The sequence below is a fragment of the Jatrophihabitans sp. genome, assembly GCF_036388195.1.
In the GTDB taxonomy this organism is placed as follows: Bacteria; Actinomycetota; Actinomycetes; order Mycobacteriales; family Jatrophihabitantaceae; genus Jatrophihabitans_A.
The window spans coordinates 1-55,360 of the sequence record NZ_DASVSG010000062.1 but is presented as its reverse complement, the minus strand read 5'-3'; the positions used below and the strand labels follow the sequence as shown (position 1 = coordinate 55,360).

Below are 55,360 nucleotides of genomic sequence, written 5' to 3'. Positions count from 1 at the left end.
GCCCCGCACACCCGCGCGGCGGTCTGGCACGGTCGGCGGCTGGGAGTGTCGGTGAGGGACCCTCCGGGGGCAGGCCATACCCTGGCCAGCGATGAGTACCTGGCTGGCGGCCGTCGCCGTGATCTTCGGCGTGGCGGGCTTCGTGGCCGGCGTGCTGGCCCTGCGCATCCTCAGCCGGCTGCGGCGTTCGGTGGCGTTGCTGTCCCGCGGCGCCTCCGGCCGGGAGACCATCGTGGAGGTCGCCGAGAAGCACATGGCCGCCAGCGAAGCGGTGCGCAAGGACATCCTGGAGCTGCAGCAGGACCTGGCCGCCGCCCAGCAGGAGCTGGCCTCCGGGCTGGCGGCCGAGCGGCAGGACCTTGCCCAGACCGTGCAGGGCCTGGCGAGCTCGGTCGGCACCGTGCTGCGGCGGGTCGCCCTGGTGCGCTTCGACGCGTTCGAGGACCTGGGCGGCCGGCTGTCGTTCTCCCTCGCCCTGCTCGACGACGGCGGCAACGGCATCACCCTCACCTCGATCGCCAGCACGTCCGACACCCGGCTCTACGCCAAGGCGCTGACCGGCGGCGTCGGGGAGCATCCGCTCTCGCCCGAGGAGGAGCAGGCCGTCAAGGCGGCGCTCGCCCGCTAGCAGCCGCCCGCTAACGGCGCCCGGTTTCAGCGGGCGGGTTCCCCGCTGCGCCGGCACTAGACTTCATCCCGTGCCCACGGATACCGCCGCCCGGCGCGGGCCGTACGGCTATCTCGGCCCGGAGGGCAGCTTCGCCCACGCCGCGGCCCAGGCGCTGGGCGCCGGTGTGGAGCTGGTCGCGCACGCCACCGTCGCCGAGGCCGTCGACGCGGTCCGGGACGGGGCGGTGGGCGGGGCGGTGGTGCCGCTGGAGAATTCCGTGGAGGGCTCGGTGCCGGCCACCCTGGACGAGCTGGCCGCCCCCGGCCCGCCGCTGGTGATCGCCGCCGAGACGTACCTGCCGGTGGTGTTCGACCTGCTGGTCCGTCCGGGCACCACGCTGGCGGCGATCGGCGCCGTCGCCACCCATCCGCACGCCGCCGCCCAGGTGCGGCGGTACCTGCTGGCCCGGCTGCCCGGGGCGCGGGTGATCCCGGTCGGCTCGACCGCCGGTGGCGCCCAGGCGGTCGCGGACGGCCAGTACGACGCCGCGGTGGCGCCGCCGGGAGCAGGCCCGCGCTACCGCCTGGACAGCCTGGCGCACGACATCGCCGACACCCCCGGCGCGGTGACCAGGTTCGTCCTGCTGGGCACGCCGGCCGAGCCGCCACCGCCGACCGGCAACGACCGGACCACCCTGGTCACCTACCTCAAGCACAATCACGCCGGCGCGCTGCTGGAGATCCTCACCGAGTTCGCCACCCGCGGCGTGAACCTGACCCGCATCGAGTCCCGGCCGACCAAGGCAGGGCTCGGCCAGTACTGCTTCTCGATCGACTGCGAGGGCCATGTCTGCGATGCCCGGGTCGGGGACGCCCTGGCGGCGCTGCACCGGATCTGCGCCGACGTCCGCTACCTGGGCTCCTACCCCCGCCGGGACGGCCAGACCGGCCAGGTCCAGGACGGGCGCGCCGACGCCGACTTCGGCGAGGCGGCGGGCTGGCTCGACCGGATCCGCAGCACCGGCGTCGGGTGACGGGCCGGCAGACGGCTGCCGTCCTACAGGTACAGGCCGGTGTTGGACTCGATCCGCTTCGCGGCGACCGCGTGGATGTCGCGCTCGCGCAGCAGCAGGTAGTCCTCGCCGGCGATCTCGACCTCGTGCCGGTCCTCGGGGCTGAACAGCACCCGATCGGCCAGCTCCACCGACCGGACGTGGTTGCCGATGGCCAGCACCTCGGCCCAGATCAGCCGCTTGGCGACCTGGGCGGTGGCCGGGATCAGGATGCCCCCGGACGAGCGCCGCTCGCCCTCCTCGGCTGACACCCGCACCAGCACCCGGTCGTGCAGCATCTTGATCGGAAGCCGGTCTGACGTGGTCACGGGCGTAAGCCTAGAACGGGGCCTGTGACTACTTGACCAGCACCGCTACTTGGCCAGCACCGCCCACAGGCCGAGCGCTACCGCGGCCAGCACCATCAGCAGGCAGCCGGCGGCCAGCAGCCGGGACGCCACCACCGGCTGGTCGGGCTCCTCGTGAGCGGTGGTCATGGCCCGCACCGCCACCGAGAACAGCACCGTGATGCCTACCCCGGCGACCAGGGCGACCAGGGCGACGTTGCGCAGCACCGCCAGGTCCAGATAGCTGCCCACCGCGCTCACCCCGCCGCCTGCTCGAGCACCGGGGGACGCTCGATGGAGCTGAGGGTGCGGGTGCTGAAGCTGTCGGAGGCCTCATTGACGTTCGCGGCGCTGACCGGGTTGCGCCGCGACCAGATCCAGAAGCCGAGCAGCAGCAGGACGGCGACCACGGAGACCACCGTGATCTGGCCGGATCCGCCGCCGCCGACGATCAGCCCGATCCCGGCCGCGACCAGGGCAGCAGCCGGCAGCGTCAGCAGCCAGGCGAGCACCATGGTGCCCGCCACCCGCCAGCTGACCTTCGAGCCCCGCCGGCCCAGTCCGGTGCCGAGCACCGCGCCGGAGGTGATGTGGGTGGTCGACAGCGGCAGCCCGCCCTGGGTGGCGGTGAGCAGCACCGCGACGGAGGCGGTCTGGGCGGTGAAGCCCTGCGGCGCCTCGATCCGGGTCAGCCGGTGCCCCATGGTGCGGATCACCCGCCAGCCGCCGAAGTAGGTGCCGGCCGCGAGGGCCACAGCGCAGCTGACGATGACCCACATCGGCGGGTCCGCGCCGGGCCGGAGCTGCTTGTCGGCGATCAGCGCCAGGGTGATGACGCCCATGGTCTTCTGCGCGTCATTGGTGCCGTGCGCCAGGGACACCAGCGATGCCGAGGCCAGCTGGCCGTACCGGAAGTACCGGTGGCTGCGGGGCCGCTCGTCCGGCTTGGCGATCCGGTAGCTGAGCCGGGTGGCCAGCATCGCCACCAGGCCGGCCAGCGCCGGGGCCAGCAGCGCCGGGATGACCACCTTGGCGATGATCGAGTGACCGTGCACCGCCGAGGGACCGGCCGACACCAGGGTGGCGCCGATGACCCCGCCGATCAGCGCGTGCGAGGACGAGGACGGCAGCCCGACGCTCCAGGTGATCATGTTCCACAGGATCGCCCCGAGCAGGCCGGCGAACACGATGGGCAGCGTGATGGCGCCGGAGGCGACGATGCCGCTGGCGATGGTCGCGGCGACCTTGATGGACAGGAAGGCGCCCACCAGGTTCAGCACCGCCGAGAGCGCGACCGCAGCCCTTGGTTTCAGCGCACCGGTCGCGATCGACGTCGCCATGGCGTTAGCGGTGTCGTGGAAACCGTTGGTGAAATCGAAGATCAACGCAGCGCAGATCACAATGAACAACAGCGTGACATCGTGCACGGGAAGAACGATTCACGACCACCCACCCTTTAGCAAACGCTCACCGGGTTTTAACATACGTGTGTCTGGTTTGGGGTTTCGCGTCACGCTGCGCAGTCACTCGCGGCGCTGGCAAGTAGGCTCATTGGAGTGATCCGGCCGCCGTTCCGCCCCGCTCGGCGGGTAGCGCTGCCCGTCCGGACGACCCGATCGGCGCGGCGTTGATCCGGCTGCTGGCCAGCGACCTCGACGGCACCCTGCTGCGCAGCGACAACACCGTCAGCCAGGCCACCCGGGACGCGCTGGCCGACGCCGAGGCGGCCGGGCTGATCGTCGCCTTCGTCACCGGCCGGCCACCCCGCTGGCTGCACGAGGTCGCCGAGGCGACCGGTCACCGCGGGGTGGCGGTGAGCGCCAACGGCGCCCTGACCTACGACCTGCACACCGAGACGATCGTCGCCGAGCACCCGCTGCCGCCCGGGATGCTGGCCGAGGTCACCACCGTGCTGCGGGAGAAGATCCCGCAGGTCCGGTTCGCCCTGGAGTACGGCCTGGACTTCGCCTACGAGCCCGAGTACCGCCACGACTGGGAGATCTCGCCCGAGACCGACCGGGCCGGCCGGCGACTGCCCACCCCGGCTGCCGTGGACCTGACCGCGCTGATGGACAAGCCTGCGGTGAAGTTGCTGGCCAAGGGCCACGGGATGTCGCCGGACGAGTTCATGGACCTGGTGGAGGACCTGGTCGGCCATCAGGTGACGGTGACCCGGTCCGGGCACTCGCCGCTGGTGGAGATCTCGGCCACCGGCATCACCAAGGCGTTCGGGCTGGCGGCGCTGGCCGACTCGCACGGGATCGGCCGGCACCAGATCGCGGCCGTGGGCGACATGCCCAACGACGTGCCGATGCTGGAGTGGGCCGGGCAGTCCTATGCGGTGGCCAACGCGCACCCCTCCGCGCTGGCCGCGGCCGGCTCCGTGCTGGAGGAGACCAATGACGAGGACGCGGTCGCCAAGCTGATCCGCCGGCTGCTGAGCGAGCAGCGGCCGGCGACTGGGTGAGCGGCTGGCGGGTTGGCGACTGGGTGAGCGGCTGGCGGGTCGGCGACTGGGTGAGCGGCTGGCGGGTCGGCGGCTAGAGGTACTGCCCGGTGCCCCGCTCGCCCTCCTGGCCGGGCTGTTGCAGCCCCGGGATGCCCACCATCGGACCCGGTCCGACCTGGCCCGGCAGCGCCCGGCCGCGCATCTGCTCCAGCTGCGCGCGGGCGGCCATCTGCTGGGCGAACAGCGCGGTCTGGATGCCGTGGAAGAGCCCCTCCAGCCAGCCCACCAGCTGGGCCTGCGCGATCCGCAGCTCGGCCTCGCTGGGGACGTGGTCGTCGTCGAAGGGCAGCGTCAGCCGGTCCAGCTCCTCACGCAGCTCCGGGGCCAGCCCCTGCTCCAGCTCCTTGATCGAGGACTGGTGGATCTCCCGAAGCCGGGTCCGGCCGGCCTCGTCCAGCGGCGCGGCCCGCACCTCGTCGAGCAGCTGCTTGATCATGGTGCCGATCCGCATCACCTTGGCCGGCTGCTCGACCTGCGACATCAGGTCCCGCTCGCCGTCGTCGTCCTCGGCGCCGTCGCCACCGGGGGCGCCGGGGGGCAGCACCACGACCTGGTCGCCCTGCCCGTCTAGGCCGGTGGACGCCGGCTGGCCGTCCGGGGTCTCGGAGCCCGTTGGCTCGTCAGTCATGTCTACGTCCCGTCCTGTGAGGAGGATCGACCACTCGTCTCTGATCGTAGAGCCCCGCGCCGGATCATCCGGTGGCCAGCACCAGCTTGCCGATGTGATCGCTGCGCTCCACGATCCGGTGCGCCTCGGCCGCCTCGGCCAGCGGGAGCACCTGATGCACGACCGGACGGACCCGGCCGGCCTCGATCAGCGGCCAGACGTGGGCCTCGACGCCGGCCACGATGGCGGCCTTCTGCTCCACCGGACGCGCACGCAGGCCGGCGGCGAAGACGGTGGCGCGCTTGTGCATCAGCAGCCCCATGTTCAGGCTGCCGGTGACGCCGCCCTGCAGTCCGATGACCACGATCCGGCCACCGACGGCCAGCGCGTCCAGGTTGGCGGGCAGGTACTTCGCGCCGACGATGTCGAGCACCACGTCCACCCCGGCGCCGCCGGTCTGCTCCTTGACCACCGCGGTGAAATCGGCGTCCCGGTAGTTGATCGCGACATCGGCGCCGAGCTTGCGGCAGGCGGCCAGCTTCTCCTCGGTGCCGGCCGTGGCGAAGACCCGGCTGCCCTGGGCGGCGGCGAGCTGGATCGCCATGGTCCCGATGCCGGAGCTGCCGCCGTGCACCAGGAAGCTCTCGCCGGGGAGCAGCTCGGCAGCCGGCGCCCGGTCGAACACCATCGACCAGACGGTGCAGGCCACCTCGGGCAGCGCGGCGGCGCTGACCAGGTCCAGCCCGGCCGGCACCCGCATCAGCTGCACCGCCGGCACGCACACCTGCTCGGCGTACCCGCCGCCGGCCAGCAGCGCGCACACCTCGTCCCCGACCTGCCAGCCGGTGACCGCGCTGCCCAGCGCGGCGATCCGGCCGCTGCACTCGAGCCCGAGGATCTCCGACGCGCCGGGCGGCGGCGGGTAATGGCCGGCTCGCTGCAGCAGGTCGCCGCGGTCGCGGCGACGTCCAGCAGCACCTCGCCGGCCGCCGGCTCGGGCGCGGCGACCTCGCCGATCGAGAGGACGTCCGGGCCGCCGGCCTCGGCTATCAGCACCGCTTTCACGCCCTCGAACCTACCGGGCCGCCGACGCCGGGCCGGCGGCGCTGGGCGAGAATGGCTGCATGACAACGGTGTCGGTGGGCCTGGGCCCCATCTCCGAAGCAGACCTGGTGGCCGTCGCGCGTGCCGGAGCCCCGATCGAGCTCAGCGGCCAGTCGCTGTCGGCGATCGCCGCCTCCCGCGCCATCGTGGAGGCGCTGGCCGACGACGTGGAGCCGCACTACGGCATCTCCACCGGTTTCGGGGCGCTGGCCACCAAGCACATCCCGACCGACCGGCGCGCCCAGCTGCAGCGCTCGCTGGTGCGCTCGCACGCGGCGGGCTCCGGCGCGGAGGTCGAGACCGAGGTGGTCCGGGCGATGATGCTGCTCAGGCTGTCGACGCTGGCCACCGGCCGCACCGGCATCCGGGTGGAGACGGCCCGGACGCTGTGCGCCCTGCTCAACGCCCGGCTCACCCCGGTGGTGCGGGAGTTCGGCTCGCTCGGCTGCTCCGGAGACCTGGCGCCGCTGGCCCACGTGGCCCTGGCGCTGATGGGCGAGGGCGAGGTGCGCGACGTGACCGGGCGCTTGCAGCCGGCCGCCGAGGCGCTGGCCGCCGCCGGCATCGAGCCGGTCACGCTGGCCGAGAAGGAAGGGCTGGCGCTGATCAACGGCACCGACGGGATGCTGGGGCAGCTGCTGCTGGCCTGCGCCGACCTGGACCTGCTGCTGCGCACCGCCGACCTGACGGCCGCGATGTCGGTGGAGGCGCTGCTGGGCACCGACCGGGTCTTCGCCGCCGACCTGCACGCGCTGCGGCCGCAGCCGGGCCAGGCGGTCGCGGCGGCGAACATGCGCGCGCTGCTGGCCGGCTCACCGATCGTGGCCTCGCACGCCGGCCCCGAGTGCACCTACGTCCAGGACGCGTACTCGATGCGGTGCGCGCCGCAGGTGGCCGGCGCCGCCCGCGACACCCTGGCCCATGCCCGGACGGTGGCCGGCTACGAGCTGGCCTCGGCGGTGGACAACCCGGTGGTGACCCTGGACGGCCGGGTGGAGTCCAACGGCAACTTCCACGGCGCTCCGGTGGGCTACGTGCTGGACTTCCTCGCGATCCCGGCCGCCGACGTGGCCAGCATGTCCGAGCGGCGGACCGACCGGATGCTCGACGTCGCGCGCTCGCGGGGGCTCAGCGCGTTCCTCACCGACGATGCCGGGGTGGACTCCGGGCACATGATCGCCCAGTACACCCAGGCCGGCCTGGTCTCCGAGCTCAAGCGGCTCGCGGTGCCGGCGTCGGTGGACTCCATCCCGTCCAGCGCCATGCAGGAGGACCACGTCTCGATGGGGTGGTCGGCGGCCCGCAAGCTGCGCCGGTCGGTGGACGGCCTGCGCCAGGTGCTGGCGATCGAGCTGCTCAGCGCGGCCCGGGCACTGGACCTGCGCCGGCCGCTACGGCCGGGGCCGGCCACCGGCGCGGTGCTGGCCGCGCTCCGCGAGACGGTGCCGGGCCCGGGACCGGACCGGTACCTGGCGCCGGAGATCGAGGCGACGGTGGAGTTCGTCCGCTCCGGCCGGGCGGTCGAGGCCGCCGAGAGCGCCCTGGCAGAACCGCTGCGCTGACATCGTCGGGCGGATTCCGAACTCCTGATCCGCGACACCTCGCTCGTGGTCGAGCTGCTCGGTGCGACGAGGCCGGATCGCTGGCGCCAGCTGGCTGCCGGCGCGATCCTCAGACGACGGAGCTGAAGGCCTGGCCGCGCAGGGCGTCCAGCTCGGCGCCGAGCTCGGCGACCCGGGCCCAGTCGACCTGGCCGCCGCACCGGATCAGCCAGTTCGCCAGGATCCGGTGACCGCCCTGGGTCAGCACCGACTCCGGATGGAACTGCACGCCCTCGATGGGCAGGTCGCGGTGCCGGACCGCCATCACCACCCCCGAGGCGGTCCGGGCGGTGACCGCGAGCTCGTCGGGCAGGGTGTCCTCGCGCACGGTCAGCGAGTGGTAGCGGGTGGCGGTGAACGGCGTCGGCAGCCCGGCCAGCACCCCGTCCCCGTGGTGCAGCACGTCGCTGGTCTTGCCGTGCAACAGCTCCGGCGCCCGCTCCACCACCGCGCCGAAGGCGACGCCGATCGCCTGGTGCCCCAGGCACACCCCGAGCACCGGCAGCTCCGCGTCCGCGGCGGCGGTGACGACGGCCATGCTGACCCCGGCCTTCTCCGGGATCCCGGGGCCCGGTGAGATCAGGACGCCGTCGAAGCCGTCGAGCTCGTCGACGGTGACCTCGTCATTGCGCCGGACCACCACCTCGGCGCCCAGCTGCGCCAGGTACTGCACCAGGTTGTAGACGAAGCTGTCGTAGTTGTCGATGACCAGGATGCGCGTCATGCCCACCAGTGTGCCGCCTGCCCGCGCTACTGATCGACCGTGACCGGGCCGGTCACCGGGTTGGCCGGCAGCCGGGGCTCCAGGTAGGGAAAGACCACGAAGAGCAGCAGCGCGGACACCAGCGCCACCAGCAGCAGCGCCTGCAGCACCCGCAGCGCCGGGCCGCCGGGCAGTCGCCGCCAGATCCAGCCGTACATCGTCTAGAGGGTCCCTCCGGGTAGTTCCTTGGGCAGGAAGCCGCCGGCCTGCGGCACGGCCCGGACCAGCTGGGCGTGCACGATCATCCGCTGGTCGGCCGAGTACTTGGGATGGCAGGTGGTCATGGTCAGCAGCGCCCGGGTCGGGGTGGCCAGCGGATGGTTGGGCACCGGGTCGATCACGTGCACCGCGTGCGGGTTGACGATCTCGCGGCCCCGGACCCCTTGGCTGTCCGGCGCCGCGAGCGCTGCGGCGATGGCCGCGTTCTGCTTGTCGCGGTCGGCGATCCTGCTGGCCGCCAGGTACGCCGACCTGCTGCCCAGCACCGCGTAGACGTACCAGTTGCTGGCGGTCTGCACCACGACGGTGTCGCCCGGGCGCAGCCGGTCCAGGTTCAGGAACGGCTCGCCCCGGCCGACCCGGTGCCCGGCGATCGCGAAGTTGCCCAGCTGGCCGGGCAGCTGGCTGCTCACGTAATGCCCCGGCCCGGCGCTGAGGTCGCTGTCGGAGGTGCCCTGCACGATGGTCCGGGCGAAGTCCTTGCCGAACGCGGGGATGTAGAGGTTGGCGAAGCCCTGGCCGGTGGGCAGCAGCACCTGCTTGCCGATCGGCAGGTTCAGCCGGTCCTGGCCCTTGAGCGGGTCCTGGCCGCGTTGCCAGGCGGTGGCCAGCTGCTGGCGCACCTGGTCCTGTTTGTGCTCGGCGAACAGGTTGGAGATCCAGATCTCGTAGGCGACGAACAGCAGCAGGACGGCGCCACAGGTCAGCAGCAGCTCGCCGAGGCCGCGCGTGACCCGGCGGCCGACCGTATCGGCGGAGGAGGAGCCGCCGGCGCTGCGGTGGCCACCGCCCGGGCGGCGCCGGCGCGTGCGCAGCCCACCGACCGGGGTCTCGGCCTCGGTGGAGAAATCCCAGCCACCGCGATGCTTGCCAGCCACCCGGCGCACATCTCCCTTCTCCCCCGCGTACCCCGCCCGTCGGCTCGGCGGGACGCGTCAGCCGCCGACGGCGGCGTAGCTCAGCCCGATCGGCGCGTCGTAGGCGGGTGCCTCGATCTTGTCGTGCTCGTCCACCTGGTAGCCCAGGCCATAGGCGTCGGCGTCCTTACGGTACTGCTGCAGGGCGATCGACTCGTTGAGCGCGATCCGCATCCCGGTGGCCGGCCCGATGGCCGAGATGACGAAGGGCGGCGAGTAGACCCGTCCGTTGAGCAGCAGGGTGTTGCCGACGCAGCGGACCGCGCTGGTGGGCGACAGCCGCTGGTCCATGACCCGGATCGCCTCGGCGCCGCCGGCCCACAGGGCGTTCACCGCGGCCTGCATGTCGGACTGGTGCACCACCAGGGCGTTGGCCTTCGCCGGGTCGGTCTCCGGCTCCGCGGGGTGGGCGTCGTCGAGGATGACGGTGAGCCCCGGCCCGGTCATCGCGACCAGCCCGGCCGGCACCAGCAGCGGCTGGGCCCGGGCCTTGATCGCCGCGATCCGCTCGTCGGAGCGGGCCGACCGGTCGGTGGCGGCGGCCACCTCGCGCTGCAGTTGCCGCACCAGGTTGTCCTGGCTGGCGACCCTCGTCTGGGCCTGCCGGATCAGGTCGGTGAGGTCGTTGCGGCCGGCCGAGCGCAGGTCGGTGCCCCGGGCGGTGGTGGCGGTGGTGGCAGCCAGCAGGCCGGCCAGCAGCGCGATCACCGGCACCAGCGCCCGCCAGAGCCCCGGATTGGCGGGCCGGCGGAACCGGCCGCGCCGGGACGAGCCAGCGGGGGACGGGGCAGCCGTGCTGGCGCCCTTACGCGGCCCCGCGGTATTGCCCACCATGTCCCTACTGTCCCATTCAGCCTTGCTGCCTGTCATCACGGCGCGCCCGTCGCGGGGCGGCTGCGAATACCGAGCGTGCCTGCCCCGGGCGCGGCGATTACGCTAGCCGCACGGTTGCCGGCCGGTCGACGGGGCTCGGATACAGCCTGACATGCCATGCCAAGTCCACAGGTCCATCCAGCAGGTCCACGAGGAGATCTACGTGCCCAAGTCCAAGGTCCGCAAGAAGACGACCTACCAGCCCTCGCCTGCGTCCGGTCCCGGCGCCTCGGCCGGCGGCGCGAAGATGGCCAAGCCGAGCCCTGCCTGGTACCCGATCCTGATGGCGGCGTTCCTGCTGATCGGCCTTGCCTACATCGTCGTCTACTACATGGCGGCCGAGAGCATCCCGTTCATGAACAGCCTGGGCAGCTGGAACTTCGCGGTCGGTTTCGGCTTCCTGATCATCGGCCTGGGACTCGCGGTCCGCTGGCGGTGACCTCCGGCAACCGGTTCGGCAGGATCGTGGCATCGTTGCTGTCGCTGACGATGACGTTCCTCTGCATCACGTTGATGGCCCGTCACCGGCAGGCTGAGCTGACCGACGCCAGATGGCTCGCCGAGTACGAGCGGGCGCACTTCGAGGACAGCTCCGTCCATGGCGCTGACTGGCGCCAGCGTCGCGATGCCACCGGGCTGGACGCCGGCCGGATCGGCCGGGCGATACCGCTGTTACCGGGCTTCACAACCTGGATCGTGGGCTTGGCCGCCTTCGGTGGGGCGGCCATCGCCGCGCTGATCCACGCCTGCCTCTAACCCTGCTGGCTGCCCGAGGTCATAGCGCGGGCCCACCGCTGTCCACAGGTTCTTCCACCGCTGTGATTACAGCGGTGTAGTTCTCCCCAAGGTGGTCCACCGCTGTGGACAACGGCGCGGGCGCGAGGCCGGCTCCGGAGTACGAGGACGCCGTCAGCTCCCGGAACAGCTGGTCGTGGATCTGCTCGGTACGCCACAGCGCCAGCGCCACCAGCAACGCCAGCAACCCGGCCAGGCTCGCGATCTGGATGGCGCGTAACCGCTCGGGCAACGGCCCGCGACGCTGCAGGGTCCAGCCCAGCAGGGCCAGGCTGGCCAGCCCGCCGAGCACGAAGCCGCCCATGTGGCCGAGCTTGGAGATGCCGGGCACCGAGAAGGTGAACACGAAGTTGATGCCGATCGTGATCACCAGCGCCCGGGTGTTGAAACCGACCAGCCGGGACAGCACCAGCGCCGCCGCGAACAGCCCGAAGATCGCTCCCGAGGCGCCGACCACCGGCTGCCGGACGTCGCCGAACAGCAGGATCGCCACCGACCCGCCGAGCGCGCCGAGCAGGTAGACGGCCAGGTAGCGCCACCAGCCCATCACCCGCTCCAGCGGCGGGCCGATGGTGGCCAGGGCGAACATGTTCAGGAAGATGTGCAGCGGCCCCAGGTGCAGGAAGGCCGCCGTCACCAGCCGCATGTAGTCGTGCCGGAAGCCCACCACATTGGGCACCAGCTCCCAGTCCCGGAACAGCTCGGTGTTGGTGTTGTCGATCAGCGAGCTGCCCGGTCCGAGGCCGGTCAGCAGGTAGATCAGCACGTTGATCCCGACCAGCGCCCAGGTGATGTACGGGACGTGCGACCGGGCCGGCGCCCCCACCACCGTCCGGCCCTGCCTGATAGTGGCAGCGCCGGCGCGGACGTCGTCCGGGCACTGGAAGCCCACCGAGGCCTGCCGCTGGCATTCGGGGCAGATCGGACGGTTGCAGCGGACGCACCGCACGCCGGTGAGCCGGTCCGGGTGCCGGTAGCACCCGGCGAACCCGTAGTACGGGTCCGGTCCGGCGGGCGGTGGCGTCGGCTGCATGTCGTCGCTCTCGGTGGGGTATCGGGCCTAGGCGTCGAGGATCTCGACCGAGGTGATGGTGATGTCGGTGACCGGGCGGTCCTGCGCGCCGGTGCGGGTCTTGCCGATGGCGTCCACCACCGCCCGGCTGTCGGCGTCGGCGACCTCGCCGAAGATGGTGTGCCGGCGGTTGAGGTGCGGGGTCTTGGTGGTGGTGATGAAGAACTGGCTGCCGTTGGTGCCCGGCCCGGCGTTGGCCATCGCCAGCAGGTACGGCCGGTCGAAGCTCAGCTCGGGGTGGAACTCGTCGGCGAAGTTGTAGCCGGGGCCGCCGGTCCCGCTGCCGAGCGGGTCACCGCCCTGGATCATGAAGTTGTCGATCACCCGGTGGAAGATGGTGCCGTCGTAGAGGTTGGCGCGGGTCTTCTGGCGGGTCCGCGGGTCCGTCCATTCCTTGGCGCCGGTGGCCAGCTCCACGAAGTTGGCCACCGTCTTCGGCGCGTGGTTGCCGAACAGGTCGACGGTGATGTCACCGGCGGTGGTGTGCAGGACGGCCTTCTGGGTTGCTGCTGTCACGGGTAGAGCTCCTGTCGGTTACGTGATCTTCGGGGCTATCGCTCGGGCGAGGAGAAAGGCGTTCAGTGCAGGGTATGGCTGCCGGGTCCGGACCGTGACCACCGAGGTCCCCTTCGCGAACACGCACTGCCAGGTCCGGCTGCCCTGCAGCGGGGTCTGGAAGGCCACCGCGCCGGCGCCGATGGCCGCGTCGGACTGCACCTCCGGATGGCCTCTCGCCGATCCGACCATGGCGTTGTAGGCCTCGGTGGGGGTGCCGAACCGGGTCACCGTGATCTCGCCCACCAGGACCGCGGGGTCGTACTCGAAGTAGAACCGGCACCCTGCCGGACGGCTCCGCAGCACCGTCACCCGGCCGACCCGGTCGCCTTCGAGGTCGGCGAACCGGGCGGCGCTGATGTACGGGCAGGTTCCGAGGGTTTCTGTGACGGCGCCGGAGGTGCTCAGGGTGGGACGGGGGGTGCTGCGGGCTGGGCTGGCTGAGCTCGCCTGTTCGCCGCTCGCGCCGCCGAGGCCGGTCGGCTGCGGCTGGGAGGTGGCCACGGTCGAGCTGGGCGGGTTGACGCCGGGGCTGCCGGACTGGCAGCCGGCCAGCGCCAGCAGCAGGACTATGCCGGTCAGCAGGCCTGCTTTCACGGCTCGGCCGTCCCGCCTGCTGTCCTCACCCTGCTGGCCGTCCCGCGTGCCGTTCTCACGGCTCGGCCGTTCTCACGGCTGTCCTCACCCTGCTGGCCACCTCACCGGGGTCGCCGGATCGCCACGTCCGCCGCGGCCAGGGCCAGCGAATCGTCCAGCGGCTCGAGCTCGGGATCCTCGCCGCGGCGGGCGAGCGCGCGGCTGAGCAGCTCATCGGCGAACCGCGGGCTCTTGGCCAGCACCGGGCCGTGCAGGTAGGTGCCGAAGACGTTGTCGCGGACCGCGCCCTCGGTCTGGTCCTGGCCGTTGTTGCCCCGGCCGGCGACGGTCCGGCCGAGCGGCTGGGCGCCGGGGCCGAGTTCGGTGAGCCCGCTGTGGTTCTCGAAGCCGACCAGCCGTCCCCAGTCGGTGTCGATGTGGTTGTTGCCGATCAGCCGGTGGTCCGAGCCGGTGGTGATGACGTCGAGCACGCCGACGCCGTCGATCCGGCGGCCGTCCTTGGTGAGGAAGTGGTGGCCCAGCAGCTGGTAGCTGCCGCAGATCGTCAGCATCACCACCCCGTCGTCGGCCATCGCGCGCAGCTCGGCGCCGCGGCTGACGAAATCGCGGCCGATCTCGCCCTGGGCGGCGTCCTGGCCGCCCCCGCCGAGCAGGATGTCGGTATCGGGCGGCAGCGGATCGCCCACGTGCACGCCGACGACCTTGGCGTCCCGGCCACGCCACTGCAGCCGCTTGCGCAGCACCAGGACGTTGCCGGTGTCGCCGTAGATGTTCATCTCGCGCGGGTACAGGTGCGCCAGCGTCAGCACGGTCATGACTTCACTCGGCTCTTCGCGCGAGCGCTCATCGCTGCCACCCTTCTCATCCCACTGCCACCCCGGTCAGCTTGGCCAGCACCTGGTGCAGCTGCCACATCGCGGTGTAGGTGGAGAACACCACGACCGTCTCGCCCGGCGCGACCGCGGCCGCCGCCTGCTGGACGGCCCGGCCGAGGTCGGTGTCGACCTTCTCGACCACCAGGCCGTCGTAGTGCAACCGCAGCGCCATGTCGGCCGCCCGGGTGCCCGAGGTGACCAGCCGTCCCGAGGCGCCGGCCAGCACCGAGGCGAACTCGACGTCCCACAGCCAGGACATGTCACGGCCGTCGGCGTAGTCGTCGTTGATCGCGATCACGGTGGCGGCCGGCCGCAGCCCGGTCACGGTCCGCAGCGACTGCCGGAAGCCGGCCGGGTTCTTCACCAGCTGCAGCACCACCCGGCGTCCGTCGAGGTCGAAGGACTGGCCGCGGCCGAAGGCGGGCTGCACCGCGCGCAGGCCGTCGGCGATGGTGGCGGCATCGAGGTCGAGGGTCAGCGCCAGCGCCGCCGCGCCCGCCGCGTTCTGGGCGTTGTGGGCGCCCTCGGCCTGCAACGTGATGGCCTCTTCGGTGTCGCCGATCCGCAGCGTGAGCTCGGTGGTCTCGCCCAGCTCCAGGGCCAGCAGCTCGACGGACGCCTTCAGCTCCGAGAACCGCACGTCCCCGCCGTACATCTCCTCGTCGGTGGGGAACTGCTCGCGCAGCGCCGGCGCCACCCCGAAGTAGCTGACCTCGGCCGCGAGTCCGGCAGCGACCGCGACCAGCCTCGGGTCGTCGCGATTGACCACGACGTGCCGGGTGGTCCGGGCCGCCACCTTGGCCAGCAGCTGGGCGGTGGTGTCGATCTCGCCGAACCGGTCGAGCTGGTCGCGCAGCACGTTGAGCAGCAGCAGCCGTTCGGGCTGGTGCACCTGGCAGAACCGGACCGCGTGCGCCTCGTCGAGCTCCAACACGGCGACGTCGGCCGGCGTCCGGCCGAGCCAGGACGACTGCTGCACCACAGCGGTCAGCACGCCGCGGACGAAGTTGCCGCCGGTGTCGTTGGTCAGCACCCGGTGCCGCTGGGCGAGCACGGTGGCCACCATCTTGGTGGTGGTGGTCTTGCCGTTGGTGCCGGTGACCACCACCACGCCGAGCGGCAGGGTGGCCAGCCGCCGGGCCAGGAACTTGGGAAACACCTTCTCCACGACCAGGCCGGGCAGCGCGGTGCCGCGACGGCCGACGGCCCGCAGCGCCAGCAAGGTCAGCTTTCCGAGCCAGATCGCGAGGATGTCCATGGTGTGCCCAGGCTACCCATCCGATGCCCGGCCACCGGCGTATCTCCCGAGGTGCCCGCCGGCTCCTCTGAGGTGTCGCAGGTTGCCCGGTTCGACACTCGCCGCCACGCCGAGGCCGAAACTTCACCCATACGAAACAAATAGGTGTAACACTTGGTAGCCGGTTGAACGCCGGTAGTAACCCTGAACCCACAGGGAGTGCTCGATGATCAGTACACCGCCCACCATGCTCCACGCCGCCGCTCACCCAGGTGGTGAGTGAGATGGCAGTAGTCCGGCACATAGTGCAGGTCGTCGGCGGCACGATCCGCAACGACCTCTGGTGCGACGAGTGCAACACCGCCGGCCGGTTCGAGATCGACATGCACGCGATGAGCACCCGCGGCATGCAGCCGATCGGCACCGTCCGGCAGTGCGTGCGCTGCGACTACGAGCAGCCGGCCGTCATGGACGGCTGAGCGCGCTGATCACCAGGGCCGGCTGAGCTACCGCACCTGCTGAACTACCGGGACTGGGCGATATTGCCGAGGATGCCGCCGCCGGCGATCGGGTCGGTGTCGCGGTTGTCGCCGGGGTCTTCCGCCTCGGAGTTGTCCCGCCCGTCCTCGGCCGCCTCGTCGATGTTCTCGGTCTCGGGCTGCGGGCCGTCCTGCGCGGCCTCTTCCAGGCTGTCTGCGCCACCCTGCTGCGCGGTGAAGTCCTCGGGGGGATTCCGGTCCGTCATGACGATCCTCGGATCTGCTCAGGCGTTTGGGAGGTGGAACTCGCCCGCCGCACAACGGCGGGCCTTTCCATCTTGGCTACGGCTCGCCTTCACCCGCAACTCTGCTGTTGGGCGTCTCTGGGTCATCAGGAAAGAGTCGCCATGTGGGCGTCGAGGATTGCAGACACCTCAGCGGCGAAGGTGGCTGGCGAACAGAGCAGCAGTTCGTCTACCCGCACCCGCTCCTCAAGGGATGTGATGGCACCTACTTCACCGGAGTACAACAGGAGAGCCTTGGGATACCGATGCTCCATGGTTGCGGGCCACAGCTCTTCGAAGTCCTTCAGATAGCCAAAGACCTTGACTATCGAATCGCGCCCATAGACGCTGTTCGGCTCGGTCGCCTTGACCTCGACAAGCGTCGTACAGGCTGCTCCATCCCGTCGGGTCGAGATCTGAAGGTCAGGACGCCGACCTCTGCCGTCCACCCCCGCATAGCCGGCCAGGAGCTCTCCGTACCTACCTGCCACGGGGGGTTTGCGATCAAAGCTGACCTCGACCTGGTAGCTGTCGCTGACCGCGAGGATGGCTGCATCGTGAGAGAAGTCCGCGCTGCTCACCAATTCGTAGCGATGCCAGTCCTCGCGCTGGAAGAGGCCTCGAGCGACGATGCTCAAGGCGAAAAGCTCGAACAAACGGTCATCACTCTCAGACGCGATCCACCCGCCGAGAAGCGCCTGACGCACGGCCGTGCTATCCCGCGCCGCTCGCGCCTGGCGAAATTCTGCCGCCCAGCTCCACAGTGTCCGGTACAGCCAGGACTCGGCGGCAAGCCACGGCGTTATCTCATAGCTTGCCCAGTGCGGATCCGGCGAGACCCGACGCAACGGCTCGGTTCGTAACAGGCGCTCTATTTGAGAGATTCCACGGCGAACCAGCGGGCTTGCCGTCAGCGATGCTGAGTCGGCAGCCGCTGTGCTCACCCGAAAGAGGTGGGCGAGAAAACCCACCATCGCGCCGTTGGCTTGCGTCTGCCATTCGTCTACGGTTCTGGAGGCAACCCACAGAGTCGGGTCTCGTCGTCGGACACGCGTGCGAATCGTTTCCCTTGGTTCCATCCGGCCTCGCAGCCGACCTGTAGACACCACGCGGACATGGTCACGATCCCGTCTCAGCTCGCGGGGAATCACCCGAGCCGCGGTTTCGGCCATCACCTGAAATTCGGGTGACGCGAGAATGTTCGCCACGAGAATGCCTTCCCAGTCCCTGGCAGAGAGCATTCTCACGAGGTCGGGCACCGTGGCCGGGCTCCAGTTTCCGAACATGGCGGGGCCCCGCCAGGAAAGGAAATCCAGCACTTCCGCTGTCCACAACGGCCTGGCCGCTGGCTGATCGGCTCCTGTCATCAGAACCGGGTCGAGACTCGCCGTCCAGTGAACACCGCAAGCTTGCCTTCGAGTTCGTCGACCAACTCCGATGGCGCTGAAACCAGGGCCAGCGCGGCTCGGAGCGCGCGGGTCAGCGCATCGTGTTGCTCAAGCGCACCCTCGAACTGGGGAAGCAGGAAGCCCTCCAGCGCATATGCCAGAGCTCCTCCCGGGCTTATGCCAGCAGTGATCATCGCTGCGATGTCCAGTAGGCACGAACGCGCGATTCCCGGACCCATAGACATGCCAATTGTGCGCAGGGTCGGCCCATCGTCGTCCACGTCCGACACGAACAGGTAGTAGAGAGCAGCCTTGAGCGCTTCTGGCCCCTCGGGCAAGAACTGAGCCCACAGTTGGTCGAGAATGGCCTCGAAATCAGACGGAGCCGGCACCGGCAGAAAGACAGTGCACCACCGCCGTGAGAAGGCGAACGACACCCTGTTCAGGGAAAGTTTGTCCCACGAGTTCATCGTGGCGATCATTCGCCAGCCCGGCGGAAGGCCGTACTCGCCGGACTCGAGGACGCCCGCTGGGCGCTCCGCATAAATCCGTACGCGCTTCTCGGACCCGGCCTCCGCGTGATATGGAAGCTCCAGGTCGAAGCCGGCCAGCAGGCCGAAGAGTTCGCCGAAAGCAGCATCGATGTCGGCACGGTTTATCTCGTCTATGCACACCCATTTGCCCTGTTCAGCCGCGGCGAGGACGAGGCCGGGCTGAAAGACCAGGCTCATGGCATCACGGGGGTCGGGGATGGGGCCGCCGATGACGTCGTCGCCCGTCCATTGACCCGTCGCCACCGCAAAGGAGTGCCGATCACCGACGGCGGCGTCCAGTACTGCTTTCGCGAGGGTCGATTTTCCCGTCCCGGGAGGCCCGATAAGGCGAACATTGCTGTGGGTCAGGGCGGCGGCGATACGTTGGAAGGTGTTCCCCGGCAGGATCAACTGCGACCCGGACGCGGCGTCTGCGATTCCTTGCGTCGAAATGGCCGATCCATCGCGCATCCCCTGAGGGCCGGATTCCTGCATCGTCACCCGGCCGACGGGCTCTGCCAGCTCAAGGCACACCTCGAGCACATCCTCGAGCGTCATCTCCGTCATGGGCCCGTCCGCAGAAGGTCGTGGTACTCGGGCACGAGCGAGGGGTCTGGATCGAAGATGGGAGTCCACTCCGAATCGGCTTCGAATGAGAAATCCGCACGGAACTGCTGCACCAGGGCATCGGGCGCGTCTGGCACCCCGGCGGCGAACGGGTGCTCCGGGCCCCACTCAGCCGAAGGTCGCTTATAGAAGAAAATCGCGCACGCGAGCGCTGGGATGCGACTTGCGCTGCCGGCCTTGGTCAACACCTTGGAAGCGAAGATCAGCGAGTAGTTCGGCGACAACTGAAGGTGGTTCCCGTCCCACTCCGCAGCGCCCCAACTGCGCACGAAGGTGTTTTTGCGATACGTCGCCATATTGCTGTGAAAGAAACCGGCCGGAAGCCATGCCCTGGTGAAAGGGTCGAAGTAGGGGTGCTGGCTGTCGCGAAGCCGGAGGAACTGATCCATGAACTGACGATCGTCGGCCTCGCTGTACGGAATCGGCGCCGTGATCCCCGCGCTGCGGTACTTGGGCGGCAGCAACGACCACACGTGACGGCTCTTCTGCTCCGGGACACGGGCTCGCCACTCCCCGAGTGTGCGTAGAGCCGACTTCAGTAGCGCTGGACTGATCCAGTGGGCCACTTCAGGCCGCCGCGATGCCGTGGCGAGCCAGGTGCTCTCGTAGCTGCACCCCCACGGCAGCGCTCAAGATCGGCGGCACCGCGTTTCCTATCTGGTGCGGAATGCTCGCGCCGACGAACTTGAACCTATCGGGGAACGACTGCAGCCGTGCTGCCTCCCGTCGAGTGATCGCCCTGTCCTCATACGGATGGGTGAATGCGCCGGCCGACACGTTGGTGAAATTGCAGGTGATCGTGTAGGACGGGCGGTCCGGGGAGAGACGGTGGTAGAGCGTGGTGCAGTCGCGGCGCAGCTCCCCCGTAGAGATCCGCCGCATCTTGTAGAACCTCTCGGGAAGGTCGTCCACCGGGATGGACCGGAGCCCCTGACCTGGCTGCAGCCGTGTGACGATGGACTCGGCCAGTGGTGACAAGGGCCTTGACACGTGATTCCACAGCTTGGAAGATCCGGCGCGCATCAGCTTCTGGTACTCGGTCAGCGGTACGTCGGCGTACGGCAGGGGCTGCATCTTCCAGTCAGACCCGATCAACGGCAAGTCACCCAGCGCGTCTGAGACCGTGCGGTGAGCGCGTTTCTGTCCTGCTTGGACTTCCAGGGACTCGGCAGCACCGAACCCTGCCACCGGAAACGTGATGTCCGAACCCAAGCGGCTGGCAAGGAAGAAGACCCGCTCCCGCATCTGCGGCACACCATAGTCGGCGGCTAGGAGGACGCGTCCGTGAACCTTGTAGCCAAACTCCTCGAAGGCGTCGACGACCTGTTCGCGAAACGCTCCCTTGCCCGAGATCAGGATGCCCTTCACGTTCTCCATGAGCACCGTCGCAGGGCGGAGATCGCCCACCAGCCGCATGAACTCGCGATACAGGAAGTTGCGCGGGTCATCGGCTAGGCGCTTGCCGTGGGTGCTGAACCCCTGACAACTCGGACCTCCGGCCAACAAGTCGATCTCGGCAACGCCGGCTTCGGCCAACAGGTCGTCTCCGGAGACCTCGCGCGCATCCGCCAGGAGCGCCTTGCCGGAGTGGTTGAGACGGAAGGTCTCCAAGGCGTGCTTGTTGAAATCCAGGCCGAGGGCTACCGAGAATCCGGCTGCCTCCAAGCCATAGGAGAGCCCGCCCGCGCCGCAGAACAGATCGATTGCGAGCGGCTTACGCGTCGTGCCAGGTCGGGCTTGAGCAGTGTCGGTGCTGCTACGCCGACTTCGTACTCCCACGGGACCTCCGAACTCACTCATCACGGACGAGCCTAGGGCGGCCATCTGACACCGACGCTGTGGTGCTCAGGTTAGTGATTTGGCCGCGCTAGCGCGGGATCTGCCGGGCGCGTTGCGCAGGCCAGCCACCGTGATGAGAGCCACTGCGGGGGAGGCAACAATCACTCGAGTCCTCAAGATGGTGGAGACGAGGGGAATCGAACCCCTAACCCCTGCCTTGCAAAGGCAGTGCTCTGCCAATTGAGCTACGTCCCCGGGCAGGGCCCGCAAAGCGGGCTCCCGAGACAACAGATCCTAGTCGCCAGCGGTCGCGGCGGGCGTTCACGGTTGCTGAGTGGCCTGCTTCCAGACCTCGCTGGTGTCCTGGCCCTTCTTGCGCTTCATCGCGTACTGCGCCCCGATGGCCGCGGCGGCGAGCATCAGCAACTTCTTCACGGGCTTCTCCTCGCTGCGATAGCCGGCCGGACCGAAGAACACCGAACGCCTTGCAGAGTGGGCCTAGGAGGACTTGAACCTCCGGCCTCATCCTTATCAGGGATGCGCTCTAACCGTCTGAGCTATAGGCCCGCTGCACGCTGACGCGCGAGGAGTGACTTTACCGGGTGGCTTCTCCGGCCCCAAACCGGCCCCTGAGCTGCCGCGGCCGGAGCTGCGTCCCGCGTACAAGCCCCACCGGGCCCGGCAGCAGCCCGCGCGCAAAAGCCGCACCGTCCCCGGCAGTGGCCCCTGCACAGAGCCGCACAGCGACCGCACAAGAGCCGCCGAACTACTCCCGTTCGGACAGGGTCACCTCGGTGCCACCGACCAGGTCGGCGCACAGGTTGTAGACCATCGCCCCCACCGTGCTCAGCGCGATGAACAGCACGATGTTGACCGCGCCGATGATGATCGCGCCGCCGAAGACCAGCGAGCCGGTGATGATGTCACCGGTCTTGTTGTCCCCGGAGATGGTGCTCACGGTCTCGTTGACCTTGTCGAACACCCCGGCGATGTCGAGGATGCCGTACAGCACCCCGATCATGATCAACCAGACGAAGAACAGCGCGATCGCCAGCACGCAGGAGAACTTGAATACCGAGTAGACGTTGATGTGGCTCAGCGTCAGCCGGGCCCGCCGCGGCTGCCGAACCCCGCGGTTGGAGCGGCGGCCGGCCCGGCTCTCCGCCTCGCCCGCAGCCGTCTTCATCGCGCCCTTGGCCGACGAGGCCGCCGACGTCGCGGTGGCCGCCGCCGAGGCCAGCTTGGCCGAGAAGCCGCCACCGGAGCCGTCGTCCGAGCCAGCTGAGCCGGACGAGCCAGGCCCGGAGCTGACCGTCGCCCCCGACCACCCGCCGGAATGCTGGCCTGGCGCCTGCCCCGGCGACACCTTGGGAAGGGTGGCGGTGTCCTGATCGGCGCCGGCGTTGCTGCCCCGGGCAGGCGGCGGATAGCCCTGAGTCATATCCCTGCTACTCCTGCTCCTCGGGTTCGTCAGCATTGCGGGCGATCGAGATGAGATTGACTCCGTCGGGCAGGTTGATCAGCCGCACGCCCATGGTTTGACGCTGTGCCCGTCGAACCTCGGCGACGGACGTCCGGATCACCACGCCGTCGGACGTGATCGCATACAGCTCGTCCTCGGGCCGGACGGTCATCGCCCCGACCAATCCACCTCGCGTCGAGACTATACGCGCGGTCAGGACGCCCTTCCCGCCTCGACCTTGGACGGGATACTCCTCGACCTTGGTCCGCTTGGCGAAGCCCCCGTCGGTGGCGATCAGGATCTCCATGTCGTCCTGGACGACCTCCATGGCCAGCAGCTCGTCCCGGCCGGAGAAGCGCATGCCGATCACCCCGGAGGTGGCCCGGCCCATCGGGCGCAGCGTCTCGTCGTCGGCCTTGAACCGGATCGACTGCGCGAGCTTGCTGACCAGCAGCAGGTCGTCGTCGGCCGAGATCAGGGCCGCGTCGATGAGCTCGTCCTCCTCGCGCAGGTTGATCGCGACGATCCCGCCGGAGCGGTTGGAGTCGAAGTCGGTGAGCTTGGTCTTCTTGACCAGGCCGGCCTTGGTGGCCAGCACCAGGTACGGCGCCACCTCGTAGTTCTTGATGGTGATCACCTCGGCGATCACCTCGTCCGGCTGGAAGGCCAGCAGGTTGGCCACGTGCTGGCCGCGGGCGTTGCGGTTGGCCTCGGGAAGCTCATAGGTCTTGGCCCGGTACACCCGCCCCTTGTTGGTGAAGAACAGGATCCAGTCGTGCGTCGAGCAGACGAAGAAGTGCGCGACCAGGTCGTCGGTCTTCAGCGCCGCGCCCTGCACGCCCTTGCCGCCGCGGCGCTGGGCCCGGTAGAGGTCGGTCTTGGTGCGCTTGGCGTAGCCGGTCCGGGTGATGGTCACCACCACGTCCTCGGCGGCGATCAGGTCCTCCATCGACATGTCGCCGTCGTAGGGGATCAGCCGGGTCCGCCGCTCGTTGCCGTACTTGTCGACGATCTCGTTCAGCTCGTCCCGGATGATCTGGCGCTGCCGGCCCGGCTTGTCGAGGATGTCCTTGAAGTCGGCGATCTTGGCCTCGATCTCGGCGGCCTCCTCCTGGATGCGCAACCGCTCCAGGGCAGCCAGCCGGCGCAGCTGCAGGTCCAGGATCGCCACCGCCTGGATCTCGTCGATCGCCAGCAGCTCCATCAGCCCGGTGCGGGCCGCGTCGGCCGACGGCGAGCTGCGGATCAGGGCGATGACGGCATCGAGGGCGTCCAGCGCCTTGAGGTAGGCGCGCAGGATGTGCGCCCGCTCCTCGGCCTTGCGCAGCCGGTACCGGGTGCGCCGCTGGATGACCTCGACCTGGTGTTCGACGTAGTAGCTGACCACCTGGTTGAGCGCCAGCGTGCGGGGCACCCCGTCCACGATCGCGAGCATCGTGACGCCGAAGGTCGTCTGCAGCTGGGTGTGCTTGTAGAGGTTGTTGAGCACCACCTTGGCCACCGCGTCGCGCTTGAGCGTGACCACGATGCGCATCCCGATCCGGTCGGAGGACTCGTCGTTGATGTCGGCGATGCCGGTCACCCGGCCGTCCCGGGCCAGGCCCGCGATGTTCTCCACCAGGTTGTCCGGGTTGACCTGGTAGGGCAGCTCGGTGACCACCAGAATGGTGCGCCCGCGGCTGTCCTCCTCGACGGTGACGACCGCGCGCATCCGGATCGAGCCGCGGCCGGTGCGGTAGGCCTCCTCGATGCCGTCCCGGCCCACGATCAGCGCCTTGGTGGGGAAGTCCGGCCCCGGGATGGCCGTCATCAGCTGCTCGAGCAGCTCCTCGGGCGTGGCGTCCGGGTGGTCGAGGGCCCAGGTGACGCCGGCGGCCACCTCGCGCAGGTTGTGCGGGGGCAGGTTGGTCGCCATCCCGACCGCGATCCCGCCGCCGCCGTTGACCAGCAGGTTCGGGATCCGGGACGGCAGCACCACCGGCTCCGACGACCGGCCGTCGTAGTTCGGCTTGAAGTCGACGGTGTCCTCGTCGATGTCGCGCAGCATCTCCATGGCCAGCGGCGACAGCCGGGCCTCGGTGTTGTGGGAGATGAAGCCGTTGGTCAGGAAGGCATGGTCTGCCGAGTCCACCCGCAGCGAGTAGACCGCCTGGACGCCGGCCGGAGCCACCGAGGTGACCGGAACCAGGGTGAACTGGCGCGGGTCGCCGCCGTCGTCGGGCAGGTGCCGGGCCTGGCCGGTGCGGTAGGCGGCGGTCAGGTCGGGCAGCAGCGGCAACGCCCTGGCCCAGCTCTGGGTGCTGAGCTCCGACGAACGCACCACCAGGACGTCGCCGGCGGTGATCTCGCCGAGCAGCTTCCACATCAGGGTCGGGACGCTCTGCACCCGGCCGATCACCAGCAGCGGGTGGTTGGCGGTGCCGGTCACCGACCGGTCACCGGCCGACACCGTCAGCACCGGATGCTCCCCGGAGTGGTGGAACGCGCTGACCCGGACCGGGACGCCGTCCCGGCCGATCACCTTGAAGTCGACCTCGGTGGTCGAGTTCGGCTCCACGCCGGGCGCCAGGTCGGCGATCGGGACGTCGCCGTCCGGGGTCGCGACCATCGTCTGGCCCACCACGCAGTACCGCATCGCGGCCGCCGGGTCGTTGCCGGGCGAGCCGAAGTTGCCCTGGCCGTCGATCAGCGGAGCGCGCATCGACCATGGCTGGGCCAGCCGCACCAGGGTGTCGTAGATCGCCGAGTCCCCGTGCGGGTGATAGTTGCCCATCACGTCGCCGACCACCCGCGAGCACTTGACGTAGCCCCGGTCCGGCCGGAAGCCGCTGTCGTACATGGCGTAGAGCACCCGGCGGTGCACCGGCTTGAGCCCGTCCCGCACGTCCGGCAGCGCCCGGGCGACGATCACGCTCATCGCGTAGTCCAGGAAGCTGCGCTGCATCTCCAGCTGGATGTCGACCGGTTCGATCCGGTCGATGGGCGGCGGGATCTCAGTCATGAAGGCCTTTCGAACTAGGGCAGGTCAGGCAGGAACGGCTGCGGGACGGTCCGGCACTGGGCGGGGCGGAGTCCACGGCAGCTGCGTCAGATGTCGAGGAACCGGACGTCCTTGGCATTGCGGACGATGAAGGACCGGCGGGCGTCGACGTCATCGCCCATCAGCACCGAGAACAATTCGTCCGCCGTCGCGGCGTCGTCCAAGGTGACCAGCCGCAGCATCCGGGTGGCCGGATCCATGGTGGTCTCCCAGAGCTCCTTGGCGTTCATCTCGCCCAGGCCCTTGTACCGCTGGATCGAGTCGCCGGCGACCCGGCGTCGGCCGGCGCTCTCCCCGGCCTGGATCAGGCCGTCCCGCTCGCGGTCGGAGTAGGCGTAGTCCGGCTCGCCCTTGGCCCACTTGATCTTGTACAGCGGCGGCATCGCGAGGTAGACGTGGCTGTGCTCGATCAGCGGGCGCATGAACCGGAACAGCAGGGTCAGCAGCAGCGTGGTGATGTGCTGGCCGTCGACGTCGGCGTCGGCCATCAGCACCACCTTGTGGTAGCGCAGCTTGGTCAGGTCGAAGTCGTCGTGGATGCCGGTGCCCAGCGCGGTGATCAGCGACTGGACCTCGGTGTTCTTCAGCACCCGGTCGATGCGGGCCTTCTCGACGTTGATGATCTTGCCGCGGATCGGCAGGATCGCCTGGTACATGGAGTCCCGGCCGGACTTGGCCGAGCCGCCGGCAGAGTCGCCCTCGACGATGTAGAGCTCGCTCTTGCTCGGGTCGGTGGACCGGCAGTCGGCCAGCTTGCCCGGCAGTCCCATGGTGTCCAGGGCGTTCTTGCGGGCCAGCTTGCGGGCCTGCTGCGCGGCCTTGCGGGCCCGGGCCGCCGAGGTGGCCTTGGTGATGATCAGCCGGCCCTCGGTGGGATTGCGCTCGAACCAGTCGGCCAGCCACTCGTTGCAGACCTTCTGGATGAAGGACTTGGCCTCGGAGTTGCCGAGCTTGGTCTTGGTCTGCCCCTCGAACTGCGGCTCGGCCATCTTGATCGAGACGATCGCCGCCAGGCCCTCGCGGATGTCGTCGCCGGTCAGCTTCTCGTCGTTGGGCTTGAAGATCTTCTTGTCGGTCGCCCACCGGTTCACCACCGAGGTCAGCGCGCTGCGGAAGCCCTCCTCGTGAGTGCCGCCCTCATGGGTGTTGATGGTGTTGGCGAAGGTGTAGACCGACTCGGAGTAGGACTCGTTCCACTGCAGCGCCACCTCGGCCGACAGCCGCAGCTCCTTGTCCTCGGCCTCGAAGTAGACCACCGACTTGTGGATCGGGGACTTGGTGGCGTTGAGGTGCTTGACGAAGTCGGCGATGCCGCCGGCGTAGTGGTAGGTCACCTCGCGGTACTCGTGATCGCCGCCGCGCTCGTCGCACACCGTGATGGTCAGGCCCTTGTTCAGGAAGGCCATCTCCTGCAGCCGGCGGGTGATGATCTCGAAGGAGAACTCGATGGTCTCGAAGATCGAGGCGTCCGGCCAGAACGTGACGGTGGTGCCGGTCTCGCGGCTGGGCTCGCCCTTGGCCAGCGGCGCGGCCGGCTTCTGGTCGACGTAGGGCTGGCGCCAGACGTAGCCCTCGCGCTTGATCTCGACCTCCAGCCGGGTCGACAGCGCGTTGACGACCGAGATGCCGACGCCGTGCAGGCCGCCGGAGACCGCGTAGGAGTCGCTGTCGAACTTTCCGCCGGCGTGCAGGACGGTCAGGATCACCTCGACCGCGGGCTTCTTCTGCGCGGTGTTCATGCCCACCGGCATGCCGCGGCCGTTGTCGACCACCCGGACCCCGCCATTGGGCAGCAGGGTGACCGCGATCCGGTCGCAGTAGCCGGCCAGCGCCTCGTCGACGGAGTTGTCCACCACTTCCTGCACCAGGTGGTGCAGGCCTCGCTCGCCGGTGGAGCCGATATACATCCCGGGACGCTTGCGGACAGCTTCGAGCCCCTCGAGGACGGTGATCGAATCTGCTCCGTATTCAGACGCAGCCTTAGCCGCCACTCGGTGCTCCTTCATCTGGACTGCTCTTCCAAGCTGTGATACGCGGTGACGCCACAGCGCCCCACCAGCGGGGGTCAACCTCACCAGTCTACGGGGTCAGCAGCCCACAATGCGGCTGGCAACACGGCTGAACGTTCCACAGAGCGATTTTGTGGCCACTGGTGAATCGGGATACCCGCGATCGCGCCACAGACCGGCTCCAGGCCGGCCCCTGACCGGCTCAGCCATAGGTGTCGCGCGCCCCGCGGCCGCCGTGCATCGACCAGGGGCCGTGCTTCCAGGACGGGGCCGACGGACCGGTGATGACCAGCTTGCGGACCAGCCCGGCCGGCAGCTCCCGGGCGATCCGGGCCAGGATCTGGGGCGCCATCAAGCGTAGCTGAGTGGCCCACGCGGTGGATTCGGCCGACACCTTCAGCTCGCCGTCGACCAGGCTGACCGGATGGCAGCGGGCGGCGATCTCCGCGCCCACCACGCTCGCCCACTGGCCCATCAGCCGGGCGTGGGCCAGCGGGCCCACCCAGCCGAGTTCGGCCATGGCAGTGGGCAGGATGCTGCCGATCAGCGCCGGGTCACGCTCGTCCGGACGGGCGCCGCTGTAGCCCCCGCCCGGCTTGTGCCGCCGCTTGAGCCGGGCCGGCCGGCCGCTCCCGCCCCGGCTGCTGGCTATCGAGCGGGCTGAGCGGAGCGCCCCGGCCGCGAGGTCGTCGGCAGCCGGTTCCTCACTCTCGGTGTCCACATCCGGAAACCCACCTGTGGATAACTGCGGAAATTCTGGGGACAAGTCTCGGTCAGCCTTTCCAAACCGGTCCTCGTCCCGGTGGATATCTTTGTTTACCTCATCCTCACCCGGCACGATGAACCTCACCGTCCGCAACCAGGTAGCGCGTCCCGGTCAACGCCGGCGGCACGTCGCCCAGCACCGCGGCCGAGATGAGCACCTGCTCGGCCTTGCCCGCGATGCTCGCCAGCTGGTCCCGCCGGGCCGCGTCGAGCTCGGCGAAGACGTCGTCGAGGATCAGCACCGGCTCCGCCCCGTCGGCCGAGAGCAGCTCGTAGCAGGCCAGCCGGAGCGCCAGCGCCGCCGACCATCCCTCGCCATGGCTGGCGTAGCCGCGCAACGGGAGCTCGTTGAGCCGGATCTCCAGGTCGTCGCGGTGCGGGCCCACCAGGCTGACCCCGCGCTCGATCTCCTGGGGCCGGACCCTGGCCAGCTCGGCCAGCAACGCCTCTGACAGGACCTCCACGGATGGAATTTCACCGGTGTCATTACCTGCCGGATCCACGACCGAGCTGACATAACTGAGCGCCAGCCGTCCGCTGGCCGGGGCCAGCTCGGCGTAGGACTGGGTTGCGTACGGCCGCAGCGCCGCCACCAGGGCCAACCGGGCGGCCAGCAGCTGCGCGCCCTGGGTGGCCAGGTGGCCGTCCCACACCTCCAGGGTGCGCAGGTCACCGGCGCCGCCGGCCCGCCGAGCCGCGCCGGCGGTCTTGAGCAGCGCCGCCCGCTGCTTGAGCACCCGCTCGTAGTCGGCGCGGACGCCGGCCAGCCGCGGCGTCAGCTGCACCAGCACGTCATCGAGGAACCGCCGGCGTTCGGACGGGTCGCCGCGGACGATCGCCAGGTCCTCGGGGGCGAACAACACGGTCCGCAGACCGCCCAGGATGTCGCGCGGCCGTGGCACCGGCGACCGGTTGAGCTTGGCCCGGTTCGCCCGGCCCGGAGTGATCTCGACCTCGAGCACCAGCTGCCGGCCGGCCGAGACGACGGCGGCCTGCACCACCGCGCGCTCGGCGCCGGCGCGGATCAGCGGGGCGTCGGTGGCGACCCGGTGGCTGCCCAGCGTCGCCAGGTAGCCGATCGCCTCCAGCAGGTTGGTCTTGCCCTCGCCGTTGGCCCCGAGGAACACGCTGGCGCCCGGCTCGAAGGCCAGGTCAGCCCGGGTCCAGCTCCGGAAGTCAGCGACGCTGAGGTGCTGGACGTACATCGAGGCCGCAGGGAAGCCAGGACGCCGGACTCAGGGAGTGCCGGGCGAGATGGCCTGCGAGGCGGTGACGCTGCCGACCGCTTCGATGGCGTGGCCGCCGAACTGGTTGCGCAGCGCGGCGACCATCTTCATCGCCGGCGAGTCGTCCTGCCGGGAGGAGAAGCGGGCGAACAGCGCCGCGGTGATCACCGGCAGCGGCACGGCGTTGTCGATGGCCGCCTCGACGGTCCACCGGCCCTCGCCGGAGTCCGCGGCATAGCCCCGCAGCTTGCTCAGCTCGGGGTCGTCCTGCAGCGCCAGCACCGCCAGGTCGAGCAGCCAGGACCGGATGACCGTGCCCTGCTGCCAGGACTTGAACGTCTCGGCGACGTTGTCCAGCAGCGGCGAGGCCGCCATCAGCTCGTAGCCCTCTGCATAGGCCTGCATCATTCCGTATTCGATGCCGTTGTGAACCATCTTGGCGAAGTGTCCGGCCCCGACCGTGGTGCCGGCGTGCACGAAGCCGCCCTCACCCTCGGGCTTGAGCGCGTCGAAGATCGGCTGGACCCGGGCGACGTCCTGCACCGCACCGCCGACCATCAGGGCATAGCCGTTCTTCAGCCCCCACACACCGCCGGAGACGCCGGCGTCGACGAAGGAGATGCCCTTGGCGCCGAGCAGCTCGGCATGCACGGCGTCATCGGTGTACTTGGAGTTGCCCCCGTCGATGACCAGGTCGCCCTCACTGAGCAGGTCGCTGAGATCTCTGATCGTCTGGGCGGTCGGGGCTCCGGAGGGAACCATGATCCAGACCGTCCGGGGCGCGGCCAGCGTGCTGACCAGCTCCTCGAGCGAGGCGACATCGCGTGCCGCTTCCGGCGACCGGTCGAAGCCGACGACGGTGTGGCCGCCGTTGCGGATCCGTTCGGCCATGTTGCCGCCCATCTTGCCCAGCCCGATGAGACCGATCTCCATGCTGCCCCCACCTCTCACTGTCGTGCCCGGTTGATCGTCGCGCCCGGCCGGCCGTCGTGCCCGGTCGGACTTGCGCACTTCGAGTTTCACCGTAGCCCGCTCGTCCGCGCCGGGGCACCCCGGTCCGTCCCCAGCAGCTATAGGTAGTTCTTGTATTTCTTAATAGAGCTAAGTCATCGTCGTCATAAGGCCTGTGGACGCTGTGGAAAAGCGGTGTTTCCCCTGGTCAGGCGGCGTGTGGCATGTGGGCGGCGGGTCGGACAACCTGCGAGGTACGGCAACCCCGAGGTGGACGGGGAATTACCCCCTGGTGTACTCCACAGCTCCGGCGACCCTTGTCCACACGACTACCCACACTGTGGAATCACATGATTACTTCACCCGGGGTCGCCGGGTGCGCAGAAAGGGGCAGTGGAGGGGGCCGCTCAGGAGCGGGCGCGGGTCCGGATCCGGCTGGTCAGCTCGGTGATCTGGTTGTAGACGTTGCGGCGCTCGGTCATCAGCGAGCGGATCTTGCGTTCGGCGTGCATCACCGTGGTGTGGTCGCGGCCGCCGAAGGTCTGGCCGATCTTGGGCAGCGACAGCTCGGTCAGCTCCCGGCACAGGTACATCGCGATCTGGCGTGCCGAGACCAGCACCCGGGTGCGCGAGCTGCCGGTGAGGTCCTCCAGGGTGATGCCGAAGTACTCGGCCGTCACCGCCATGATCGTCGAGGCGGTGATGTCGGGCCGGTCGGACTCGGAGATCAGGTCCTTCAGCACGATCTCGGCGAGCTTGAGGTCGATGTCCTGCTTGTTCAGGCTGCCGAAGGCCACCACGCGGATCAGGGCGCCCTCGAGCTCCCGGATGTTGCTCTGGATCTTCGAGGCGATGAACTCCATGACGCCCGGCTGCAGGGTCATGCCGTCCTTGGCGGCCTTCTTGCGCAGGATGGCGATCCGCAGCTCCAGGTCGGGCGCCTGCACATCGGTGATCAACCCGGACTTGAACCGGGTGACCAGCCGGTTCTGCAGCCCGGACAGCTGCTCGGGCTTGCGATCGCAGGAGATCACGATCTGCTTGTTCGCCAGCTGCAGGGTGTTGAAGGTGTGGAAGAACGCCTCCTGGGTCTGCTCGGCGCGCTCCAGGAACTGGATGTCGTCGATCAGCAACAGGTCCACGTCGCGGTAGCGGCGCTGGAAGGACTGGACGTCGTTCACCCGCACCGAGTTGATGAAGTCGTTGGTGAACTCTTCGCTGGAGACGTAGCGCACCCGCATGCTCGGTTCCAGCCGGCGGCCGTAGGTGCCGATCGCGTGCAGCAGGTGGGTCTTGCCCAGGCCCGATTCGCCGTAGATGAACAGCGGGTTGTACGCCTTGGCCGGCGCCTCGGCGACCGCGACCGCCGCGGCGTGGGCGAACCGGTTGGACGAGCCCGGGACGAAGGTCTCGAAGGTGTACTTCGGGTTGAGCCGGGCCTCGTGGTCGACCCGGACCATCGCCGCCGTCGGCGCGCTGCCGAAGATCCCCCGGGCCGGCAGGGGGGTGCCGTCGATCCGTCCGTCGTACAGGACGTCCACCCGTTCGTCGGGCCCGTCGGAGAACCGGTCGTAGCTGTCGATCTCGGTGTCTTCGGCCTCGGTGTCCTCGGCCTCGGTGACGCTCGGGCGGTCACCGGGCTCCATCGGCTGGATGGTCACGGCGACGTTGATGTCCCGGCCGAGGGCGTCGCTGAGGGTCGCGGTGATCAGCGGCCGCAGGTTGTTCTCCAGGTAGTCCTTGGCGTAGGTGTTCGGGGCCGCGAGCAGCGCGGTGTCCTCCAGCAGCCCGATGGGGCGGGTCAGGCTGAGCCAGGCACGCTGGTGGGGCCGGACCGAGGGGTCATCGAGCTGGTTGATCGCACGGTGCCAGACATCCGCGAGATCGGCGAGCTCGTCCGCCACGTTGGGTCCACTCCCTAGGTCATTCCGCTCGACACCGCCTGCGGCCCTTGTTGACCGGTGGAACCGGCCATAGGCGCAGCCAGATACCGAGATGTATCCACAAATTTATCCACAGCCTGTGGAGGGGTGCCGAAACAACTCCGGCCTGCTGGCCGAAGTGCTCGCTCAGATCCCGCAGCGTTTGGGTTCGAGCCGCCAACCTAACAGCGGATCGGGGCAACTCACAATGCCGGAGAACGAGATTGGACGAGTTCGGGCGTGTCGGGTAGTTTCCGGCACAATTTTCGCTGCCCGGCATTGGATCTTCGTTCTTTACATTGCCTAAACCTATATCTCTTGGGCGAGCCGGTTGTCGGCGAACGCCTGGCTGCGGACGGCGGAGCGGGACCCTCGGTTTGACCTCGATAGGGGTTGATCCGTACCGTTGAGTTCTCGTGTGCCGCCGCGATTCCCCGGAGTTCGGTGGCACGCCTCCTGTGCTGTTCCACCAATGCTCCGACCGGGTTTCCGGACGGGGCGTTGTCCACCCAGCCGAGTGCGCGGGCAGTCGCCGTGCACCAGGTGCGAAGATTGTGATGGAGCCAGACCGTGAGCAAGCGGACCTTCCAGCCGAACAACCGCCGCCGGGCCAAGACCCACGGCTTCCGTCTGCGGATGCGGACGCGCGCCGGACGCGCCATCCTGCAGGCTCGGCGTCGCAAGGGCCGCGGCGAACTGTCCGCCTGATCCCGGCCTTCCCGGTGTTGCCCGCCGCGCATCGTCTGCGGACCGCCGCCGACTTCACCGCCGTCACCAGGCGGGGCCGCCGGGCGCGCTGCGGTTCGGTCGTGGTCTACCTGCTTGCCGATGCCGACAGCGCGGGCGTGAGCAAGGTCGGGCTGGTGGTCGGCAAGTCGGTCGGCGCCAGCGTGGTGCGTCACCAGGTGTCGCGCCGGTTGCGTGCCCAACTCAGGGAGCGGCTCGATCTGATCCCGAACGGAGCCAAGCTGGTGGTGCGGGCCCTTCCCGAGACCTCCGCGGCCACGTCCGCCGTACTAGGCCGGGATCTGAGCCGGGCTCTGGACAAGCTGACCGGCGGCCGATCGCCGGCGTTCTCCGCCACCGATGGACGGAGCGGATCGAGTCGATGACCGACCGTCCGGGACCGGGGGCTCGCGCCGCTCTTCTCGCCATCGCCGTCTATCAGGGCGCCTGGAGTTCCAGGCGCCCTCCGGCGTGCCGGTACACCCCCAGCTGCAGCGTCTACACCGCGACCGCTATTGCCCGGTACGGCCTGGTTCGCGGGGTATGGCTGGGAATACGCCGGATCGGTCGCTGCCAGCCGTTTCGTCCGGGGGGATATGACCCGGTTCCGGGATCCGATGATCCGGATCGGGCACTGGACGAGGGAACCGATCGCGGTAGCGACTCGTCGGATGAGAAGACTCTCCTAGAACAGGCTGGTTGATGCTGGACTTCCTCTACACCTCCATCTCGTGGGTGCTGCTGCGCTGGTACCAGCTGTTCACGCTGCTGGGCATGGACGAGCAGAGCGGCCTCACCTGGGCGCTGTCGATCATCATGCTGGTGGTCACCGCCCGGCTGCTGATGTTCCGGTTCTTCGTCAAGCAGGTGCACTACCAGCGCCGCATGCAGGAGATGCAGCCCAAGATCAAGAAGCTGCAGGAGAAGCACAAGGGCGACAAGGCGACCCTGCAGCGGGAGATGATGGCGCTGCAGCAGTCCGAGGGGTTCAACCCGATCTCGGGCTGCCTGCCGATGTTGCTGCAGATCCCGATCTTCATCTCGCTCTTCCACGTGCTCAAGCACATCTCCAACTCGGTCGGGCTGCCGCCGGGCTCCCGCGGCCTGACGCTCTACAGCTTCACCGAGAAGCAGACCACCGACGCGGCCGCGGCCAAGCTCTTCAATGCCCCGCTGGCCGCCTCGCTGCGTGATTCCGCGGAACAGATCCAGGACCAACTCGGCGGGGACCTCAGCACCACCCGCATCGTGACCATCGTGCTGGTGATCATCAGCGCGCTGGCCACCTATCTCACCCAGCGGGCCGTGATCGCGAACCAGACCACCCCGCCGGAGGGGCAGGCCGCGATGATCCAGCGGGTGATGCTGGTGGGCATTCCGGTGTCCGTCCTGGGCTCGGGCTTCTTCTTCCCGCTCGGGGTGCTGCTGTACTGGTTCACCAGCAACCTGTGGACGCTGGGCCAGCAGTACTACATCTTCCGCTACCACCCGCACACTCCTCCCGTGGCCGCTGTGAGCGCCCCGGCCAGCCAGCCCGGCAAGACGCTGGCGCCGAAGGTCGGCCAGAAGCCGGTCACCCCCAAGGGCAACCGGCCCGGCGCTCCCCGATCGGGCGCCACGGCGGTTCAGGGCGACCTGGCCGCGGGCAGGACCAACGGCGCCGCGGCGGGCACCGCGAACGTGAACCTGTCCAAGTCCGAGCCGGCCGCAGGCCAACCGGCCGACAAGGCCTCCGGGGCGGCCGCGTCCGGGTCGAACGGCGCGCGCGCCCCCCGGCCCGCCGCCGGCAACCGGCCCGGCAACAAACGCTCCCCGAGCAAGAAACGCCGGTAATCGGCGAGCCGTTTCTCATCCACGCCCTGCAACCCGCGCAGGTACCCGAACGAGGGATTCTGATGACCGACACCGCTTCGCCACATATCGCTACGCCCGCCACCGCCTCCTCGGACGCCCGCGAGGGTGCGGACGCCCCGTCGCTGCTGGTCCAGGAGGGCGACATCGCCGCCGACTATCTCGAGCGGCTGCTCGACATCGTCGACTACGACGGTGACATCGACCTCGACGTCGAGAACGGCAGGGCGATGGTCGCCATCGTCGGTTCGGACCTGCAGCCGCTGATCGGCCCGGCCGGCGCCACCCTGGACGCGCTGCAGGAGCTCACCCGGCTCGCGGTGCAGCAGCAGACCGGCGTGCGCAGCCGTCTGATGCTCGACGTGTCGGGGCACCGCCGGGCCCGCCGGACCGAGCTGACTGCCCTGGCCAAGCAGACCGCCGAGGAGGTCCTCAGCTCGGGCGAGCCGGTGCGGCTGTCGCCGATGAACCCGTTCGAGCGCAAGGTCGTCCACGACGCCATCTCGGCGACCGACGGTGTCATCAGCGAGTCCGAGGGCGAGGAGCCGAACCGGCGGGTTGTGGTGCTGCCGGCGACGTGACCGGCAGCGAACCCCCCGCTTCGGCTGGTGAGGCGGTTTCGGCCGCTGACCTCACGCCGCCGGACGTCGTCTTCCAGCGTTTCGGCGCGTCCGCCGAGTTGCTGGTGCGCTACGCCGGCTGGCTCGCCGGGCCCGGCACGGTGCGGGGGCTGCTCGGTCCGCGGGAGATACCGCGGCTGTGGGATCGTCACCTGCTGAACTCGGTAGCGGTCGCGGAGCTGGTTCCGTCCGGTGCCAGGCTGGTCGATATCGGCACCGGAGCAGGCCTGCCCGGCCTCGCGATGGCCTGTGTACGTCCCGATCTCACCGTGGACCTGGTCGAATCGCTGCTCCGGCGCACCGACTTCCTCACCGAAGTGGTGGCGGCGCTGGAACTTACCGATCGGGTTCGTGTCATCCGTGGCAGGGCGGAGGACATCAGCGTGCGGAACACGGTAGGTTCAGCGCAGTTCGTGACGGCACGAGCGGTAGCGCCACTGGACCGGCTGGTCCGCTGGAGTTTTCCGCTCCTTCGACCCGGTGGCAGCCTGCTCGCCGTCAAAGGGGCCAGCGCCGAGGACGAAGTAGCCGAGCACCAGCAGTTGCTGACCCGGATGCGGGCCGAGGTGATGGGGGTCATCGAATGTGGGGCCGAACTGGTCGATCCGCCGACCCGGGTGGTGCATCTCGTTCGCAGGTAGCGCCCCGCTCCGTGAGCTGGACGGCCACCGGGCTCCCTGATCGACCGGCTCCGGTCCGGTATCCGCAACCTCTGCTGGCATCGTCGTGCGCCGGTTAGACCGCGCGGTCGCGCCCGAAATGTCCGAAGAGGTCGCCATTTCCTTCCCCAGCACCAGAATCCCATTAATTTCATGTGAGGTTGAACCGGTGGAGCAGGCCACGTCCGTGTCAGACAACGGCGGTTGGACGGAGGCCGTGCGAGTGAACACCGTTGTTTCACGTGAAACATCGCAGGGCACCGACCTCTACGAAGCCCTGCAGGCCGACCTCGCCCATGAAGCGCAGCATCCCGGAGAAGCCTTTGTTTCACGTGAAACATCGATGAATACACCGATTGCCCGAGAGGCGATGCAGGCTGTACAGGTGCGGAACGTACGGAAGCAGTCCTGGAGCCAGCCCACCGCCCGTCGCGTCATCACGGTCGCCAACCAGAAGGGCGGCGTGGGCAAGACGACGTCCGCGGTCAACCTGGCGATGGCGCTTGCGTTGCACGGCCTCCATGTGCTGCTGATCGACCTCGACCCGCAGGGCAATGCCAGCACGGCGCTCGGAGTGGACCACGTGACTGGCACGCCGTCGGTCTACGACGTCCTGCTTGGCAGCATGTCGCTGAGCGACGTGGCCGTCCAGGTGGAGAACGCGCCCCTGCTGTACTGCGTGCCCGCCACCATCGATCTCGCCGGGGCCGATATCGAACTCGCGTCCCAGGTGGCTCGCGAGCACCGGTTGCGCAGGGCGCTGGCCAGCTATGACGGCAAGGCGGACTACGTCATCATCGACTGCCCGCCGGCCCTGGGGCTGCTCACCCTGAACGCGTTGGTGGCGGCCAAGGAGATCCTGATCCCGATCCAGTGCGAGTACTACGCGCTGGAAGGGCTGGCCCAGCTGCTCAACACGGTGGAACTGGTGAAGACCCAGCTGAACGAGGCCCTCGAGGTATCCACCGTCCTGCTCACCATGTACGACAGCCGCACCCGCCTCGCCGATCAGGTGGCCGACGAGGTGCGGCAGCACTTCGGCGACAAGGTGATCCGGTCGGTCATTCCTCGCAACGTCCGGGTATCAGAGGCACCGGGCTATGGCCAGACCGTGATCACCTACGATCCGGGATCGCGCGGCGCGGTCAGCTACCTGGAAGCGGCCCGGGAGCTGGCTGAGCGTGGCGCTGCCCCAGCCGCACAGGTCCAGGAGCAGGCACCGACCGAGGCGGACAACGGCACAGCCCACGAGTCGGCGCACGGCGAGCAGCGGGAGGCACGGTAGTGACCAAACCCCAACGGCGTGGTGGTCTCGGACGGGGATTGGGGGCGCTGATCCCGACTGCTCCCCCGCGGCCGGCTGACTCCGGTCACGAGCCGACCGACACCGTTATGTCAGGCGAAGATCACGACGCCAAGGGGACGACCACCCCCCCAGCACAGGCTGCGGCCCCGCCAACCACCGGCGTGAAGGTGGTCAACCGGGTGCCTTCGCTGTCCTCGCTGTCGGCCTCGTCCGCCACGGATCTCTACTTCGACCCGGCGCCGGTGCCCGGAACGACGCTGCGGCAACTGCGCCCGGATCAGATCACCACCAATCCGAGGCAGCCGAGGCAGGTCTTCGACGAGGACGCCCTGGCGGAGTTGAGCCATTCGATCAAGGAGTTCGGCGTTCTGCAGCCGATCGTGGTGCGCGCCCAGGACTCGGGCTTCGAGCTGGTGATGGGTGAACGCCGGCTTCGGGCCGCCATCGCCGCCGGGCTGGAACGGATCCCCGCGATCGTCCGGGAGACCGCCGACGATGCGATGCTGCGCGACGCGTTGCTGGAGAACATCCACCGGGCCCAGCTCAACCCGCTGGAAGAGGCGGCCGCCTACCAGCAGCTGTTGCAGGAGTTCGGCGTCACCCACGAGGAGCTGGCCGGCAAGATCGGACGCAGCCGGTCGCAGGTGAGCAACACCATCCGGCTGCTGAACCTGTCGGTTCCGGTGCAGCGCCGGGTGGCTGCCGGGGTGCTGTCCGCCGGCCATGCCCGGGCGCTGCTGGGCCTGGAGGACCGCGACCAGCAGGACGAGCTGGCGAGCCGGATCGTCGCCGAGGGGTTGTCGGTGCGGGCCACCGAGGAGCTGGTGAGCCTGGCCGCCTCGGGCTCCACGCCGAAGGTCCGGGCACAGCCCACCCGGCGGCCGGTCGCTCCAGCCCTCGGCGAGCTTGCGAACAAGCTGTCGGACACCCTGGAAACCCGGGTGAAGGTCGAGCTGGGCCGGCGCAAGGGAAAGATCACGGTGGAGTTCGGCTCGATCGACGACCTGGAGCGGATCGTCGCTGTGATCGCCCCGCAGCTGGCTACAGCTCCGCAGTTGGCCACCGCCCCGCAGTTGGCCACCGCTCCGCAGTTGGCCACCGCCCCCGCTACCGACGGGCCGTCCTAACCGACCGGGGACGCTAACCGGTCGCGCGGGTCGGCAACTCACGGCGCCGAGCTACGAGACCAGTCGCTCAGCTGCGTGTCGGTCTGACCCCAGGGATTTAGCGCTGTCGGACTGGCTGATCTCCGCCCACACCGCGTCCAGAGAGAGGCCGAGGACGTCGGCGATCGCAGCGATGGTCGGAAAGGCAGGGGTGGCCACCCGGCCGGACTCGATCTTCCGGAGCGTCTCCGGGGAGACTCCTGCCTCCAGCGCGGTGGTGAGCATCGAACTCTCGCCCCTGGCACGTCGCAGCAGGGCGCCGAGGCGCTGTCCGCGTTCGAGCTCCGCGGGAGTGAGCGGCAACCTGACCATGACACCAATACTAGTACCGGGATACTCTTACCGGGATAGTTATTGCTGACCAGCAGCCCAAGGAACCAGATGATCGAGCTCTTGAGCCCCACCGACCTGCCGCGTGCCAGGGAGGCAGGCGCCCTGGTCGCCGGCATCCTGCAGACGTTGAAGAGCCGCTGCGAAGTGGGGACGAACCTGAAGGACATCGATCTGTGGACCGCGGGCATGATCACCGAGGCCGGAGCGCAGTCGTGCTACGTCGACTACGCGCCGTCCTTCGGACGCGGCCCGTTCGGTCACTACATCTGCACGTCGGTCAACGATGCCGTGCTCCACGGGCTGCCCCACGACTACCGGCTCGCCGACGGCGACCTGCTGACGCTCGACCTCGCCGTCTCGCTGGGCGGAGTCGTCGCCGACTCTGCCATCAGCTTTCTGGTGGGCGACGCGACGCCTGCGGAGAGCGTGGCGCTGATCAACGCGACCGAGCGCGCCTTGACCGCCGGGATCTCCGCGGCCCGGCCCGGCGCTCGCGTCGGCGACATCTCCTCTGCCATCGGCACGGTCCTCAGCGAGGCGGGGTACCGGATCAACACCGAGTTCGGCGGCCACGGCGTCGGCTCGACCATGCACCAGGACCCGCACATCCCCAATGTCGGGCGGCCCGGTCGTGGCTACACACTGCGTCCCGGGCTGCTGCTGGCCCTGGAGCCGTGGGTCATGGCCGACACCGCCGAACTCGTCATCGACGCCGACGGCTGGACCCTCCGGAGCGCGACGGGCTGCCGGACCGCACACAGCGAGCACACAATCGCCATCACCGACGACGGAGCCGAGGTCCTCACCGTGGCGAAGCAGGCGGAACACCGCCCGGCTGCATCCGTCCCCAGGACGCCACCTCGGCCACCGGCCGCCGGCCGCGCTTGAGGGACGGCGACTTGCGGTCCGGGGCCGGGTAGCCGACGCTGATCACCCCGATCACCGACAGCCGCTGCGGTATGCCGAAGGCCCGCTTGACCTCCTCGTGCCGCTCGGCGGGCACTCCGAAGAAGCAGCTGGCCAGCCCGCGGTCGACGGCGCCGAGCAGGATCAGCAGGCTGGCCATTCCGGTGTCGATATCCCAGTACGGAACCGGCCAGTGGGCCTCGTCCCGATCGGTCCAGCCCTTGTCCGGCTCGGCATAGCGATCGATATAAGCCATTTTGTCCGACATGGCCAGTACCAACGCGGGCGCTGACTGCAAACCCTTCAACCAGGGATCCGGCTCGGCACCCGGGTCAAAGACGGTGGCGGTCCAGAACGCCGCCCGGTCCTCGGCCGTATCGAGCACCAGGAAGTGCCAACCCTGGCTGAAACCGGCGGACGGGGCCCGGATGGCCAGCTCCAGCAGCTCGGTCAGCACCGGCCGCGGCACCGGCCGGCTGGGGTCGTAGTTGCGGACCATCCGGCGCTTGCGCACCACCTCGGAGAATTCCATGCCCGGTGTGTATCACGGCGCCCGCCCAAGATGCTCCGATAGCCCTCGGCGCATCCGGTGTGAAACCCTCTTCGGGTGGACCTGACTCAGTCGACCAAGCTCGCCGATGTCTGTTACGACATCCGGGGACCGGTGCTGGTCGAGGCCAAGCGGCTGGAGGCCCAGGGGCACTCCGTCCTGAAGCTGAACATCGGAAATCCGGCGCCGTTCGGCTTCACGGCGCCGGACGAGATCGTGGTGGACGTGATCCGCAATCTCCCGTCCGCCGAAGGCTATTCCGACTCGCAGGGGGTGCTGTCGGCGCGCACCGCGGTCGTGCAGCACTACCAGGAGCGGGGCCTGGACCCCACTGTCACCGTCGATGACATCTGGCTGGGCAACGGGGTCAGCGAGCTGATCGTGATGGCGCTGCAGGCGATGCTCAACAATGGCGACGAGGTCCTGATCCCCGCCCCGGACTACCCGCTGTGGACGGCGGCCACCTCGCTGGCCGGCGGCCGGCCGGTGCACTACCGCTGCGACGAATCGCAGGCCTGGCAGCCAGACCTGGACGACCTGAGCGCCAAGATCAGCCCGCGGACCAAGGCGCTGGTGCTGATAAACCCGAACAACCCGACCGGCGCGGTGTATCCGGAGCAGGTCGTGCAGGAGATCGCCGAGCTGGCCCGCCAGCACAGCCTGGTGGTCCTGGCGGACGAGATCTATGACAAGGTGCTCTACGACGACGCCACCCACATCCCGTTCGCGGTGCTCGCCCCGGACCTGTTCACCCTGACCTTCAACGGCCTGTCCAAGGCCTACCGGCTGGCGGGTTTCCGGTCCGGCTGGCTGATGGCGTCCGGGCCGAAGCAGCACGCGACCAGCTATCTCGAAGGCCTCGCGATCCTGGCCAACATGCGGCTGTGCGCCAACGTGCCCGCCCAGCACGCGATCCAGACCGCGCTCGGCGGCCGGCAGAGCATCCGCGACCTGGTGCTGCCCGGTGGCCGGCTGCTCGAACAGCGCGACGCGGCGGTGGCGGCGCTGCGGGCCATCCCGGGGGTCAGCTGCGTCGAGCCCAAGGGCGCGCTCTACGTCTTTCCCCGGCTGGACCCCGAGCGCTACCCGATCGTCGACGACCAGCGCTTCGTGCTGGATTTCCTGCGCGACCAGCACGTCCTGCTCGTCCAGGGCACCGGTTTCAACTGGCCGGATCCGGACCATCTCCGCATCGTCACGCTGCCGCCGGCCGACGTCCTCACCGAGGCGATCGGGCGGCTGGGCGCCTTTCTGGACAGCTACGACCCGGGTCGGCTTAGCTAGACGGCATGTCGGTGTCGCGCCGGGTGGTTCCACTCACCCTGGACAACCTCGAGGACCTGCCCGCCAGCTGCCGGACCTGCCTGTTCTGGGAGCTGGGGCCGCTGGCCGACCCGCGCCCGATGCAGCCGGACGAGGCCAAGCTGGCCAAGGAGTCATGGCTGTCGGCGACCCTGCTGGACTGGGGCAGCTGCGGGAAGGTGGTTTACGTCGGCGGCGAGCCGGTCGGCTACGCGCTGTTCGCCCCGCCCGGGTTCGTGCCCCGGGCCATGTCGTTTCCGACCTCGCCGGTCTCCGGGGACGCGGTGCTGCTGCTCAACGCCCACGTGGCCGCTCCCTGGCGGGCCGGCGGCATCGGCCGGATGCTGGCCCAGTCGGTGGCCGCCGAGCTGGTGCCCCGGGGGGTCAAAGCGGTCGAGGCGTTCGGCTCCACCGGGCCGCTATCGCGCGGCTGCCTGATGCCGGCGGACTACCTGCGGTCGGTGGGGTTCAAGACGGTGCGCCCGCATCCGGCCTACCCGCGGCTGCGGATGGAGCTTCGGTCGACGGTGTCGTGGCGCTATGACGTCGAGTACGCGCTGGAGCGGATCTTCGGCACGAATGTGGGCAAATCCCTAACCCCGGCGCGTTGAGCCGGGGCTGGCGGCCCGGCGTGGCGGAGCCGCCACGCCGGGTCACACGAGCTAGCTAGCTTCCGATACCTGACTCACTCCGCGTACTCGGGGCAGGACGGCGCGGTCGGGTCGTAGGCCTGCGAGGTGTCGCCGGTGACAGCTCGCAGCGCGTCGATCCGGCCGTGGCCGAAGCACTCGTCGTAGCCGGGCAGGCCGATGTCAACGGACGTTGACTGCAGCAGCGCCTCCACACTCTGCGGCGGCATCTTCATGTCGCCGTCCGGGCCAAGCCGGCCGAACTGGCTCACGATGAGCGCAGCGACCCCGGCAGCGTGCGGGGAGGCCATCGAGGTGCCCTGGATGCAGATGTAGCCACCACCGGGGAAGGTGGACAGGATGGTGGTCGCGCAGTTGCCACTGCTCCCGCTGCCGCCCGGAGCCGACACGTCGTTCATGCCGACTCCGTAGTTGGAGTAGAAGGCCTTCTCGCTTGCGGGGCCCAGCGATGACGTGCCGATGACGCCCTGGGTCTCGGCCGGCACTACCTCGCACTCATTCGAGATGGGCTGCCCGCTCGCGTCCACGGGGTGAGCCAGGTCCTGGTCGGAGTTGCCCAGTGCGGCGACCGGGGTGACGCCCTGGCTGCGGGCGTACTGGATGGCCCGCTCGACGGCGTGCCGGAAGGTGCGCTGGATCGGGTCGGAGGCGCACTTGAACTCGGTGGACTCCTGGAACTCGTTGTCATCGACGAAGAAGCTCATGTTGATGACGTCGAACTTCATGTCGCCGGAGTAGGTGATGCCGTCGACGACGGGGCTGGCGTAGCAGTAGCCGGTCGTGTCGCAGACCTTCACCGGGACGAGCGTGACGTTGGGGGCGACGCCCACCATGCCGATCCCGTTGGCCCGGGCGCCGATCGTGCCGGCGACGTGCGTCCCGTGGTACTGGTTGTCCGTGCACGGGTCGGGCGTGCCGATGGCCACGCCGGGAGGCAGTGCCGCGAGGGAGTTCCGTCCGCGGGCGCAGTCGACGTTCGAGACGCCGCCCTTCTGGAAGTCCGGGTGCCGGCCGTCGATCCCGCTGTCGAGCACGCCCACGTCCACGCTCGGCAGGCCGGCCTGGGTGGTGGCATGTGCCTGCTCAGTCCTGATCTGCCGCATGTCCCACTGCTGCGGCTCGAGCGGGTCGGCGGACGGCTCCGGGGCGGGGTTTTCATACATCCTCACGGCGAAGTCGTTGCCCACCGAGTCCACCAGCGGCGATGCGCTGAGCACCTTCGCGAAGAGGGGGCTGGCGGACTGGACGGTGAGGACCCCGATCTGGCGGGACAGGTTGTTCACGACCGTGCCGCCCGCCGAGGCGATCAGGGCGGAGATCGCGGAGGTGCTGCCGCTGGCCAGGAACGTGCCATCGGGTGCGGTGGCGCCGGCCAGGGTGACGATGTAGCGGCCTGCGATCGGCCGCAGTTCCTGATCTTGCGTGCTGGAGACGGCTGTTTCGGCGCCCGTGCTAGGGGCAGCGACCGACTGCGTCGCAGGAGCAAGCGCGATGATGACGGACAGGCCAACGGTGGCCAGGCCGGCAGTGCGCCAGGGAGAGCGTTTGATCATGGACAACCTCCGGAGTGGCCGGCCGGTGAGGCCGGCATGACTGGCGGCCTGACCGGTGGGGTTGACCGGGGGACTGACCGCACGGACCCTTTTCGAACGATTTCTGCCTTCCGAAGGGTACGCGTCGACCCGTAAGGTCACGGCTAGGTGACGGCTAGGTGACGGCTAGGTGACGGTTAGGTGACGGTTAGGTGCTGGTGAGATTACGGTGAGACGACGGTGCCTGTCTTGGACTCGTGTGGTCTTGCCCCTCAGCGGGCAGCCGAACGCCAGGCAGCCGAGCGCCGGACAGCCGAACGCCGGGCCAGCCCGAAGGGGGCCGACCCGGCGCAGCGGAACTCAGGAGTGGAACTCAGCAGTGGGACCTCAAGCAGGACGCCTGATCAGGAGATGTAGGGGGCCAGGTCGTTGAGCAGCGCAGCCTTGGGCTTCGCGCCGACGATGGTCTTGACGATCTTGCCGCCCTGGAACACCGACATGGTCGGGATGGACATGATCTGGTAGTCCCGGGCCACGTTCGGGTTCTCGTCGATGTTCAGCTTGACGATCTGCAGCTTCTCACCGTGCTGGCTGGCGATCTCCTCGAGCACCGGGGCGACCAGCCGGCACGGCCCGCACCACTCGGCCCAGAAGTCGACCAGCACCGGCTTGTCCGACTGCAGGACGTCCTTGGCGAAGCTGGCATCAGTGACGGCGGGGGTGTTGGCACCCATAACGGCGACTCCTTCTATTTCGAGTGATGTGCTGTGGACTTAACGAGGGACGGGCCGCAACCCTTCCCGCATCCGGCGACCGCCCGGGTGGGGAGCGTCTCAGGCCTCCATGGCGGCCAGCTCGGCGTCGCCGACCGCTTCCAGGGCGGTCAGGAACCGCTCGGCATCCAGCGCCGCCTGGCATCCGGTGCCGGCCGCGGTGATCGCCTGCCGGTAGGTGTGGTCGACCACGTCGCCGGCTGCGAACACCCCGGCCAGGTTGGTGCGGGTGGAGTGGCCGTCGGTGAGGATGTAGCCCTCGTCGTCGAGCTCCACCTGGCCCTTGACCAGGTCGGACCGGGGGTCGTGGCCGACCGCGATGAACAGGCCGGTGGCCTCGATGTCCCGGGTCTCGCCGGAGCGGGTGTCGCGCAGGGTCAGGCCGGTGACCTTGGTGTCGCCGTGGATCTCGGCCACCTCGGAGTTCCAGGCCCACCGGATCTTGGGGTTGGCGCGGGCCCGCTCGGCCATGATCCGCGACGCCCGCAGCGTGTCCCGGCGGTGCACGACGGTCACCGTCTCGGCGAACCGGGTGAGGAAGCTGGCCTCCTCCATGGCGGTGTCACCGCCGCCGACCACCACGATGTGCTGGTTGCGGAAGAAGAACCCGTCACAGGTGGCGCACCAGGACACCCCGTGGCCGGACAGCTCGTCCTCGCGCGGCACGCCCAGCTTCTTGTACGCCGACCCCATCGCCAGGATCACCGCGTCGGCGGTGAACTCACCCGACAGCGTCCGCACGATCTTGACCGGGGACTCCAGCTCGACCGACACCACGTCGTCGCTGACCAGCTCGGCGCCGAACCGCTCCGCCTGGGCGCGGATGGAGCTCATCAGCTCCGGGCCCATGATCCCGTCCGGGAATCCCGGGAAGTTCTCCACCTCGGTGGTGTTCATCAGGGCGCCGCCGTACTGGCTGCCCTCGAAGACCAGGGGCCGCAGGTCGGCCCGCGCCAGGTACAGGGCGGCCGTGTAGCCCGCCGGTCCCGAGCCGACCACGATGGCTTTGCGGTGCTCGCTCACGACTACCTCGATCTCGCCTGCCTCTCCGCCTGCCGGAGAGGCCTCGAAGGAACCAGTCTAGGCCGACGGCTATTCCTGGCCCGGCGCCGAACCGGCGGCTGCCCTGGGGGTCTCGGAACCGGCCTCGGGGTCGGTGTCGCGGCCGGTCCTGCCCCGCACCGCCGAGGCGATCTGGGCCACCTCGGGCAGCGGCAACCGCAGCGCCAGCAGCAGCGCGACCGCGCCGCCCAGCGCGCCGCCGACCACCAGCTCCACCAGCGCCGCGATCCGGCCGTCGCCGAGCGCCGCGCGACCGGCCAGCACTGCCAGCAGCCCGACCACGCCCCCGCCGACGGCGGCCACCGAGATCCAGCCGATGGTCCGGGCCACCGGGGCGAACCGCAGGCTGCCGAACTGCCGGCGCAGCAGCTGGTGCCCGACCAGGCACCCCACCAGGTAGGACGCCGAGGTCGAGACCGTCAGGCAGATGACGACCGCGCTGCCGTGCAGCAGCTGGCTGCCGGCCAGCACCAGCGCGATCTTGGTGGCCACCATGGCGAGGTTGATGAAGGTCGGCGTCCGCGCATCGCGCATCGCGTAGAAGACCCGTTGCTGCAGCATCACCACGGCGAACGGCAGCAGCCCGAAGGCGCCCGCGGCCAGCGCCACCCCGGTGAGCCGGGCGTTGTCCTCGCTGAAGCGTCCGAGCAGGATCACGCTGGTGAAGGCCGGGCCGAAGACCATCAGCCCCACCGAGATCGGCACCAGCGCCACCGCCGAGAGCCGGCTGCCCAGCCGCAGGTCCTCCAGCACCGCCGAGGTGTCGCCCCGGGCCGCCGAGCGGCTCATCCGGGGCATCAGGGCGGTCAGCAGCGACACCCCGAGGATGCCGTAGGGCACCATGAACAGCAGGTCGGCGTTGGCGAAGATCTGCACGCCGCCGTGCTCGTTTGCCACCCGGTTCACCGCGACCACGCCGAGCTGGCTGATCACGACGTAGCCGAGCACCCAGAGCGTCAGGGTCCGGAACTCCGCCATCCGGCCGGCCTCGTTCGGCGCCGCCCGGAACCGCCACTGCCAGACGAAGCCACTGCGGCGCAGCGGCACCAGCAGCACCAGCGCCTGCGCGACGATGCCGAGGGTGGTGCCGATGCCGAGCACCAGGATCTGGGTGTTGGTGATGGTGCCGGTGGTGAGGTTGCGCGGACCGGGGATGAACAGGAACAGCAGCGCCGCGCAGATGGTGATCACGTTGTTCATCACCGGCGCCCAGGCCGGCCAGCCGTAGACGTGACGGGAGTTCAGGACGGCGGCGAACATCGCGCCCAGGCCGTAGAAGAAGATCTCCGGCAGCAGCAGGGTGGCCCACAGGGCGGCGACCGACCGGTACTGCGGCGGCCCGCCGAAGACGCTGATCAGCCAGGGCGCGGCCAGCACCGCCAGCAGGGTGGCGCCGGCGAGCCCGGCGGTGGCGATCGACAGCAGCCGCTGGGTGTAGGCCACCCCGCGGTCCGCGTCGTCCTGCTGGGCCTTGACCAGCACCGGGATGAGGACGCTGGTCAGCACCCCGCCGAGCAGCAGCTCGTAGACCATGTTGGGCAGGGTGTTGGCCAACCCGTAGGCATCGCCGACGCTGTAGAGGCCGGCCCCGACCGCGGCCGCGACGACGCTGTTGCGCAGGAAGCCGGTGATCCGGCTGACCAGGCTGGCGATCGCCATCGTCCGGCTGCTGGCCAGCAGGCTCGGCGCGGCCGGCTCGTCCTCGTCTTCGGCTGGAGCGTCTTGGACGTCCCGGCTGGGTTGGACGATGGCGCCCGAGGCGGACGTCGCCTCCAGGGTGGCCGGCAGGGGCGGGGCGTCGGCCGCGGGCCGGGCCGGGGCGCCTGCCTCGGCTGGGACGGCCGGGCCAGGCGGCGGGGAGCCGTCCGATGGCGGTTGCTCGAACGAGCGGGGCCGGCGTCGCCGGGGGCCGTGGTAGATCGGCGCGCTCCAGCCGTCGCCGGTGTCGGGCTGGGCGGTCTCGACCGCCAGCACCGAGCCGTCGCCGGGCAGCGGGATCGGGGTGCCGTAGATGCGCGGCGGTGACCAGTCCTCGGTCATGGCGCGGCGTCGGCCGGCGCCCGGCGGGAGCCCCGGCGGAACCGCTGCGCCAGCCGCCGCAGCAGCGCCAGCACCAGGATGCTCACCGCGACGATGGTGATCGCCTTGGTGACCGTCCCGATCGAGGTTGCCCGCAGGTTGAGGGTGACTCCGGGCCCGAGCTGCCGGCCGTCCGGTGTGCTGAGCACTGCCACGACCTGGAACTTACCGAGCCGATCGACGTGGGTGGGGATGCGGATGGTGGCGATGCTGCGTGCCGGGATTGTCTGCATCGGCAGCCGCGACGCCCGGAAGCCGACCACCCCGTTGGCCGGCGACACCGACACCCGGACGGTCACCGGACGGGGCAGCTCGTTGGAGACCGTGACCACCACCGGGGAGTTCGCCGAGGACAGGCTGTAGGTGCCGACCGCCGGCTGTACCAGGTGCACCGCGGCGGTGAGCTGGTTGATCCGGTTCCGCAGGGTGCGGGTCAGCGCCGAGCCACCGGCCCGGTTGCGCCGCCACGCGCTGGACTCGGCCCGCTGGATGCCGCTGTTGAACCCACCCAGCAGCGCCGCGGCGGCGTCGTTGTCTTGCAGCGCCTCGTTCAGCGACGTCACCTGCTGCGCGATCCGGCCCAGCGCGGCCATGTCGGCGGGCCGGAGCTCGGCGGAGGGTCTCGCCGCGGCGGTCTGCAGCGCGCCCCGGTTCACCGGGGTCACCGTCGCGAGCGCGGCGCCCAGGCCGATCGGCCGTCCCCAGGTGCTGCCGCGCGCGGCCAGGATGGTCTGGGCCGCGACCGCCGGGGTCGGATTGACGTAGCGGTCCGGGGCGATCACCACGAAGTGGCTGCGCTCGGGCTGCTGCACCGCGCGGATCGCCAGCTGCGCCAGCAGGGTCTGCTGGTCATTGGCCGCCGCCGCGCCCGGACGCAGCGCCCGCGCCACGGTGGCCTGGATGGCGCTGTCGGTCACCAGCGCCCGTGCCTGGCCGGCCGCCGACGGCAGCGGCGACAGCGCGTCGGGACGGGGCTCGGCGCCGTTCTGCCCAGGCAGCGCCGCGTCGCTGAGCAGCACCGTCGATGCGCCGCCGCCGACCAGGGCGTCCAGCGCCTTGCTGGTGAGCACGCTGCCGGCAGGCCAGGTGAGCAGGTCCGAGGAGGAGCTGCTGCCGAGGATGGGAGCAATGCGGGCCTGGACCTGCGGCTCCAGCGCGGTGGAGAACTTCAGGCCGGCGCGGGTGACGGCGTTGACGTCGGGGTCGGCGTAGGCGGTGAGCACGATGTCGTGCTTGGACTGCAGCTGCTTGAGCCGGGCCAGCCAGCCGGCGGCCAGCTCGCCGCCGGTGCCGGGCGCCGTCGTGGTCCCGGAGCGCACCCGGTAGCCGGCCGGCCGGGCCATCACGGCCAGGCTGTCCAGCAGGTCGGGATCGATGACCAAGGTCAGCCGGGCCTGGCCCGCGACCAGCTCGGCGGTCCTGAGCGCCCGGTCCAGCCGGCCACCCGGGCCGACCGCGCCCGCGAGCTGCTCGTCGAGGAAGACGTCGGAGTCCAGCGCGCGGTGCGGAACGTCGAGCAGCGGCCACACCCAGCCGACCAGGACCGGCTCCGGCACGTTCTGGAAGGACGGCACGAAGACCTGCAACCGGCCCACTTCGGCGGGGCCGACGGCCGGGTCGCTGACCGCTCGGACGACCAGGGCGTAGGGATAGACCCCGTCGAAGCAGAGGCAGAGGTCGTTGCTGGTGGTGCGGTAGCTGACGTTCAGGCTCTGCCGGGGCAGCAGCTGCTGCTTCAGCGCCAGCGGCGCGGGGACTTCGAACTCGGTGTCGGGCGGTTGCTTGATCGCCTCGTCCAGCAGCTGCTGCCGCCCGATCGACAGGCCGCGCCGCAGGCTCAGCTCGACATCGGAGTAGGTGTTGTCGGTGTTGTTGGAGATCGTCACGGCGAAGGTGACCGGCTGGCTGGGCTTGTTCGCGTCGGGGCTGCGGGGGCTCATCGCGTTCAGCACGATCGAGACCGCGGTGGGACGGGCCGGCGCGGCGGCGCTGAGCTGGCCGGTGGTGCTGAGTTGCCCGGTGGTGCTGAGCGGTTGTCCGGCGGCGAACCGGGTTTGGCCCGCGCCGGCCGGCGGGGCCAGCAGGACGCCGAGCAGGCTGACGAGCACTGCGGCAACCGGGACTGACAGCGTCGGGAACCGGCTTATCACGCCTGCAGTATGGTCGCCGGCGGGCCGGCTCACGCGCTGTCCCGCAGCAATCGGCAGGCCTCCTCGAGAAGCCCGCGTTCGTCGGAGTAGGCGAGCCGGTCGGCGATTCGCGGCAACGGCACCCAGGCCACCTCGGTGACCTCGACGTCCTGATCGGATAGCTCTCCGCCGATTGCCCGCATCAGGTAATGATGGACGGTCTTGTGCACCCGCCGGCCGTCCACCACGAACCAGAAGTCGATGGTGCCCAGGCTGCCGATGATGTCGCCGGTGATGCCGGTCTCTTCGGCGACCTCGCGGATCGCCGCCTCTTCCAGGGTCTCGCCGGCTTCGAGGTGGCCCTTGGGCAGGGACCAGAGCAGCCGTCCACGCCGATTGGTACGCCCGATGAGCGCGCCCTGCGGCACCGGGCCGGAGAGATCGAGCACCAGCCCGCCGGCGCTGACCTCATCAACCCGGGGAAGCCGCGGGCGCCGGGTGTTCGACGCGCGGGACATAGATCGATGCTACTTGGCAGTTCAGTAGGGTCAGTCATCGTGAGTGAGCACCGCAGCGACGCAGGAGCGAGGAGCGGAGCGAATAGTGAGCCCGTGAGTGAGCACCGCAGCGACGCAGGAGCGACTAGCGCGCCCGCCGCGGTCGGCAATCCCGGCGAGCTGGTGCCCATCCCGCCGGTCGCGGCCAAGCTGGGCGAGGTGTTCGCCGCGGCCGGGCGGCAGCTGTTCCTGGTCGGCGGGCCGGTTCGCGATGCGTTGATGGGCCGACCGGTGAACGATCTGGACTTCACCACCGACGCCCATCCCGAGCAGATCCTGGATCTGGTGTCCGGGCTGGCGTCGGGCACTTGGACCACCGGCATCGAGTTCGGCACCGTCGGCGCGCAGATCGGCGGCCGGCCGTGCGAGATCACCACCTTCCGCGCCGACAGCTACGACCGGGTCAGCCGCAATCCGGTCGTCGAGTTCGGCACCGACATCGCCGAGGACCTGCGGCGGCGGGACTTCACCATGAACGCGATGGCCGTCTCGGTGGCCGACCGCGGCTTCGTCGACCCGTACGGCGGCCTGGCCGACCTGGCACGGGGCGTGCTGCGCACCCCGGCCACCCCCCGCGAGTCCTTCGGCGACGATCCGCTGCGGATGCTGCGGGCGGCCCGGTTCGTGGCCCAGCTGGGCGTCACGCTCGCCGATCCGGTCACCGAGGCGATCACCGAGATGGCCGGGGAGCTGTCCCGGATCACCGTCGAGCGGGTGCAGGCCGAGCTGAACAAGCTGCTCGCCGGCAGCTATCCGCGGCGCGGCCTGGAGGTGCTGGTCGACACCGGGCTCGCCGACGTGGTGCTGCCGGAGCTGCCGGCGCTGCGGATGGCCGCCGACGAGCACGGCCAGCACAAGGACGTCTACGCCCACACCCTGCAGGTGCTCGACCAGGCGATCGCCTTGGAGCAGCGCGATCCCGGCGCCGAGCCGGACCTGGTGCTGCGCTGGGCCGCCCTGCTGCACGACATCGGCAAGCCCGAGACCCGGCGGTTCGTCGACGGCCCGGGCAGCGCGAAGCTGGTGACCTTCCATCACCACGAGGTGGTCGGCGCGCGGCTCACCAAGGCCCGGCTGAAGGCGTTGAAGTTCCCGAAGGACCAGACCGAGGACATCGCCCGGCTGGTCTTCCTGCACCTGCGCTTCTACGGCTACGGACGCGGCGAGTGGACCGATTCGGCCGTCCGCCGCTACGTCACCGACGCGGGGCCGCTGCTGGACCGGCTGCACAAGCTGGTGCGCTCGGACACCACCACCCGCAACAAGCGCAAGGCGGCGGCCCTGGCCGCGACCTACGACGCGCTGGAGGAGCGGATCGCCCGGCTGCGCGAGCAGGAGGAGCTGGACGCGATCCGGCCGGACCTGGACGGCACCGAGATCATGGCGATCCTGGGCATCAAGCCTGGCCCGCTGGTCGGGCGGGCGTACAAGCACCTGCTGGAGCTGCGGATGGAACATGGGCCGCTAGGGCATGACCAGGCCGTCCAGGAGCTGAGGTCCTGGTACGCCGCCCAGCAGCCGCGCTGACCCCAGCAGCGGTGGCCGGAGCCTCGGCGGCCGCAGTCCCAGCAGCCGGACCTCCAGCGGCCGCAGTCCCAGCCACAGTCTCAGCGACCGGCACGAACGGGTCGGTGTCGCGGGCGAGCAGGTACACCGCCCCGGTGATCAGGTAGGCGACCCCGATCACCGTCACCGCCACCGCGGACTTGCCGTTCTCGGGCAGCGCGAACGCGGTCAGCACCCCGGCCGCCACGAAGATCACGTTGAACAGGGTGTCGTAGAGCGAGAACACCCGGCCCCGGTAGTCGTCGGCGACCCGTTGCGCGATCAGGGTGTCGACGCAGATCTTGACGCCCTGGGCGGCCAGCCCCAGCAGCGCCGCGGCCGGCACGAACGTCTGCAGCTTGAACGGCAGCCCGAGGGTCAGCTCGACCAGCCCGGCGCCCATCAGCAACGCCGCCGGCCACCGGGTGTAGCCGATGCGGCGGGCGGCGATCGGGGTCAGCAGCGCCGCCAGCCCGCCTCCGACGGCGATCGCGGCCACCACCTGCCCCAGGCCGGCCAGCCCCGCCCGGAACGCCCCGGCGTCGGTGAAGTAGTTGCGGAACAGCAGCAGGGTGCTGATGGCGGTGACCCCGTAGGCGAAGCGGTGGATGGCGATCACCCCGAACGCCCGCACCACCGACGGGTGCGACCGGATGTGCCGCGCGCCGTCGGCGAGCCCGGTCAGCACGTTGCGGACCGAGTCCGAGTGCTCGCGGGTGTCCTCGTCCGGGCCGAGCTGGCCCACCGCGAAGCCGGACGCGCGCCAGCCGGCCAGCGCGTAGGCCACCGCGGCGCCCACCGCCACCAGCGCATACGCGGTGTCCCCGCCGCCCAGCAGGCTCCGCAGCACGATCGCCGAGCCCCCGCCCACGGCGGCCACCACGGCTCCGCTGGTGGTCGAGATCGCGTTGGCGGTGATCAGCCGTTCCGGTTCGACGACATGCGGCTGGGACGCCGACAGCGCCGACAGGATGAACCGGTTCACCGAGATGACCACCAGAGCGCTCAGGTAGAACGGCTGGCCCTGCACGCCGAAGGCCATCTCGGTGGCCACCGCACACACCAGCAGCGCGCGGATCAGGTTGGCGTACAGCAGCACCCGCTGGCGCCACCAGCGATCGAGCAGGACCCCGGCGAACGGGCCCAGCACCGAGTACGGCAGCAGCAGCACCGCGAAACCGGCAGCGATGTCAGCGGCGTGGGCCTGGCGCTCGGGGTTGAACAGGATGGTGCCGGCCAGCGACGCCTGGAAGACCCCGTCGGCGAACTGGCCGAACAGCCGTACCGACAGGAGTCGGCGGAAGTCGAGCCGGCCCAGCAGGGGCTGGGTCGGTCGCTCGGTCAGCACCGGTGTCACACGCTCCGCCTTCTTCTCGAGTCGCCGGGGCAACTCGTCCTTAATTCCGTTCGACGCACAGACCTTCGACGTTAGCCCGCGGAGCCGCGGATTGGTGCAGGATGTAATGATGCCCGCCGAACCAAGCTGGCAGTTGCCGCCGGCTGCCCACCGACTGCTGATCGCCGCGCCCTCGCTGGCGGACCCGGAGTTCTTCCGCACCGTGGTGTTCCTGATCGAGCACGACGACACCGGAACGGTCGGGGTGATCATCAACCGGCCGTCGCACACCCCGGTCGGTCACATCCTGCCGACCTGGCAGGACGTGATGAGCGAGCCGTCGGTGGTCTTCAACGGCGGGCCGGTGCAGCGCGACGGCGCGCTGGGCCTGGGCCGGCTGTCGAGCTCGACCGACGCGGGCAACGGCCTGCGGGCGGTGAGCGGCGGCCTGGCGCTGGTCGATCTGGACGCCGAGCCGGCCGAGGTGGCGCTCGGCGCGCAGAGCCTGCGGGTGTTCGCCGGGCACGCAGGCTGGGGCGTCGGCCAGCTGCAGGCCGAGATCGCCGCCGGCGGGTGGTTCGTGGTCGCCGGTGGCCTGGACGACGTGTTCTCCCCGAATCCGGGCACCCTGTGGCGCACGGTGCTGCGGCGCCAGCCGGCGCCGCTGTCGCTGCTGTCGACCTTCCCGGTGGACGTCGGCCTGAACTGACCGAACGTCGCTACCGGCGGACAACGGCTGGCAGGCCTCCTCGCAGGCCCCTCGCAAGATATCTGCTGCATGCATGTGCGGGAACGAAGCGAGGTCCAACGCGGACATCGGTTCGCGTTCTGAGTCGTGTACCTGGGTCGCCGTTCAGGCGATAGGCCGGTTTGCCCGGTTGCTAGCGCCGCCTCAGCCGGACTCGTCGAGCGAATAGCGCAAAGCCGACAAGGGCGTACACCAAGCCGGCGATCAGGAGGACTCCACCCACGAACAGTCCGCCACCCTCGCTTGAGACAAGCCACCCACCTATTGACACGCCCAGTAACGCGAAACCCCAAGAGATCCTGATGGCGGCAAGGCCCCCATGGTCTATCTCTCGGGCGAAGGCTTCAAGGCGGCTCCGCGCAGCTTCACGGAGAGTCGAATGCTTCGACTCGTCGGTTCGGACTTCCTTCGGAGCATCGCGACTGATGCGGTGCGCACCGATCATGCAGCCGAAAGCGTAGGTCAGACTGCCGAGGGCGAGGCCCTGGTCGAGTTGACGCTGGAACTCAGCGAGCCATTCGGGCTCGCGGATCACGCGTCGCTTCTCTGGCAGCGCCATGACCGCTCGCCGTATGACCCGCGGACCTAGATGGGCACTGAGCAATAGCAACGACTCACGAGCAGCCTGGCTGACTACTGCCGTGAGAACGACGATCAGAACGCCGATAGCGAATGCAGTCACGCAGTCACCGGGCCGGTGTTAGGGCGCGGACGCTTGTGTGCCTGGCGGGCGGTAGCGACAGCACGGCTCGCCTCGGTGATGCCGGTGCCGGTGAGGTGATAGCTACGGCGGGCTGGCCGGCCGGGGTGTTCTGACGGGCCCCATTGGCCTTCGATCCATTCGGCGTCTTCTAGTCGGTCGAGGATCGGATAGAGGGTCCCCGAGGCGATTCCGGCGCTGTGCATGATTTCGAGCCCGTAGAGCTGCCCGTCCGCGCCGGCGTCGAGGAACGCCTCGAGGACAGCGAGGGTGGTCCGAGTCATCTTCACGAGCCTAAATCTACATATGACGGTTCCTGCGGTCCACGGTTGGCGCCACAATCACCACCGCTCATCAAGCTCCACACGCGAAAGCGGCCCGGGCCGACACTGCAGTGCCGGGCCCGGGCCGCCAAGAGAGCTGAGAAAGCGGGTTAGCGCTCCACCTCGCCGCGGATGAACTGCTCCACCTTGTCGCGGGCGGTGTCGTCGTCGTACTGCTCCGGCGGGGACTTCATGAAGTACGAGGACGCCGACAGCAGCGGGCCGCCGATGCCCCGGTCCAACGCGATCTTCGCCGCCCGCAGCGCGTCGATGATGATGCCGGCCGAGTTCGGGGAGTCCCAGACCTCGA

General features: G+C 69.7%; 55 protein-coding genes, 2 tRNA genes and 3 pseudogenes. 21 read left to right on the top strand and 39 right to left on the bottom strand.

Going from position 1 to position 55,360, the window contains the following annotated elements; translation table 11 throughout:
• The first annotated feature begins 91 nt into the window (after window positions 1-91).
• On the top strand, window positions 92-628 hold the full coding sequence (locus VF612_RS06385) for a DUF4446 family protein (protein ID WP_408659010.1): 537 nt from the start codon (window positions 92-94) through the stop codon (window positions 626-628).
• A 70-nt stretch (window positions 629-698) separates the two neighbouring features.
• Entirely contained in the window at window positions 699-1,643 is a 945-nt protein-coding gene (pheA, locus tag VF612_RS06380; protein ID WP_408659009.1) for a prephenate dehydratase, read from the top strand.
• Between the two features lie 23 nt (window positions 1,644-1,666).
• Here the strand turns inward: pheA and VF612_RS06375 are convergent, their stop codons facing one another.
• The 3 genes from VF612_RS06375 to VF612_RS06365 form a co-directional block, all read right to left on the bottom strand.
• Complete coding sequence (locus VF612_RS06375; protein ID WP_408659021.1) at window positions 1,667-1,960, bottom strand: GroES family chaperonin; 294 nt, start codon at window positions 1,958-1,960, stop codon at window positions 1,667-1,669.
• 75 nt (window positions 1,961-2,035) lie between these two features.
• Entirely contained in the window at window positions 2,036-2,269 is a 234-nt protein-coding gene (locus VF612_RS06370) for a hypothetical protein (protein ID WP_408659008.1), read from the bottom strand.
• The gene (locus VF612_RS06365) at window positions 2,266-3,435 is read right to left on the bottom strand and encodes an inorganic phosphate transporter (RefSeq protein WP_408659007.1); all 1,170 of its coding nucleotides are present in this window, start codon (window positions 3,433-3,435) and stop codon (window positions 2,266-2,268) included. The genes VF612_RS06370 and VF612_RS06365 overlap by 4 nt, the downstream gene beginning before the upstream one ends.
• 200 nt (window positions 3,436-3,635) lie before the next feature.
• Between VF612_RS06365 and VF612_RS06360 the strand changes: the two genes are divergently transcribed.
• A complete protein-coding gene (locus tag VF612_RS06360) occupies window positions 3,636-4,475 on the top strand; it encodes a Cof-type HAD-IIB family hydrolase (RefSeq protein WP_408659006.1) in 840 nt (279 codons plus the stop codon).
• Window positions 4,476-4,548: 73 nt separating this feature from the next.
• Here the strand turns inward: VF612_RS06360 and VF612_RS06355 are convergent, their stop codons facing one another.
• Together VF612_RS06355 and VF612_RS06350 are read right to left on the bottom strand one after the other, a co-directional pair.
• Window positions 4,549-5,145 carry a bacterial proteasome activator family protein gene (locus VF612_RS06355; protein WP_408659005.1) on the bottom strand — a complete coding sequence of 199 codons (597 nt, stop codon included), beginning with the start codon at window positions 5,143-5,145 and terminating at the stop codon, window positions 4,549-4,551.
• Between the two features lie 64 nt (window positions 5,146-5,209).
• Window positions 5,210-6,189 (bottom strand): annotated as a pseudogene (locus VF612_RS06350) (NAD(P)H-quinone oxidoreductase).
• A gap of 59 nt (window positions 6,190-6,248) precedes the next feature.
• Here VF612_RS06350 and hutH point away from each other — a divergent pair.
• Window positions 6,249-7,790 (top strand): histidine ammonia-lyase, encoded by a 1,542-nt coding sequence (hutH, locus tag VF612_RS06345; RefSeq protein WP_408659004.1) that lies wholly within the window; start codon window positions 6,249-6,251, stop codon window positions 7,788-7,790.
• A 109-nt stretch (window positions 7,791-7,899) separates the two neighbouring features.
• Here the strand turns inward: hutH and VF612_RS06340 are convergent, their stop codons facing one another.
• Genes VF612_RS06340 through VF612_RS06325 form a run of 4 tightly spaced genes read right to left on the bottom strand, consistent with a single transcriptional unit; the run spans window position 7,900 to window position 10,562 of the window.
• Window positions 7,900-8,553 (bottom strand): aminodeoxychorismate/anthranilate synthase component II, encoded by a 654-nt coding sequence (locus tag VF612_RS06340; protein ID WP_408659003.1) that lies wholly within the window; start codon window positions 8,551-8,553, stop codon window positions 7,900-7,902.
• Between the two features lie 26 nt (window positions 8,554-8,579).
• Window positions 8,580-8,750: a hypothetical protein gene (locus VF612_RS06335; protein WP_408659002.1), complete on the bottom strand. Its 171-nt coding sequence runs from the start codon at window positions 8,748-8,750 to the stop codon at window positions 8,580-8,582.
• A gap of 3 nt (window positions 8,751-8,753) precedes the next feature.
• Complete coding sequence (locus VF612_RS06330; RefSeq protein ID WP_408659001.1) at window positions 8,754-9,689, bottom strand: class E sortase; 936 nt, start codon at window positions 9,687-9,689, stop codon at window positions 8,754-8,756.
• Window positions 9,690-9,746: 57 nt separating this feature from the next.
• The gene (locus tag VF612_RS06325) at window positions 9,747-10,562 is read right to left on the bottom strand and encodes a DUF881 domain-containing protein (RefSeq protein WP_408659000.1); all 816 of its coding nucleotides are present in this window, start codon (window positions 10,560-10,562) and stop codon (window positions 9,747-9,749) included.
• 202 nt (window positions 10,563-10,764) lie between these two features.
• Between VF612_RS06325 and VF612_RS06320 the strand changes: the two genes are divergently transcribed.
• Both VF612_RS06320 and VF612_RS06315 read left to right on the top strand, forming a co-directional pair.
• Window positions 10,765-11,040, top strand: coding sequence for a cell division protein CrgA (locus VF612_RS06320; protein WP_408659020.1), 276 nt, complete (start codon window positions 10,765-10,767; stop codon window positions 11,038-11,040).
• Window positions 11,037-11,357 carry a hypothetical protein gene (locus VF612_RS06315; RefSeq protein WP_408658999.1) on the top strand — a complete coding sequence of 107 codons (321 nt, stop codon included), beginning with the start codon at window positions 11,037-11,039 and terminating at the stop codon, window positions 11,355-11,357. Before VF612_RS06320 ends, VF612_RS06315 begins: the two co-directional genes overlap by 4 nt.
• 19 nt (window positions 11,358-11,376) lie before the next feature.
• Here the strand turns inward: VF612_RS06315 and VF612_RS06310 are convergent, their stop codons facing one another.
• The 5 genes from VF612_RS06310 to VF612_RS06290 form a co-directional block, all read right to left on the bottom strand.
• Window positions 11,377-12,429: a rhomboid family intramembrane serine protease gene (locus tag VF612_RS06310; RefSeq protein WP_408658998.1), complete on the bottom strand. Its 1,053-nt coding sequence runs from the start codon at window positions 12,427-12,429 to the stop codon at window positions 11,377-11,379.
• Window positions 12,430-12,456: 27 nt separating this feature from the next.
• Window positions 12,457-12,984, bottom strand: coding sequence for a peptidylprolyl isomerase (locus VF612_RS06305; RefSeq protein WP_408658997.1), 528 nt, complete (start codon window positions 12,982-12,984; stop codon window positions 12,457-12,459).
• A gap of 18 nt (window positions 12,985-13,002) precedes the next feature.
• Entirely contained in the window at window positions 13,003-13,620 is a 618-nt protein-coding gene (locus VF612_RS06300; protein ID WP_408658996.1) for a hypothetical protein, read from the bottom strand.
• Between the two features lie 101 nt (window positions 13,621-13,721).
• The gene (locus VF612_RS06295) at window positions 13,722-14,435 is read right to left on the bottom strand and encodes a type 1 glutamine amidotransferase (RefSeq protein ID WP_408658995.1); all 714 of its coding nucleotides are present in this window, start codon (window positions 14,433-14,435) and stop codon (window positions 13,722-13,724) included.
• Between the two features lie 46 nt (window positions 14,436-14,481).
• On the bottom strand, window positions 14,482-15,753 hold the full coding sequence (locus VF612_RS06290) for a DUF1727 domain-containing protein (protein WP_408658994.1): 1,272 nt from the start codon (window positions 15,751-15,753) through the stop codon (window positions 14,482-14,484).
• 263 nt (window positions 15,754-16,016) lie between these two features.
• Here VF612_RS06290 and VF612_RS06285 point away from each other — a divergent pair, with 263 nt between their 5' ends.
• On the top strand, window positions 16,017-16,211 hold the full coding sequence (locus VF612_RS06285) for a hypothetical protein (RefSeq protein ID WP_408658993.1): 195 nt from the start codon (window positions 16,017-16,019) through the stop codon (window positions 16,209-16,211).
• Between the two features lie 44 nt (window positions 16,212-16,255).
• Here VF612_RS06285 and VF612_RS06280 read toward each other — a convergent pair whose 3' ends face one another.
• The 14 genes from VF612_RS06280 to dnaA form a co-directional block, all read right to left on the bottom strand.
• Window positions 16,256-16,477: a hypothetical protein gene (locus VF612_RS06280; protein WP_408658992.1), complete on the bottom strand. Its 222-nt coding sequence runs from the start codon at window positions 16,475-16,477 to the stop codon at window positions 16,256-16,258.
• Window positions 16,478-16,602: 125 nt separating this feature from the next.
• Window positions 16,603-17,862, bottom strand: a complete 1,260-nt coding sequence (locus tag VF612_RS06275; protein ID WP_408658991.1) for a hypothetical protein — start codon at window positions 17,860-17,862, stop codon at window positions 16,603-16,605.
• A complete protein-coding gene (locus VF612_RS06270; protein WP_408658990.1) occupies window positions 17,862-18,983 on the bottom strand; it encodes an AAA family ATPase in 1,122 nt (373 codons plus the stop codon). The genes VF612_RS06275 and VF612_RS06270 overlap by 1 nt, the downstream gene beginning before the upstream one ends.
• Window positions 18,980-19,516: a hypothetical protein gene (locus tag VF612_RS06265; RefSeq protein ID WP_408658989.1), complete on the bottom strand. Its 537-nt coding sequence runs from the start codon at window positions 19,514-19,516 to the stop codon at window positions 18,980-18,982. The genes VF612_RS06270 and VF612_RS06265 overlap by 4 nt, the downstream gene beginning before the upstream one ends.
• Before the next feature lie 94 nt (window positions 19,517-19,610).
• On the bottom strand, window positions 19,611-20,843 hold the full coding sequence (locus VF612_RS06260) for a DNA cytosine methyltransferase (RefSeq protein WP_408658988.1): 1,233 nt from the start codon (window positions 20,841-20,843) through the stop codon (window positions 19,611-19,613).
• Window positions 20,844-21,001: 158 nt separating this feature from the next.
• Window positions 21,002-21,077 (bottom strand) — tRNA-Ala (locus VF612_RS06255).
• 238 nt (window positions 21,078-21,315) lie between these two features.
• Window positions 21,316-21,389: transfer RNA gene (locus VF612_RS06250), tRNA-Ile, on the bottom strand.
• A 199-nt stretch (window positions 21,390-21,588) separates the two neighbouring features.
• Window positions 21,589-22,263, bottom strand: coding sequence for a DUF3566 domain-containing protein (locus VF612_RS06245; protein ID WP_408658987.1), 675 nt, complete (start codon window positions 22,261-22,263; stop codon window positions 21,589-21,591).
• Between the two features lie 7 nt (window positions 22,264-22,270).
• Window positions 22,271-25,285, bottom strand: a complete 3,015-nt coding sequence (gyrA, locus tag VF612_RS06240; protein ID WP_408658986.1) for a DNA gyrase subunit A — start codon at window positions 25,283-25,285, stop codon at window positions 22,271-22,273.
• 86 nt (window positions 25,286-25,371) lie between these two features.
• The gene (gene gyrB, locus VF612_RS06235) at window positions 25,372-27,330 is read right to left on the bottom strand and encodes a DNA topoisomerase (ATP-hydrolyzing) subunit B (protein WP_408658985.1); all 1,959 of its coding nucleotides are present in this window, start codon (window positions 27,328-27,330) and stop codon (window positions 25,372-25,374) included.
• A gap of 205 nt (window positions 27,331-27,535) precedes the next feature.
• A complete protein-coding gene (locus tag VF612_RS06230; protein ID WP_408658984.1) occupies window positions 27,536-28,054 on the bottom strand; it encodes a DUF721 domain-containing protein in 519 nt (172 codons plus the stop codon).
• 106 nt (window positions 28,055-28,160) lie between these two features.
• Complete coding sequence (recF, locus tag VF612_RS06225) at window positions 28,161-29,303, bottom strand: DNA replication/repair protein RecF (RefSeq protein WP_408658983.1); 1,143 nt, start codon at window positions 29,301-29,303, stop codon at window positions 28,161-28,163.
• A 30-nt stretch (window positions 29,304-29,333) separates the two neighbouring features.
• On the bottom strand, window positions 29,334-30,257 hold the full coding sequence (gnd, locus tag VF612_RS06220) for a phosphogluconate dehydrogenase (NAD(+)-dependent, decarboxylating) (RefSeq protein ID WP_408658982.1): 924 nt from the start codon (window positions 30,255-30,257) through the stop codon (window positions 29,334-29,336).
• Window positions 30,258-30,682: 425 nt separating this feature from the next.
• Complete coding sequence (dnaA, locus tag VF612_RS06215) at window positions 30,683-32,179, bottom strand: chromosomal replication initiator protein DnaA (RefSeq protein WP_408658981.1); 1,497 nt, start codon at window positions 32,177-32,179, stop codon at window positions 30,683-30,685.
• 588 nt (window positions 32,180-32,767) lie between these two features.
• On the opposite strand from dnaA, the gene rpmH reads away from it, so the two are divergent.
• The 8 genes from rpmH to VF612_RS06175 all read left to right on the top strand — a co-directional run bounded on the left by rpmH (window position 32,768) and on the right by VF612_RS06175 (window position 38,486).
• The gene (gene rpmH, locus VF612_RS06210; RefSeq protein WP_311423393.1) at window positions 32,768-32,905 is read left to right on the top strand and encodes a 50S ribosomal protein L34; all 138 of its coding nucleotides are present in this window, start codon (window positions 32,768-32,770) and stop codon (window positions 32,903-32,905) included.
• 14 nt (window positions 32,906-32,919) lie between these two features.
• A complete protein-coding gene (gene rnpA / locus VF612_RS06205; RefSeq protein WP_408658980.1) occupies window positions 32,920-33,309 on the top strand; it encodes a ribonuclease P protein component in 390 nt (129 codons plus the stop codon).
• Window positions 33,306-33,626: a membrane protein insertion efficiency factor YidD gene (gene yidD, locus VF612_RS06200; protein ID WP_408658979.1), complete on the top strand. Its 321-nt coding sequence runs from the start codon at window positions 33,306-33,308 to the stop codon at window positions 33,624-33,626. Before rnpA ends, yidD begins: the two co-directional genes overlap by 4 nt.
• A complete protein-coding gene (gene yidC / locus VF612_RS06195; RefSeq protein WP_408659019.1) occupies window positions 33,626-34,756 on the top strand; it encodes a membrane protein insertase YidC in 1,131 nt (376 codons plus the stop codon). The genes yidD and yidC overlap by 1 nt, the downstream gene beginning before the upstream one ends.
• A gap of 62 nt (window positions 34,757-34,818) precedes the next feature.
• Window positions 34,819-35,355 carry a protein jag gene (locus VF612_RS06190; RefSeq protein ID WP_408658978.1) on the top strand — a complete coding sequence of 179 codons (537 nt, stop codon included), beginning with the start codon at window positions 34,819-34,821 and terminating at the stop codon, window positions 35,353-35,355.
• A complete protein-coding gene (gene rsmG, locus VF612_RS06185; RefSeq protein ID WP_408658977.1) occupies window positions 35,352-36,035 on the top strand; it encodes a 16S rRNA (guanine(527)-N(7))-methyltransferase RsmG in 684 nt (227 codons plus the stop codon). Before VF612_RS06190 ends, rsmG begins: the two co-directional genes overlap by 4 nt.
• Before the next feature lie 361 nt (window positions 36,036-36,396).
• Entirely contained in the window at window positions 36,397-37,338 is a 942-nt protein-coding gene (locus VF612_RS06180; RefSeq protein WP_408659018.1) for a ParA family protein, read from the top strand.
• 107 nt (window positions 37,339-37,445) lie between these two features.
• Complete coding sequence (locus VF612_RS06175) at window positions 37,446-38,486, top strand: ParB/RepB/Spo0J family partition protein (RefSeq protein WP_408658976.1); 1,041 nt, start codon at window positions 37,446-37,448, stop codon at window positions 38,484-38,486.
• A gap of 51 nt (window positions 38,487-38,537) precedes the next feature.
• Here VF612_RS06175 and VF612_RS06170 read toward each other — a convergent pair whose 3' ends face one another.
• Window positions 38,538-38,837, bottom strand: a complete 300-nt coding sequence (locus tag VF612_RS06170; protein ID WP_408658975.1) for a helix-turn-helix domain-containing protein — start codon at window positions 38,835-38,837, stop codon at window positions 38,538-38,540.
• A gap of 69 nt (window positions 38,838-38,906) precedes the next feature.
• Between VF612_RS06170 and map the strand changes: the two genes are divergently transcribed.
• Window positions 38,907-39,746 (top strand): type I methionyl aminopeptidase, encoded by an 840-nt coding sequence (map, locus tag VF612_RS06165; protein WP_408658974.1) that lies wholly within the window; start codon window positions 38,907-38,909, stop codon window positions 39,744-39,746.
• Here map and VF612_RS06160 read toward each other — a convergent pair.
• A complete protein-coding gene (locus tag VF612_RS06160; protein WP_408658973.1) occupies window positions 39,661-40,296 on the bottom strand; it encodes a nitroreductase family protein in 636 nt (211 codons plus the stop codon). The two genes, map and VF612_RS06160, sit on opposite strands and share 86 nt — an antisense overlap.
• 75 nt (window positions 40,297-40,371) lie before the next feature.
• On the opposite strand from VF612_RS06160, the gene VF612_RS06155 reads away from it, so the two are divergent.
• Both VF612_RS06155 and VF612_RS06150 read left to right on the top strand, forming a co-directional pair.
• Window positions 40,372-41,598 (top strand): pyridoxal phosphate-dependent aminotransferase, encoded by a 1,227-nt coding sequence (locus VF612_RS06155; protein ID WP_408658972.1) that lies wholly within the window; start codon window positions 40,372-40,374, stop codon window positions 41,596-41,598.
• 5 nt (window positions 41,599-41,603) lie between these two features.
• Window positions 41,604-42,227: a GNAT family N-acetyltransferase gene (locus tag VF612_RS06150; RefSeq protein ID WP_408658971.1), complete on the top strand. Its 624-nt coding sequence runs from the start codon at window positions 41,604-41,606 to the stop codon at window positions 42,225-42,227.
• A gap of 74 nt (window positions 42,228-42,301) precedes the next feature.
• On the opposite strand, the gene VF612_RS06145 is transcribed toward VF612_RS06150, so the two are convergent.
• The 6 genes from VF612_RS06145 to VF612_RS06120 form a co-directional block, all read right to left on the bottom strand.
• Window positions 42,302-43,819 carry a S8 family peptidase gene (locus VF612_RS06145; RefSeq protein ID WP_408658970.1) on the bottom strand — a complete coding sequence of 506 codons (1,518 nt, stop codon included), beginning with the start codon at window positions 43,817-43,819 and terminating at the stop codon, window positions 42,302-42,304.
• Between the two features lie 383 nt (window positions 43,820-44,202).
• Window positions 44,203-44,532, bottom strand: coding sequence for a thioredoxin (gene trxA, locus VF612_RS06140; protein ID WP_408658969.1), 330 nt, complete (start codon window positions 44,530-44,532; stop codon window positions 44,203-44,205).
• 99 nt (window positions 44,533-44,631) lie between these two features.
• On the bottom strand, window positions 44,632-45,594 hold the full coding sequence (gene trxB, locus VF612_RS06135; protein ID WP_408658968.1) for a thioredoxin-disulfide reductase: 963 nt from the start codon (window positions 45,592-45,594) through the stop codon (window positions 44,632-44,634).
• 69 nt (window positions 45,595-45,663) lie between these two features.
• Complete coding sequence (murJ, locus tag VF612_RS06130; RefSeq protein ID WP_408658967.1) at window positions 45,664-47,673, bottom strand: murein biosynthesis integral membrane protein MurJ; 2,010 nt, start codon at window positions 47,671-47,673, stop codon at window positions 45,664-45,666.
• On the bottom strand, window positions 47,670-49,862 hold the full coding sequence (locus VF612_RS06125) for a hypothetical protein (RefSeq protein WP_408658966.1): 2,193 nt from the start codon (window positions 49,860-49,862) through the stop codon (window positions 47,670-47,672). Before VF612_RS06125 ends, murJ begins: the two co-directional genes overlap by 4 nt.
• 29 nt (window positions 49,863-49,891) lie before the next feature.
• Complete coding sequence (locus tag VF612_RS06120; protein ID WP_408658965.1) at window positions 49,892-50,359, bottom strand: NUDIX hydrolase; 468 nt, start codon at window positions 50,357-50,359, stop codon at window positions 49,892-49,894.
• 6 nt (window positions 50,360-50,365) lie between these two features.
• On the opposite strand from VF612_RS06120, the gene VF612_RS06115 reads away from it, so the two are divergent.
• The gene (locus VF612_RS06115) at window positions 50,366-51,925 is read left to right on the top strand and encodes a CCA tRNA nucleotidyltransferase (protein ID WP_408658964.1); all 1,560 of its coding nucleotides are present in this window, start codon (window positions 50,366-50,368) and stop codon (window positions 51,923-51,925) included.
• A 232-nt stretch (window positions 51,926-52,157) separates the two neighbouring features.
• On the opposite strand, the pseudogene VF612_RS06110 reads toward VF612_RS06115, so the two are convergent.
• Window positions 52,158-53,291 (bottom strand): annotated as a pseudogene (locus VF612_RS06110) (MFS transporter); the annotation flags it as partial.
• Window positions 53,292-53,409: 118 nt separating this feature from the next.
• On the opposite strand from VF612_RS06110, the gene VF612_RS06105 reads away from it, so the two are divergent.
• Window positions 53,410-53,988 carry a YqgE/AlgH family protein gene (locus tag VF612_RS06105; protein ID WP_408658963.1) on the top strand — a complete coding sequence of 193 codons (579 nt, stop codon included), beginning with the start codon at window positions 53,410-53,412 and terminating at the stop codon, window positions 53,986-53,988.
• Window positions 53,989-54,346: 358 nt separating this feature from the next.
• Window positions 54,347-54,616 carry a hypothetical protein gene (locus VF612_RS06100; RefSeq protein ID WP_408658962.1) on the top strand — a complete coding sequence of 90 codons (270 nt, stop codon included), beginning with the start codon at window positions 54,347-54,349 and terminating at the stop codon, window positions 54,614-54,616.
• Between the two features lie 89 nt (window positions 54,617-54,705).
• On the opposite strand, the gene VF612_RS06095 is transcribed toward VF612_RS06100, so the two are convergent.
• Window positions 54,706-55,011, bottom strand: coding sequence for a PadR family transcriptional regulator (locus VF612_RS06095; protein WP_408658961.1), 306 nt, complete (start codon window positions 55,009-55,011; stop codon window positions 54,706-54,708).
• 149 nt (window positions 55,012-55,160) lie between these two features.
• Window positions 55,161-55,360: pseudogene (locus tag VF612_RS06090) on the bottom strand (inositol-3-phosphate synthase); the annotation flags it as partial.

What these genes read in the sequence shown, in the direction of transcription:
- murJ (WP_408658967.1), bottom strand. Translation starts at nt 47,673, where the DNA reads ATGACCGAGGACTGGTCACCGCCGCGCATCTACGGCACCCCGATCCCG.
- VF612_RS06325 (WP_408659000.1), bottom strand. Translation starts at nt 10,562, where the DNA reads ATGGTGGGCAATACCGCGGGGCCGCGTAAGGGCGCCAGCACGGCTGCC.
- VF612_RS06160 (WP_408658973.1), bottom strand. Translation starts at nt 40,296, where the DNA reads ATGGAATTCTCCGAGGTGGTGCGCAAGCGCCGGATGGTCCGCAACTAC.
- VF612_RS06095 (WP_408658961.1), bottom strand. Translation starts at nt 55,011, where the DNA reads ATGACTCGGACCACCCTCGCTGTCCTCGAGGCGTTCCTCGACGCCGGC.
- VF612_RS06145 (WP_408658970.1), bottom strand. Translation starts at nt 43,819, where the DNA reads ATGATCAAACGCTCTCCCTGGCGCACTGCCGGCCTGGCCACCGTTGGC.
- recF (WP_408658983.1), bottom strand. Translation starts at nt 29,303, where the DNA reads ATGTACGTCCAGCACCTCAGCGTCGCTGACTTCCGGAGCTGGACCCGG.
- gyrB (WP_408658985.1), bottom strand. Translation starts at nt 27,330, where the DNA reads ATGAAGGAGCACCGAGTGGCGGCTAAGGCTGCGTCTGAATACGGAGCA.
- VF612_RS06375 (WP_408659021.1), bottom strand. Translation starts at nt 1,960, where the DNA reads ATGCTGCACGACCGGGTGCTGGTGCGGGTGTCAGCCGAGGAGGGCGAG.
- VF612_RS06280 (WP_408658992.1), bottom strand. Translation starts at nt 16,477, where the DNA reads ATGACGGACCGGAATCCCCCCGAGGACTTCACCGCGCAGCAGGGTGGC.
- VF612_RS06310 (WP_408658998.1), bottom strand. Translation starts at nt 12,429, where the DNA reads ATGCAGCCGACGCCACCGCCCGCCGGACCGGACCCGTACTACGGGTTC.
- VF612_RS06290 (WP_408658994.1), bottom strand. Translation starts at nt 15,753, where the DNA reads ATGGACATCCTCGCGATCTGGCTCGGAAAGCTGACCTTGCTGGCGCTG.
- VF612_RS06120 (WP_408658965.1), bottom strand. Translation starts at nt 50,359, where the DNA reads ATGTCCCGCGCGTCGAACACCCGGCGCCCGCGGCTTCCCCGGGTTGAT.
- VF612_RS06190 (WP_408658978.1), top strand. Translation starts at nt 34,819, where the DNA reads ATGACCGACACCGCTTCGCCACATATCGCTACGCCCGCCACCGCCTCC.
- VF612_RS06245 (WP_408658987.1), bottom strand. Translation starts at nt 22,263, where the DNA reads ATGACTCAGGGCTATCCGCCGCCTGCCCGGGGCAGCAACGCCGGCGCC.
- VF612_RS06175 (WP_408658976.1), top strand. Translation starts at nt 37,446, where the DNA reads ATGTCAGGCGAAGATCACGACGCCAAGGGGACGACCACCCCCCCAGCA.
- VF612_RS06180 (WP_408659018.1), top strand. Translation starts at nt 36,397, where the DNA reads ATGAATACACCGATTGCCCGAGAGGCGATGCAGGCTGTACAGGTGCGG.
- VF612_RS06100 (WP_408658962.1), top strand. Translation starts at nt 54,347, where the DNA reads ATGGTCTATCTCTCGGGCGAAGGCTTCAAGGCGGCTCCGCGCAGCTTC.
- VF612_RS06105 (WP_408658963.1), top strand. Translation starts at nt 53,410, where the DNA reads ATGCCCGCCGAACCAAGCTGGCAGTTGCCGCCGGCTGCCCACCGACTG.
- VF612_RS06270 (WP_408658990.1), bottom strand. Translation starts at nt 18,983, where the DNA reads ATGACGGAGATGACGCTCGAGGATGTGCTCGAGGTGTGCCTTGAGCTG.
- VF612_RS06340 (WP_408659003.1), bottom strand. Translation starts at nt 8,553, where the DNA reads ATGACGCGCATCCTGGTCATCGACAACTACGACAGCTTCGTCTACAAC.
- VF612_RS06295 (WP_408658995.1), bottom strand. Translation starts at nt 14,435, where the DNA reads ATGACCGTGCTGACGCTGGCGCACCTGTACCCGCGCGAGATGAACATC.
- VF612_RS06285 (WP_408658993.1), top strand. Translation starts at nt 16,017, where the DNA reads ATGGCAGTAGTCCGGCACATAGTGCAGGTCGTCGGCGGCACGATCCGC.
- VF612_RS06335 (WP_408659002.1), bottom strand. Translation starts at nt 8,750, where the DNA reads ATGTACGGCTGGATCTGGCGGCGACTGCCCGGCGGCCCGGCGCTGCGG.
- yidC (WP_408659019.1), top strand. Translation starts at nt 33,626, where the DNA reads ATGCTGGACTTCCTCTACACCTCCATCTCGTGGGTGCTGCTGCGCTGG.
- trxA (WP_408658969.1), bottom strand. Translation starts at nt 44,532, where the DNA reads ATGGGTGCCAACACCCCCGCCGTCACTGATGCCAGCTTCGCCAAGGAC.
- VF612_RS06170 (WP_408658975.1), bottom strand. Translation starts at nt 38,837, where the DNA reads ATGGTCAGGTTGCCGCTCACTCCCGCGGAGCTCGAACGCGGACAGCGC.
- hutH (WP_408659004.1), top strand. Translation starts at nt 6,249, where the DNA reads ATGACAACGGTGTCGGTGGGCCTGGGCCCCATCTCCGAAGCAGACCTG.
- VF612_RS06115 (WP_408658964.1), top strand. Translation starts at nt 50,366, where the DNA reads ATGCTACTTGGCAGTTCAGTAGGGTCAGTCATCGTGAGTGAGCACCGC.
- gyrA (WP_408658986.1), bottom strand. Translation starts at nt 25,285, where the DNA reads ATGACTGAGATCCCGCCGCCCATCGACCGGATCGAACCGGTCGACATC.
- VF612_RS06150 (WP_408658971.1), top strand. Translation starts at nt 41,604, where the DNA reads ATGTCGGTGTCGCGCCGGGTGGTTCCACTCACCCTGGACAACCTCGAG.
- gnd (WP_408658982.1), bottom strand. Translation starts at nt 30,257, where the DNA reads ATGGAGATCGGTCTCATCGGGCTGGGCAAGATGGGCGGCAACATGGCC.
- map (WP_408658974.1), top strand. Translation starts at nt 38,907, where the DNA reads ATGATCGAGCTCTTGAGCCCCACCGACCTGCCGCGTGCCAGGGAGGCA.
- VF612_RS06260 (WP_408658988.1), bottom strand. Translation starts at nt 20,843, where the DNA reads ATGAGTGAGTTCGGAGGTCCCGTGGGAGTACGAAGTCGGCGTAGCAGC.
- VF612_RS06385 (WP_408659010.1), top strand. Translation starts at nt 92, where the DNA reads ATGAGTACCTGGCTGGCGGCCGTCGCCGTGATCTTCGGCGTGGCGGGC.
- yidD (WP_408658979.1), top strand. Translation starts at nt 33,306, where the DNA reads ATGACCGACCGTCCGGGACCGGGGGCTCGCGCCGCTCTTCTCGCCATC.
- VF612_RS06275 (WP_408658991.1), bottom strand. Translation starts at nt 17,862, where the DNA reads ATGACAGGAGCCGATCAGCCAGCGGCCAGGCCGTTGTGGACAGCGGAA.
- VF612_RS06355 (WP_408659005.1), bottom strand. Translation starts at nt 5,145, where the DNA reads ATGACTGACGAGCCAACGGGCTCCGAGACCCCGGACGGCCAGCCGGCG.